Origin of the sequence: Gilvimarinus algae, from assembly GCF_030518215.1 — a bacterium.
GTDB lineage: Bacteria > Pseudomonadota > Gammaproteobacteria > Pseudomonadales > Cellvibrionaceae > Gilvimarinus > Gilvimarinus algae.
In genome coordinates this window covers 692,059-749,729 of the sequence record NZ_JAULRT010000052.1, presented here as the reverse complement: position 1 = coordinate 749,729, position 57,671 = coordinate 692,059, and the positions used below count along the sequence as shown (strand labels likewise).

54 protein-coding genes and 1 tRNA gene (1 of these 55 running past the window's edge) are annotated in these 57,671 nt (G+C 56.3%); 47 read left to right on the top strand and 8 right to left on the bottom strand.

Going from position 1 to position 57,671, the window contains the following annotated elements:
- From adk to QWI16_RS10650, 6 genes are all read left to right on the top strand, one after another.
- Positions 1-281: the end of an adenylate kinase gene (gene adk, locus QWI16_RS10675; RefSeq protein WP_302712995.1), read on the top strand. It extends 376 nt beyond the left edge of the window; only the last 281 of its 657 coding nucleotides appear in the window; its start codon lies beyond the left edge, outside the window; its stop codon occupies positions 279-281.
- A 419-nt stretch (positions 282-700) separates the two neighbouring features.
- Positions 701-1,399: a hypothetical protein gene (locus QWI16_RS10670; protein ID WP_302712993.1), complete on the top strand. Its 699-nt coding sequence runs from the start codon at positions 701-703 to the stop codon at positions 1,397-1,399.
- A gap of 200 nt (positions 1,400-1,599) precedes the next feature.
- Complete coding sequence (gene tsaB, locus QWI16_RS10665; RefSeq protein ID WP_302712992.1) at positions 1,600-2,295, top strand: tRNA (adenosine(37)-N6)-threonylcarbamoyltransferase complex dimerization subunit type 1 TsaB; 696 nt, start codon at positions 1,600-1,602, stop codon at positions 2,293-2,295.
- Positions 2,296-2,418: 123 nt separating this feature from the next.
- Positions 2,419-3,750 (top strand): M18 family aminopeptidase, encoded by a 1,332-nt coding sequence (locus tag QWI16_RS10660; protein WP_370659926.1) that lies wholly within the window; start codon positions 2,419-2,421, stop codon positions 3,748-3,750.
- The gene (locus QWI16_RS10655; protein ID WP_302712989.1) at positions 3,747-4,895 is read left to right on the top strand and encodes a tRNA-queuosine alpha-mannosyltransferase domain-containing protein; all 1,149 of its coding nucleotides are present in this window, start codon (positions 3,747-3,749) and stop codon (positions 4,893-4,895) included. Before QWI16_RS10660 ends, QWI16_RS10655 begins: the two co-directional genes overlap by 4 nt.
- Positions 4,896-4,972: 77 nt before the next feature.
- Positions 4,973-5,980: a tryptophan--tRNA ligase gene (locus QWI16_RS10650; RefSeq protein ID WP_302712988.1), complete on the top strand. Its 1,008-nt coding sequence runs from the start codon at positions 4,973-4,975 to the stop codon at positions 5,978-5,980.
- Positions 5,981-6,026: 46 nt separating this feature from the next.
- Here the strand turns inward: QWI16_RS10650 and bioA are convergent, their stop codons facing one another.
- The 3 genes from bioA to QWI16_RS10635 form a co-directional block, all read right to left on the bottom strand.
- Positions 6,027-7,310, bottom strand: a complete 1,284-nt coding sequence (bioA, locus tag QWI16_RS10645; RefSeq protein ID WP_302712986.1) for an adenosylmethionine--8-amino-7-oxononanoate transaminase — start codon at positions 7,308-7,310, stop codon at positions 6,027-6,029.
- 62 nt (positions 7,311-7,372) lie between these two features.
- Positions 7,373-8,941, bottom strand: a complete 1,569-nt coding sequence (locus QWI16_RS10640; RefSeq protein ID WP_302712984.1) for a methyl-accepting chemotaxis protein — start codon at positions 8,939-8,941, stop codon at positions 7,373-7,375.
- Between the two features lie 135 nt (positions 8,942-9,076).
- Complete coding sequence (locus tag QWI16_RS10635; RefSeq protein ID WP_302712982.1) at positions 9,077-9,895, bottom strand: flagellar brake protein; 819 nt, start codon at positions 9,893-9,895, stop codon at positions 9,077-9,079.
- A 229-nt stretch (positions 9,896-10,124) separates the two neighbouring features.
- On the opposite strand from QWI16_RS10635, the gene ttcA reads away from it, so the two are divergent.
- The 3 genes from ttcA (at position 10,125) to QWI16_RS10620 (ending at position 14,693) form a co-directional block, all read left to right on the top strand.
- On the top strand, positions 10,125-11,003 hold the full coding sequence (gene ttcA, locus QWI16_RS10630; RefSeq protein WP_302712980.1) for a tRNA 2-thiocytidine(32) synthetase TtcA: 879 nt from the start codon (positions 10,125-10,127) through the stop codon (positions 11,001-11,003).
- Positions 11,004-11,075: 72 nt separating this feature from the next.
- Positions 11,076-12,176 (top strand): alanine dehydrogenase, encoded by a 1,101-nt coding sequence (gene ald, locus QWI16_RS10625; RefSeq protein ID WP_302712979.1) that lies wholly within the window; start codon positions 11,076-11,078, stop codon positions 12,174-12,176.
- A 63-nt stretch (positions 12,177-12,239) separates the two neighbouring features.
- Positions 12,240-14,693 carry a putative bifunctional diguanylate cyclase/phosphodiesterase gene (locus QWI16_RS10620; RefSeq protein WP_302712976.1) on the top strand — a complete coding sequence of 818 codons (2,454 nt, stop codon included), beginning with the start codon at positions 12,240-12,242 and terminating at the stop codon, positions 14,691-14,693.
- Here QWI16_RS10620 and QWI16_RS10615 read toward each other — a convergent pair.
- The 5 genes from QWI16_RS10615 to flgA form a co-directional block, all read right to left on the bottom strand.
- Complete coding sequence (locus QWI16_RS10615) at positions 14,668-15,396, bottom strand: 16S rRNA (uracil(1498)-N(3))-methyltransferase (protein WP_302712974.1); 729 nt, start codon at positions 15,394-15,396, stop codon at positions 14,668-14,670. The genes QWI16_RS10620 and QWI16_RS10615 overlap by 26 nt on opposite strands.
- 15 nt (positions 15,397-15,411) lie before the next feature.
- A tRNA-Arg gene (locus tag QWI16_RS10610) sits at positions 15,412-15,488 on the bottom strand.
- 103 nt (positions 15,489-15,591) lie between these two features.
- On the bottom strand, positions 15,592-16,068 hold the full coding sequence (locus QWI16_RS10605) for a flagella synthesis protein FlgN (protein ID WP_302712973.1): 477 nt from the start codon (positions 16,066-16,068) through the stop codon (positions 15,592-15,594).
- 64 nt (positions 16,069-16,132) lie between these two features.
- Entirely contained in the window at positions 16,133-16,447 is a 315-nt protein-coding gene (gene flgM, locus QWI16_RS10600; protein ID WP_302712972.1) for a flagellar biosynthesis anti-sigma factor FlgM, read from the bottom strand.
- A 158-nt stretch (positions 16,448-16,605) separates the two neighbouring features.
- Entirely contained in the window at positions 16,606-17,313 is a 708-nt protein-coding gene (gene flgA / locus QWI16_RS10595; protein WP_302712971.1) for a flagellar basal body P-ring formation chaperone FlgA, read from the bottom strand.
- A 236-nt stretch (positions 17,314-17,549) separates the two neighbouring features.
- Between flgA and QWI16_RS10590 the strand changes: the two genes are divergently transcribed.
- The 38 genes from QWI16_RS10590 to fliP all read left to right on the top strand — a co-directional run bounded on the left by QWI16_RS10590 (position 17,550) and on the right by fliP (position 57,670).
- On the top strand, positions 17,550-18,503 hold the full coding sequence (locus QWI16_RS10590) for a chemotaxis protein CheV (protein ID WP_302712970.1): 954 nt from the start codon (positions 17,550-17,552) through the stop codon (positions 18,501-18,503).
- A 74-nt stretch (positions 18,504-18,577) separates the two neighbouring features.
- On the top strand, positions 18,578-19,438 hold the full coding sequence (locus QWI16_RS10585; RefSeq protein WP_302712969.1) for a CheR family methyltransferase: 861 nt from the start codon (positions 18,578-18,580) through the stop codon (positions 19,436-19,438).
- A gap of 194 nt (positions 19,439-19,632) precedes the next feature.
- The gene (gene flgB, locus QWI16_RS10580) at positions 19,633-20,034 is read left to right on the top strand and encodes a flagellar basal body rod protein FlgB (protein WP_302712968.1); all 402 of its coding nucleotides are present in this window, start codon (positions 19,633-19,635) and stop codon (positions 20,032-20,034) included.
- A gap of 11 nt (positions 20,035-20,045) precedes the next feature.
- Positions 20,046-20,492, top strand: coding sequence for a flagellar basal body rod protein FlgC (gene flgC / locus QWI16_RS10575; RefSeq protein ID WP_302712967.1), 447 nt, complete (start codon positions 20,046-20,048; stop codon positions 20,490-20,492).
- A 10-nt stretch (positions 20,493-20,502) separates the two neighbouring features.
- The gene (locus QWI16_RS10570; RefSeq protein WP_302712966.1) at positions 20,503-21,222 is read left to right on the top strand and encodes a flagellar hook assembly protein FlgD; all 720 of its coding nucleotides are present in this window, start codon (positions 20,503-20,505) and stop codon (positions 21,220-21,222) included.
- Between the two features lie 55 nt (positions 21,223-21,277).
- The gene (locus tag QWI16_RS10565) at positions 21,278-23,632 is read left to right on the top strand and encodes a flagellar hook-basal body complex protein (protein ID WP_302712965.1); all 2,355 of its coding nucleotides are present in this window, start codon (positions 21,278-21,280) and stop codon (positions 23,630-23,632) included.
- Between the two features lie 253 nt (positions 23,633-23,885).
- Positions 23,886-24,629 carry a flagellar basal-body rod protein FlgF gene (gene flgF / locus QWI16_RS10560; RefSeq protein ID WP_302712963.1) on the top strand — a complete coding sequence of 248 codons (744 nt, stop codon included), beginning with the start codon at positions 23,886-23,888 and terminating at the stop codon, positions 24,627-24,629.
- 28 nt (positions 24,630-24,657) lie between these two features.
- A complete protein-coding gene (gene flgG, locus QWI16_RS10555; protein ID WP_302712962.1) occupies positions 24,658-25,443 on the top strand; it encodes a flagellar basal-body rod protein FlgG in 786 nt (261 codons plus the stop codon).
- A gap of 14 nt (positions 25,444-25,457) precedes the next feature.
- Complete coding sequence (gene flgH / locus QWI16_RS10550) at positions 25,458-26,141, top strand: flagellar basal body L-ring protein FlgH (RefSeq protein ID WP_302712961.1); 684 nt, start codon at positions 25,458-25,460, stop codon at positions 26,139-26,141.
- Positions 26,142-26,167: 26 nt separating this feature from the next.
- Positions 26,168-27,250: a flagellar basal body P-ring protein FlgI gene (locus tag QWI16_RS10545; RefSeq protein ID WP_302713177.1), complete on the top strand. Its 1,083-nt coding sequence runs from the start codon at positions 26,168-26,170 to the stop codon at positions 27,248-27,250.
- Positions 27,250-28,200: a flagellar assembly peptidoglycan hydrolase FlgJ gene (flgJ, locus tag QWI16_RS10540; protein WP_302712960.1), complete on the top strand. Its 951-nt coding sequence runs from the start codon at positions 27,250-27,252 to the stop codon at positions 28,198-28,200. Before QWI16_RS10545 ends, flgJ begins: the two co-directional genes overlap by 1 nt.
- The gene (flgK, locus tag QWI16_RS10535) at positions 28,200-30,941 is read left to right on the top strand and encodes a flagellar hook-associated protein FlgK (RefSeq protein ID WP_302712959.1); all 2,742 of its coding nucleotides are present in this window, start codon (positions 28,200-28,202) and stop codon (positions 30,939-30,941) included. The genes flgJ and flgK overlap by 1 nt, the downstream gene beginning before the upstream one ends.
- A gap of 19 nt (positions 30,942-30,960) precedes the next feature.
- Complete coding sequence (flgL, locus tag QWI16_RS10530) at positions 30,961-32,574, top strand: flagellar hook-associated protein FlgL (RefSeq protein WP_302712958.1); 1,614 nt, start codon at positions 30,961-30,963, stop codon at positions 32,572-32,574.
- A 12-nt stretch (positions 32,575-32,586) separates the two neighbouring features.
- A complete protein-coding gene (locus tag QWI16_RS10525) occupies positions 32,587-32,919 on the top strand; it encodes a flagellar protein FliT (protein WP_302712956.1) in 333 nt (110 codons plus the stop codon).
- Positions 32,920-33,214: 295 nt separating this feature from the next.
- Entirely contained in the window at positions 33,215-35,275 is a 2,061-nt protein-coding gene (locus tag QWI16_RS10520) for a flagellin N-terminal helical domain-containing protein (RefSeq protein ID WP_302712954.1), read from the top strand.
- Between the two features lie 54 nt (positions 35,276-35,329).
- Positions 35,330-35,725, top strand: coding sequence for a flagellar protein FlaG (locus QWI16_RS10515; RefSeq protein ID WP_302712953.1), 396 nt, complete (start codon positions 35,330-35,332; stop codon positions 35,723-35,725).
- A gap of 148 nt (positions 35,726-35,873) precedes the next feature.
- Positions 35,874-37,910 (top strand): flagellar filament capping protein FliD, encoded by a 2,037-nt coding sequence (gene fliD / locus QWI16_RS10510; RefSeq protein ID WP_302712952.1) that lies wholly within the window; start codon positions 35,874-35,876, stop codon positions 37,908-37,910.
- A gap of 223 nt (positions 37,911-38,133) precedes the next feature.
- The gene (fliS, locus tag QWI16_RS10505) at positions 38,134-38,529 is read left to right on the top strand and encodes a flagellar export chaperone FliS (protein WP_302712950.1); all 396 of its coding nucleotides are present in this window, start codon (positions 38,134-38,136) and stop codon (positions 38,527-38,529) included.
- The gene (locus tag QWI16_RS10500) at positions 38,526-38,801 is read left to right on the top strand and encodes a hypothetical protein (RefSeq protein WP_302712949.1); all 276 of its coding nucleotides are present in this window, start codon (positions 38,526-38,528) and stop codon (positions 38,799-38,801) included. Before fliS (QWI16_RS10505) ends, QWI16_RS10500 begins: the two co-directional genes overlap by 4 nt.
- 25 nt (positions 38,802-38,826) lie before the next feature.
- Positions 38,827-39,225, top strand: coding sequence for a flagellar export chaperone FliS (gene fliS, locus QWI16_RS10495; RefSeq protein WP_302712947.1), 399 nt, complete (start codon positions 38,827-38,829; stop codon positions 39,223-39,225).
- 166 nt (positions 39,226-39,391) lie between these two features.
- Complete coding sequence (locus QWI16_RS10490; RefSeq protein ID WP_302712945.1) at positions 39,392-40,831, top strand: sigma-54 dependent transcriptional regulator; 1,440 nt, start codon at positions 39,392-39,394, stop codon at positions 40,829-40,831.
- 218 nt (positions 40,832-41,049) lie between these two features.
- Entirely contained in the window at positions 41,050-42,291 is a 1,242-nt protein-coding gene (locus QWI16_RS10485; protein WP_302712943.1) for a sensor histidine kinase, read from the top strand.
- A gap of 12 nt (positions 42,292-42,303) precedes the next feature.
- Positions 42,304-43,755, top strand: a complete 1,452-nt coding sequence (locus QWI16_RS10480) for a sigma-54-dependent transcriptional regulator (RefSeq protein WP_302712941.1) — start codon at positions 42,304-42,306, stop codon at positions 43,753-43,755.
- 174 nt (positions 43,756-43,929) lie between these two features.
- Positions 43,930-44,295, top strand: a complete 366-nt coding sequence (fliE, locus tag QWI16_RS10475; protein ID WP_302712939.1) for a flagellar hook-basal body complex protein FliE — start codon at positions 43,930-43,932, stop codon at positions 44,293-44,295.
- Positions 44,296-44,312: 17 nt separating this feature from the next.
- Positions 44,313-46,013, top strand: a complete 1,701-nt coding sequence (gene fliF, locus QWI16_RS10470; protein WP_302712938.1) for a flagellar basal-body MS-ring/collar protein FliF — start codon at positions 44,313-44,315, stop codon at positions 46,011-46,013.
- Between the two features lie 41 nt (positions 46,014-46,054).
- The gene (gene fliG / locus QWI16_RS10465) at positions 46,055-47,041 is read left to right on the top strand and encodes a flagellar motor switch protein FliG (protein WP_302713176.1); all 987 of its coding nucleotides are present in this window, start codon (positions 46,055-46,057) and stop codon (positions 47,039-47,041) included.
- Positions 47,042-47,060: 19 nt separating this feature from the next.
- Positions 47,061-47,936, top strand: a complete 876-nt coding sequence (locus tag QWI16_RS10460) for a flagellar assembly protein FliH (protein ID WP_302712937.1) — start codon at positions 47,061-47,063, stop codon at positions 47,934-47,936.
- Positions 47,929-49,314 carry a flagellar protein export ATPase FliI gene (gene fliI, locus QWI16_RS10455; protein WP_302712936.1) on the top strand — a complete coding sequence of 462 codons (1,386 nt, stop codon included), beginning with the start codon at positions 47,929-47,931 and terminating at the stop codon, positions 49,312-49,314. The genes QWI16_RS10460 and fliI overlap by 8 nt, the downstream gene beginning before the upstream one ends.
- Positions 49,315-49,330: 16 nt before the next feature.
- Positions 49,331-49,786: a flagellar export protein FliJ gene (fliJ, locus tag QWI16_RS10450; protein ID WP_302712934.1), complete on the top strand. Its 456-nt coding sequence runs from the start codon at positions 49,331-49,333 to the stop codon at positions 49,784-49,786.
- A 149-nt stretch (positions 49,787-49,935) separates the two neighbouring features.
- On the top strand, positions 49,936-50,241 hold the full coding sequence (locus QWI16_RS10445) for an STAS domain-containing protein (RefSeq protein WP_302712933.1): 306 nt from the start codon (positions 49,936-49,938) through the stop codon (positions 50,239-50,241).
- Positions 50,242-50,262: 21 nt separating this feature from the next.
- Positions 50,263-51,960, top strand: coding sequence for an ATP-binding SpoIIE family protein phosphatase (locus QWI16_RS10440; protein WP_302712932.1), 1,698 nt, complete (start codon positions 50,263-50,265; stop codon positions 51,958-51,960).
- A 124-nt stretch (positions 51,961-52,084) separates the two neighbouring features.
- Positions 52,085-52,426 (top strand): Hpt domain-containing protein, encoded by a 342-nt coding sequence (locus tag QWI16_RS10435; RefSeq protein WP_302712931.1) that lies wholly within the window; start codon positions 52,085-52,087, stop codon positions 52,424-52,426.
- A gap of 97 nt (positions 52,427-52,523) precedes the next feature.
- Positions 52,524-54,170: a flagellar hook-length control protein FliK gene (locus QWI16_RS10430; RefSeq protein ID WP_302712929.1), complete on the top strand. Its 1,647-nt coding sequence runs from the start codon at positions 52,524-52,526 to the stop codon at positions 54,168-54,170.
- Positions 54,171-54,359: 189 nt separating this feature from the next.
- Positions 54,360-54,914 (top strand): flagellar basal body-associated FliL family protein, encoded by a 555-nt coding sequence (locus tag QWI16_RS10425; RefSeq protein WP_302712928.1) that lies wholly within the window; start codon positions 54,360-54,362, stop codon positions 54,912-54,914.
- A gap of 12 nt (positions 54,915-54,926) precedes the next feature.
- Positions 54,927-55,937 carry a flagellar motor switch protein FliM gene (gene fliM / locus QWI16_RS10420; RefSeq protein ID WP_302712926.1) on the top strand — a complete coding sequence of 337 codons (1,011 nt, stop codon included), beginning with the start codon at positions 54,927-54,929 and terminating at the stop codon, positions 55,935-55,937.
- A complete protein-coding gene (fliN, locus tag QWI16_RS10415) occupies positions 55,924-56,358 on the top strand; it encodes a flagellar motor switch protein FliN (RefSeq protein WP_302712924.1) in 435 nt (144 codons plus the stop codon). The genes fliM and fliN overlap by 14 nt, the downstream gene beginning before the upstream one ends.
- Before the next feature lie 3 nt (positions 56,359-56,361).
- Positions 56,362-56,850: a flagellar biosynthetic protein FliO gene (fliO, locus tag QWI16_RS10410; protein ID WP_302712922.1), complete on the top strand. Its 489-nt coding sequence runs from the start codon at positions 56,362-56,364 to the stop codon at positions 56,848-56,850.
- Between the two features lie 4 nt (positions 56,851-56,854).
- Positions 56,855-57,670: a flagellar type III secretion system pore protein FliP gene (gene fliP / locus QWI16_RS10405; RefSeq protein ID WP_302712920.1), complete on the top strand. Its 816-nt coding sequence runs from the start codon at positions 56,855-56,857 to the stop codon at positions 57,668-57,670.
- Position 57,671: the final 1 nt, after the last annotated feature.

Here is a 57,671-nt window from a genome sequence, read left to right as displayed (position 1 = left end):
ATGAAGCCTCTGGGCGTATTTACCACATAGAGCACAACCCGCCGAAAACGCCCGGCGTAGACGACGAAACCGGTGAAGAGCTGGTTCAGCGCGAAGACGATAAAGAAGAAACCGTGCGCAAGCGTCTCGCGGTGTATCACGAGCAAACCAAGCCTCTGGTAGAGTTTTATCAGCAGCAAGAACAGAAAAACCCAGAGACAGCGCCAAAGTTTACCCGTATTCGCGGCGTAGGAAGCGTGGACAGCATCCGCGCGCAGTTGTTTTCCGTGTTGAGCGACTGACTCCTCTCTGAAGCGCGGATTGCGCAGCCGGCGTGTTAAATGTGCATTTTCGCTTCTAAAATGACGCTCAAGAAAGGCCCGATATTCGGGCCTTTTTTTGTGCCGGTTTTTATAGGTCTGCAGGTGAGAGGCGTTTTTGTCGGAAAAATGTCATTCAACAGATGACTGTGTAGCGACAATTTCCATGGCAAGGTTAACACGTGCAGGCTTTCTACATTGCTCTGCTTTATTTTCTTTCGATGCGCGGTTACGGGAATAATTAAAAGAATTCCGCCATTTGCAGCCAATAAAGCGATTAATTTGCTTGTCAAACGTGCAATTTGTCTATTTTTTAAATATATTGATAATGCTTATTGCAACGTTACAGCGTTGCAACTTAGAAAAGTGCGACAAGCAAAAACAATTTTAGGAGATATGACATGGCCAGAGTTGCGAAAAAAGCCGCACGTAAATCGGTGGCGAAACGTAAATCAGTAACCCGTAAATCCCCTAAGCGCGCGGCCGCTATTTCTGTGGATCCGGCCGTAGCAAAAATACAGGTAGCAGTTGATAAGGCTCAGGCGCAAGTCAACGAGCAAAGTAAGAAAGTCGACGCGGCGCGTAAAAAAGCACAGGCCGCCCGTGCCAAAGCTTCCAAAAGTGGTAAGGCGGTTGATAAGCGTGCGGCGAAGACCGCCAGTGGTGCAGCAGCCCGTGCTTCTGACAAAGCGAAAACACTCAAGGCCAAATTGGCCGAGCAGAAAACACGCTTGGCAAAGGAGAAAACCCTAGCCGCTATTCGTGCTGTTGAAGCTTCCAGCAGAGCTAAGTTAGCCGAGATGGAAGAGCGCCTTGCCGCGCGTGCGGAGAAAGACCTTGTCAGAGCGAGAGCGGCTTTTGAATCCAAGTGGAAAAAGTCCCGTTCTGCGGCCAATACCCGCAAGGTTAAGGTGGCGGCCAAGAAAATGACAGCCAAGGCCAAGCTCGCAGAGAAAAAGGCCAGGGCAAAAATGAAAGCGCTTGAACGCAAAGAAGCGGCCAAGCAAAAAGCTGCGACGAAAAAAGCCAAGGCCCGTAAGGCGCCTACAAAGCGTAAACGCGCTACTGCCCGTCGAGGTCGTCCAGCGAAAAAGGCCTGATCTCTCGCAGTTTACCCAGAGTATAGAATAAACCCCAAAGCCCCTACCGCTCAGTGGTTGGGGCTTTTTTGTGCCGCCTATACGGCTGAGCGCCATTCAGGCAAGTGCCCTATCAGCGTGATTTCTTACCCCTGCTGGCAGAGGTGTTGGTGAGCGGGACGCGATCTGTCAAAATAGCAGTTTTATTAAAAGGTGCCCCCATGACCACTATTCTTGCGCTGGATACTTCCAGCGACGCCTGTTCGGTGGCCCTGTGGCGCGACGGTCAGATAACGGAAAAATTCGAGCTCGCTGCCCAGAGCCATACCCAGCGAGCCCTGCCGATGATTGATGAGCTACTGACCGAAGAAGCCCTGAGCTTGTCGCAGTTGGACGCTTTGGCCATAGGCGCAGGGCCAGGGTCTTTTACCGGCCTGCGTATTGGCCTCGGCGTAATCCAAGGCCTCGCTTTTGCCGCTGATCTACCGGTGGTGGCCGTATCGACCCTCGAGGCCATGGCCTGGCAGCAGGTTAGCCGGAACACCGGCGATATTGTGCTCATGCCGGCGTTGGACGCACGCATGGGTGAGGTCTATTGGGCACTCTACCGCTATTGCCAGGCGTCCGACTCCCTCGAGGTATTGGTTGAACCCAGCGTCTGTCCTCCAGAGCGGGTCGGCGATGCCTTGCCCGATGGGCTGAGTGGGCTCGTCGGGGTAGGCTCCGGATGGGCGATTGAGACCATGGCAGCATTAGCGCCTGAGCCTCAGGTGGATTGTTATCCGCGCGCCGGCGCGCTGGTCGCGCTGGCTGCCCGGGATTTTGACGCGGGTCGGGGGCAGAGTGTGGACCATGTGCAGCCAAACTATGTCCGCGATACCGTTTCCTGGAAAAAGCGAGAGAGAATTCGTCAGTAAATGATTTCCTTACGCACTTACTGGTGGCGTCAGGATTGAGAGATTGGATGTTAGTATTCCCGGCTTGATAGCGTGGCCCTGGCAAGGGTTTGAGTCGAGCCGGGTAAACGATTGAGGTTAATTATGCAGGTGTCCGATACATTAGAGGAGTTTAACGAGGGATTGATTCGCTTTATCGGTGAGTCGCCTACGCCCTTCCACGCCTCGAAGAGCATGGCTGAGCAGCTTGCCGCGGCCGGATTTACTGAGCTCAAAGAGTCAGAGTCCTGGACGCTGGTGCCCGGTGAGCGCTATTACCTGCTGCGCAATGGCTCCTCGCTGATTGCGTTCGTTTATGGCCGCGAGTCGCTGATTGATTCGGGCATCCGCATGCTCGGTGCGCACACGGATAGCCCATGCCTTAAGGTTAAACCTAATGCCCGCGTTATCAGTGCCGGCTACTACCAGCTCGGCGTCGAGGTCTATGGCGGCGTGCTCTTGAGCACTTGGTTTGATCGCGATCTGTCCATTGCCGGGCGCGTGACCTTTCGCAGCGCGAATGGCTCGCCCGTCAGCCGGTTGATTGACTTTGTCGCTCCCGTGGCTATGGTGCCCAGTCTGGCGATTCACCTGGATCGCGACGTAAATCGCAATCGCAGTATTAATCCACAGGAGGAGTTGCGGCCCTTGCTGATGCTGGCCGATGACGATCCGGACAAGTTTACCTTCCCCGCTTTGCTTCTGGCCCAGCTGCAAAAGCAGTATCCCGGTATCGAGGTACGTGAAATCCTCGACTTTGAGCTCTCGCTCTATGACACCCAGCGCCCCGCCTTAATCGGCCTGCGCAGGGAGTTTATTGCCAGTGCCCGGCTGGACAACTTACTGAGCTGTTATTTGGGTCTTGAGTCCATTCTCGCCGCCAAGGGCGATCAATCCTGCCTGCTGGTTTGCACGGATCATGAAGAGGTGGGCAGTGCGTCGGCATGTGGCGCGCGTGGGCCTATGCTCGATCAGTTTTTACAGCGCTTAATACCTGAGACCAGTGACCGCTTGCGCGCGCTGGATGCCTCCATGATGATCTCAGCGGATAACGCGCACGGCATCCATCCAAATTATCGGCAAAAGCACGATGCCGAGCACGGCCCATTACTCAACGGTGGACCTGTGATCAAGGTCAACGCCAATCAGCGTTACGCCACCACCAGCGAAACCAGTGGTTTGTTTCGCCTGTTGTGCGACGACTTGGGTGTGCCTGTACAGAGTTTTGTCTCGCGCACCGATATGGAGTGCGGTAGCACCATCGGCCCGATTACCGCCGCTGAGGTGGGGGTTAAAACCCTGGATATTGGCGTTCCTACCTTTGCCATGCACTCCACGCGCGAACTGGCCGGCAGTCAGGATGCCTACGCCCTGATGCGCGTCATCCGGGCGTATTTCGCCCGCCCCCGGGCGCCGGGGCGCTTTGACGGCCAGTGAAAGGCCTTTTGCTCTCGGGTTACGATGCCGCCAGTCACAGGCGCTGGCGGCTCGGCCTTGAGCGCAGCCTGCCTGACTTTCAATTTACCCAGGTGGCTTTGCCGCCGCGTTATTTCAGTTGGCGCATTCGCGGCAGCAGCCTGTCCCTGGCAGGGCTGTCGCGCGAAGTGCTGGAGCAGCCCTACGATTTTTTGATCGCCACTTCCATGGTGGACCTGTCGTCACTAAGGGGAATGCTGCCAGCCATAGCGCGTTTGCCCACGCTCTTGTACTTTCACGAAAATCAGTTTGCTTATCCGGCAAGCGGCCAGCAGCACCACTCTCTTGAGCCGCAGATGGTGACCCTTTACAGCGCCATTTGCGCCGATCGCCTGGCGTTTAACTCGAGGTACAACCGCCGCACTTTTCTTGAAGGGGCCGAGGCCTTGCTCGGTAAAATGCCGGATCTCGTTCCCAGGGGAGTAGTGGATGCGCTGGCGGCAAAGTCCAGTGTTTTGCCTGTGCCTCTTGAGGACGAACTCTTTCTCCGCAAGTCTGCCCCCAAGCTTCGGGCGAATCGTCCTACGCTCATCTGGAATCATCGCTGGGAGTACGACAAAAACCCGCGTTTGCTGCTTGAGGCTATGGGGCGGATATGCGAGCACTATCGCGGCCGCTTGCCGTTTGTCGCGCACATTGTTGGCGAGCAATTTCGCCGCGAGCCGGAGGCGTTTGCGCCTTTGAAGCAGCTTCTGCAGCAGGCCGGTGCTCTGGGTAACTGGGGCTATGTCGCCGATGCCGAGCAGTACCGCGAGCTGCTATTGCGCTCGCACATCGCCCTGTCCACAGCGGATCATGATTTTCAGGGGCTCGCTGTGTTGGAGGCGGTTGCCAGCGGCTGCCTGCCGGTTGTGCCGAAGCATCAGGTTTACCCTGAAATGCTGGGGGATAACTGGTGCTATCCAGTCACCGGTGACCTGCACAGCGATGCCGAGGCGCTGGCGATGCGGCTGGTGGAGTTGGTGGACGGCCTGCTGGCCGACAGACTCCCCGCAGCGCCGGATGTGAGCGCCCTGGCCTGGTCAGGGCAGCGCGAAATATACCGGCAGTGTCTGCACGAGCTGGCTGGCGGCGCTACACAGCTTCGTACAGAGTCTGTATCATAGGCGCCCGCCGTGCCCTGCGCGGCCGTGAAAGGCCAATGATAAGTGGTCGCGCAACTCCAAACGACGAAGAGAAGCACATGAGCAAGCAACGCGTACTCACTGGTATTACGACGACAGGCACGCCGCACCTGGGCAACTACGTGGGCGCTATTCGTCCCGCTATCGCCGCCAGTGAAGATCCCTCTTTGGAATCCTTTTATTTTCTCGCCGATTACCACGCCTTGATCAAGTGTCAGGAGGCCGAACGGGTCGAGCAGTCGCGCAAGGAAATTGCCGCAACCTGGCTGGCATTGGGGCTCAACACCGACAATGCGGTCTTTTATCGTCAGTCGGATATCGCGCAGATTCCCGAGCTTTGCTGGCTGCTCAACTGTATGGCAGCCAAGGGCCTGATGAACCGGGCACACGCCTACAAAGCGGCCGTGGCAGCGAATGAAGAGGCAGGAGAGGACCCCGATTACGGCGTTACCATGGGGCTGTACAATTATCCGGTGCTGATGGCCGCGGATATTTTGATGTTCAATGCCAACAAAGTACCGGTGGGTCGCGATCAGATACAACACATTGAAATGGCGCGCGATATCGCCGCTCGTTTTAACCACCACTACGGTGAGCATTTTGCCCTGCCTGAGGCGATGGTGGATGACAAGGTGTCAGTGCTCAACGGCCTGGACGGACGCAAGATGAGCAAGAGCTACAACAACACCATTCCGTTATTCCTGCCGGAAAAGCAGTTGAAAAAGCACATCAATAAAATTAAAACCAACCTCTTGGAGCCGGGCGAGCCGAAAGACCCTGAAGGCTCTACAGTGTTTCAAATCTGGGAGGCGTTTGCCTCGGACGAGCAAGCAGCGCAGATGCGTGATCAGTTCGCTGAGGGTATTGCCTGGGGTGAGGCCAAGCGCCAGCTGTTTGAATTGATTAACAATCAAATAGGTGAGGCGAGAGAGCGCTACTATGAGCTGATGGAGCGGCCGGCGGACATTGAAGAGATTTTGCAACTTGGCGCCGCGCGAGCGCGCGAGCACAGCGAGCCGTTTATGGAGCGCTTGCGCTCAGCTGTGGGCCTGCGGCCAATGGCGTAATCGCTATGACGCAAGCCACTGTGCGGCCTTTCGTAGCGATCTCGCGCTAAAGCGCGCTGACCACGGAGTAGATACCCCCGGTCAGGGCGCTGATTTCACTCTCACTGGCCACGTAGGGCGGCATAATGTACACCAGCCGTCCAAAAGGCCTGACCCAAATTCCCGCCTCAACAAACGCAGGCTGCAATGTTTGCATGTCCGGAGCCTGGTCCAGCTCGACAACGCCAATTCCCCCCAGTACACGCACATCCACCACCCGGTCGAGCTCCCGGCAGGGTTCAAGCTCCCGGCGCAATTGCGCCTCAATGGTGCCAATCCGCTCCTGCCAATTCCCCTCAAGCAGCAGACGAATGCTTTCACCCGCGACAGCACAGGCCAATGGGTTACCCATAAACGTCGGCCCATGCATAAAAACACCCGCTTCGCCGCGGCAGATACCATCGCTCACTTGGTCATTGCAGAGCGTGGCCGCAAGCGTCATATAGCCGCCGGTGAGGGTTTTCCCAAGGCATAGAATATCCGGGCTAATCCCGGCATGCTCGCACGCAAAGAGCTTACCCGTGCGGCCAAAGCCGGTGGCGATTTCATCGGCGATCAGCAAAACCTGATGTTGGTCGCATAGCTCGCGCACCGCTTTTAGATACTCGGGGCTGTACATCCACATGCCACCGGCCCCTTGCACAATCGGTTCTAAAATAACCGCAGCAATGTCGCTATGGGTTGCCAGCAGTTCGCGTATGCTGGCCAGGTCGCTCTCATCAAACGGGGCGTCAAACCGGCTGCTCGGGCGGGTAGCAAAGTATTGCTGCTGCAGGTTGCGCGAAAAAAGATGGTGCATGCCGGTCACCGGGTCGCAGACACTCATGGCGCCAAAAGTGTCGCCGTGATAGCCATTGGTAAGCGCGACAAAGCGGTGCTTTTCAGGCCGACCTTGAGAGTGCCAGAACTGCAGGGCCATTTTCATGGCGACCTCTACGCTCACGGAGCCAGAGTCTGACAAAAACACCTTGTTTAAGCCTGGCGGCGAAAGCCGAACCAGCTGCTGGCAGAGGCTGACAGCCGGTTCGTGCGTCAGGCCGCCAAACATTACGTGGCTCATGGCTTCGCTCTGATTGCGCAGCGCTGCATTCAGGCGCGGGTGGTTGTAGCCGTGCAGCACACTCCACCAAGATGACATGCCGTCAATCAGGGTACGGCCATCGGCGAGCGTCAGCGTGACTCCGCTGGCGCTGGCAACGGCGTAAGTCGGGCTCGGGTTTAAAAACGAAGAGTAGGGGTGCCAGACGTGTTGTCGATCGAGGGCCAGAATCTCGTCGTTGGTCAGTTGCATGAGTCTATGCCATTAAAAAGCGCTCACGCTAAGGCTTTTGCCGCTGGATGTCCAGCCAGCGGCTACTGAAATCGCTTCACCAGCTCAAACTGATTGGCCGATAGCGAGGCCATCTCGCGGCTCAAGCGATTGGCCTCGCGGATCTGCTCCTGGGCACCGTCGGCGATATCGGTAATGGCTTGCGTGTTTTTCTCGATATCGGCGGCTGTGGCCGATTGCTCCTCGGCGGCAGCGGCAATTTGATGAGACATCTGGTCGATGATGCTCACGGCCTCGGAGATGGCTTTGAGGGCGCGGCTGACATTATCCATTTCACTGACACTGCGCTCGACGTGGTTCTGGCAAGCGTCCATTCCTTCTCCTGCCAATTCGGTGGCCTGGGTCAATTCACTGATGATGTTCTGAATATCCTCGGTAGACTCCTGAGTCCGCTGCGCCAGGGTTCTTACCTCGTCGGCGACCACGGCAAAGCCCCGGCCCTGTTCGCCGGCGCGCGCCGCTTCAATGGCGGCATTGAGCGCGAGTAGGTTGGTCTGCTCCGCGACGCCGCGAATCACGCCGACGACAGACGCAATTTTGACGCTGCCTTCGGTCAAGCGGTCGAGCACCGAGCCAAGTTTGGCAACGGTTTTCGATAAATCGTCAATGGCAACGCCCGCGCTTTCAATGACGGTATTGCCCTTGCCGACTTGTTTCAGGGCATCTCGGGTAGCGCTGGAGGTCTGCGTGGCGCCGCTGGCGACTTCCTGTACGGCCAGGGCCATCTGCCCCATGGCATGGGCCACGTTGGCGGTTTGCTCATGCTGCTCATTGATATGACCAAAGGTGGCCTCGGCCTGCTGCTGCGCCGCCTGGGCGCGGTTGCGAAGTTCGCCGGCAGACGCTTCGAAGCGCCCAAGCGCGGTTCTCAGGCGAGCCTTTTGGGCGAGTTGTGCGAGGCGGATTTCACCGATGCGGTCGATTCGCCCGGTATAGATATAGGCCGCTACTGGATCGTGATGAATTTCTCGCGCGTTGCCAAGCAACTCGTCGATCTTCAGATTGAGGTAGGCCTGAATGGCACCGCCGCCCGCCACCGCCATCAGTGCTGCGGCCACCTGGTAGCTCAGGGGCAGCTTCAAAAGCAGACCAGCGATACCCAGCACCAGCCACAGGCAAGGCGCCAGAACGAGAAAAGTCTGCCAGCTCTGGCAAAAGCGGGTGGAGGGTGGGCACACAGGCTTTCCCGCTTGCAGGCGGGCATAGGCCCGTTCGGCCCGCTGGATAAGCTGCCGGTCGGCGTGTACACGCACCGACTCGTAGCCGAGTGTGCGGCCTCTTTCTCCCACGGGGGTGACGTAGGCGTCGACCCAGTAATGGTCACCGTTTTTACAGCGGTTTTTTACGACGCCCATCCACGGCCGGCCGGATTTCATCGCCTCCCAGAGCATGGCGAAGGCCTCGCGCGGCATATCGGGGTGACGAAGAATATTGTGGGGCTGCTTGATCAGTTCATCGGAGGTAAAGCCCGCAATGCGGCAGAAGGTGTCATTGCAGTAAGTAATGGTCCCTGCGAGATCGGTGGCAGAAACAATTTCTTCACCGGGTTTTACCGGTACTTCTTTTTGCGTAACAGGGCCGTTGTTGCGCATGGTGTTTTCCTTAGGCAATTTATTAATTCCAAGCTCTAATGGTAGAGCTTAGACGATTTATCGATGTTCGCGAGCGCTCCAAGCGAGCGGCTGTCTATAGGTTCGAGCTATAGGTCCGAGCTATGGGTTCGATGCTCAGGCGGCTTGCGCAGAATCGGCGTCCGACACTTGGTTGAGTTGCTCGAGCCGGTGCAGTTGCCTGTCCAAGGCAGCTCTGTCGCTCGGCAGTATATCGGTAAATTCCAGGCTGACTTGAGTATGGCGAAAGGGTGTCCTGGCGATTCGGGCGGATTTGACCCTTGCCTGACAGTTGATACGCAGGCCCCCGCTCAGCTGAAATTGGCACAGCGGTAGGAGAGCGTCGCGTCGCATGTAGCCAAGCTGATTGCCTGTGAGTGCCAGGCGCATACCGCCAGCGGAAAGATTGAGGATTTTGCCAAACTGTGGCTCGTTGCCGACGGCGCGCACTTTCGCTTTCATTTGAGCGCCGGGCAAGCCAAACCGACTCCAGGCGCGGCGAGGGCGGTAGTCGGCGTGCTCGGGCAGTACCGTGGCAATCGCGCTGCGTCCCTGCGACGGGCCCGCCACCACGGGTAGGCGCAGGGTCAGAACCTCGCCCTGGCGCTGATGGCTGATGATCAACCAGTGAGCGTCGTTCAGCAGCGGGGCGCCTGGGGTCAATTCATCCAGCCACAGTAAACCCCGCGCGGCGTCCACAGCGACAATCATGCTCTGGTAGCTCAGGGTTTCACCTTCCAGTTTCACTTCCAGAAGCTGGCGGGTTTGACACAGGTGTGTGAGCAGGGCCGCTGCGCCTGTTTGTGTTTGGCTGGCCAGGGCCCCGGCATCTGGGGCGGGGCGATGGTTGTCGCTGGTTGGCCCAGCCACACCCGTGGGTTCGGCCGGAGCGCTGGATTGACTGATTTTGGCCATCAGGCGGCGAATCAGAGACATGTCTTTCTCCTTGCGGCAATACACACCTGTCGGTAGCAGGTACTTTTATCGGCTAGAGCAAGGGCTATGCCAGAGAGAAAAGGCCGCACTCGCGCGGCCCGGCGGGCAGGGCAGTTATCTGAAGCGGAAAAACGCGGCAAAGCGGTGCCGCTCAGCGGCAAAGGCAATTCCATCTGCTGGGCAAAATACGTACAATACCGGCCGATTTTTCAATGACAGGTTGATAGACATGAGCGAGACGGTATCGGAGTCGGCAACACGCAAAGAGCGGCTGGAATTCAACAAGCTGCAAAAGCGCCTGCGCCGACAAGTGGGCTCAGCGATTGCCGATTACAACATGATCGAAGAGGGCGATAAGGTCATGGTGTGCCTGTCCGGCGGCAAGGACTCCTATGCCATGCTCGATGTCCTGCTCGGCCTGCAAAAAACGGCGCCGGTGCATTTTGATCTGGTAGCGGTCAATATGGATCAAAAACAACCGGGTTTTCCCGAGCATGTGTTACCCAATTACCTGGATTCCATTGGCGTTGAGTATCATATCGTTGAAAAAGACACCTACAGCATCGTTAAAGAGATTATCCCCGAAGGTAAGACCACTTGCGGTTTATGTTCGCGATTGCGACGCGGCACTTTGTACAGCTTTGCCGATGAGATCGGGGCGACCAAAATTGCCCTTGGGCATCACCGTGATGACATTGTTGAAACCCTGTTTTTAAATCTCTTCTACGGCGGTAAGCTCAAGGCTATGCCGCCTAAATTGTTGGCTGATAATGGTCGTAACCTAGTGATTCGTCCACTGGCCTATTGTAAGGAAAAAGACCTTGAAGCTTTCGCCGAGGCCCGGGGCTTTCCAATCATCCCGTGCAACCTGTGCGGCTCGCAGGAGAACCTGCAACGCCAGGTCATTAAGCAAATGCTACAAGACTGGGAGCGCAGCCACCCGGGTAGGGTGGAAACCATTTTCTCCGCCCTGTCGAATGTAGCGCCCTCGCAGCTGGCCGACCGCCAGTTGTTTGACTTCGTCTCTTTGAAGCCTCAGGTCATGGCGTACGAGCAGGACCCACAGCAACAGACAGTGGTCGGTTATATCGATGCCGTTCAGCTCTGAGTTCAGAGCTCGGGCGGTAGAGCCTGTGTCTGTTCTATACTTCATTCAACATTGTTGGCAGCGGAGGTGCGTGTGCAGCTGGGAGTGCCCCGGGAAGTTAAACAGGATGAGCATCGGGTTGGTCTGACCCCAGCGGCAGTGGCGCAGCTCAGCGCTGCTGGCCATCAAATCCTGGTTGAGCGAGGCGCGGGGGAGGGCAGTGCCTTTGACGATGGGCAATATCAGCAAGCGGGCGGCAAACTAGTCGATACGGCCGCTGAGGTTTACGCCAAGGCCGAGCTCATCGTTAAAGTGAAAGAGCCTCAGCAACAGGAGTACCCATTGCTCAGGCCGAGCCAGCTGTTGTTTACCTATTTGCACTTAGCGGCAGCGCCTGAGTTGGCCCGCGAACTGATGGCATCGCAGGTAACGGCCATAGGTTATGAAACTGTTTGCGCCCCCGATGGCAGTCTGCCTCTGTTGACGCCCATGTCAGAGATCGCGGGCAGGATGTCGGTGCAGGCCGGGGCTCATCATCTCGAGCGGACACGCGGCGGCAGAGGGGTCTTGCTCGGTCAGGTGGGCGGCGTGCCCGCTGGCCAGGTGTTGATTGTCGGTGGTGGCGTTGTCGGTGCCCAGGCGGCCAGTGTCGCTCTAGGCATGGGGGCACGGGTGACCATTCTCGATAAGTCTCTGGCGCGGCTGCGCGAGCTAGAGGATAAGTTTGCGGGCCGGGCAGCTTTGGAATTCGCTTCGCAAGACCGGCTGCGCGAGCTTGCTGCCTGCACTGACTTGTTGATTGGCGCCGTCTTGGTTCCGGGGGCGGCGGCGCCAAGGCTGCTCACGCGGGACGATATTGCGGCCATGAGGCCGGGCAGCGTGCTGGTCGATGTGGCCATTGACCAGGGCGGTTGTTTTGCTACATCTCGACCGACGACTCATGCGGAGCCAACCTACACCGTGAATGAGGTCATTCACTACTGCGTGGCCAATATACCCAGCGCGGTGGCGCGCACGTCGACAATGGCCCTGTGCCATGCCACACTTCCCTATGTGAAAACCCTCGCCGACAGGGGGTGGGCGGGGCTCTGCAGTGATCCGGCTCTGCGCAGCGGGGTAAATGTACACGGGGGGCGAGTCACCCATCGCGAGGTGGCGGAGTCGCTCGGTGAGTCATACCAGCCAATTGAATAAAACAGCAGGAAATGCCAGGGCGCGCAGGGTAGCGGCACAGCAATGTGGGGTTAAAGCCGTACAATGAGAGAAAAGGCACCTTCGTTCTTCGAGGGCATTTCGTTTCAACTGGCCAAAATCGGTATCATACTGGCGTTTGTACTGAGCTTTGTGATGAGCTCAGTACAGGTCTATATTGACTTTAAAGCTCAGTCTCAAGAGCTGGAGCAATTGATTGACCGGGTGGTTGAAGTGGCAACACCGCCTGCGGCGCGTGCCGTGCATACTCTCGATGACGATCTCGCCTCTGAAGTGGTCAATGGGCTGCTGACCTACAACTTTATCAACGAGGTGGCCATTCTCGATGAGCGCGGCAATGTATTGGCCGATGTCAGCCGCGCGCAACCTGCCAACTCAACCCACTGGCTGAGCCGCATTGTCGCCGGTGGCGATTTTACCTATTCCTCAAAACTGAAAGTGCCGGGCTATGTTCAGGACGCCTCGGGGCAAATTGTGTTTACTGTGGATAAAAGCCAGGCCCTTTCCAGCTTTTACCAACGCTCAGAGATCAATTTAGTGATGGGGGTACTGCGCAACCTCCTGTTGGTGATCTTGTTGTTTGTTGCCTTTTATTTCAAATTGACCAAGCCCTTGGTGCGTCTGTCCTACGAAATCAACGAGATTGATCCCGATCAACCCGGTGTAAGGCGCCTTACCCAGCTTAAGTCGCATCGCCGCGATGAGTTGGGTACGGTCATCAGCAGCAGTAACCAATTGCTCGACGTGGTTGAGTTGTCGCTGGCCAAGCGTCGGGCTGTGGAGCTCGCTCTGCGTAAAAGCGAAGAGCATTTGCGCCAGATCGTCGATAGCTTGCCGGTGTTGATCGGCGCGCGCAACATTGAGGGTTATTATCTGTTTGCCAACAAGGCACTTGCGGACACCCTCGGCTTCACCCCTGAGCAAATGCACAATGTCCACGTTCGCCAATTGCTGAAAAACTCGGTGTTGGATGTGGAGAGTATCCTCACCAACGATTTGCGAGTGATCAAAGAGGGTGAGGAAATTGACGTTATCGAAGAGAGTTTTATTGGCGCCGATGGTACACAGCTGTACTTACAAACACACATGATGCCGCTGGATTACTACGATGAGGTGGTGTCGCTGGTCGTCTCGGTGGACGTCACCGAGCGCAAAAATGCCCAGGCAAAAATGGAGTATATGGCGCATCACGATGCATTGACGAGCCTCCCTAATCGTCTGCATTTGGTCGAGCGTCTGGAGCATGAGGTTAAGCGGGCCGAACGGCACGGCTATTTTGGTGCGGTGCTGTTTATTGATTTGGACAAGTTCAAAAATATCAATGACTCTCTCGGCCACCCTGTAGGTGATCGTGTTTTACAGGAAGTCTCCCGTCGATTGCAGGGAGCCGTACGGGACGAGGATTTGGTGGCGCGCCTCAGTGGCGATGAGTTTGTCGTGGTGCTCACCGTGCTCGACCAGGACGTTGAGGTGGCGGCGCTCAAGGCCGGCGAAATCAGTGAGAAAATTCGCGCCCTGATTTCTCTGCCGTTTATCCATGAAGATATGGAACTTAGGGTCACCTGCAGTGTGGGTGTGGTGGTTTACCCCGATAAAAATAACGTCGTGCATGAACTGCTACGCTACGCCGATACCGCGATGTACCAGGTCAAGGAGAAAGGTCGCGACGCGATTGAATTTTTTAACGAGGAAATGGCCGATAAAGTCAGCCGGCAGCTGGTGATGGAAGGCGATCTTCATCGCGCGCTAGAAGACGAGCAGTTCTCGCTTTTCTACCAACCCAAGGTGGATGTGAACAGCGGCAAGATTGTCGGTGCCGAGGCTCTCCTGCGCTGGCATCACCCCGAGAAGGGTAACGTCTCGCCGCTCGAGTTTATCCCCGTGCTGGAAACCTCAGGTCTGATTTTGCAAGTGGGTCAGTGGGTGGTGGAGGAGGCCTGCCGAGCCCTGGAAAACTGGTCTGAGCGTGGTCTATGGTCCGCTGGCATGCAGTTAAGCATTAATATTAGCCCCCGTCAGTTCCGCCGTGAGCGTTTTGCTGCCGATGTTATTAGGACGCTGGACCGCTACCGCCTGCCCAAAGGGGTTTTGGACATGGAAATTACAGAGGGTGTGGTGATCCAGCAAGTGGATGAGGCGATAGACACGATTACCACCCTGACCGAGCGCGGGGTGAGTTTTTCGCTGGACGACTTTGGTACGGGCTACTCGTCCATCAGTTACCTCAAGCGCTTGCCCGTGGCCACTCTAAAAATTGATAAGAGCTTCGTTCGCGATATCATCGTCGATCGCAATGACCGAGTGCTGGTGGAAACCATTGTCACCATGGGGCGTTTGCTGGATCTTGAGTTGGTGGCCGAAGGTGTAGAGCAAGCTGAGCAGCTTGAGATTCTGCGCAGCTACGGCTGTCACTCTTACCAGGGTTTTTATTTTAGCCCGGCGGTAGAAGGCGACAAGTTTATCGAGTTATTGCTCAGCAATCGGGCAAAAGATCGCTAAGACGGCCGAGCAGGTAAGGCACGGCCGTTTCAACCCGCAAAATTCGCTCGCCAAGGGTTACCCCAGTAAAACCCCGCTCGCTAAACGCTTCGATTTCCTGATCTAAAAAACCGCCCTCAGGGCCAATGGCGAGAACGCAGGGGGCGGTTTGTCCGTGGGGGCAGGGTTTAGACGCATAGGGGTGGGCAATCAGCGCTTGTCGAGTGGCGACATGCTCTGTCAGTTCATCCTCGATAAAGGGGCGAAACCGTTTGGCAAAGCGAACGTTTGGCAGCCGTGTGTCGCAACTCTGCTCAAGTCCGAGAACCAGCTCCTCGCGAATTTTTTCCTCGCGCAGTTGCGGCGATTGCCAGTAGCTTTTTTCAACGCGCGCACTTTGCAGGAGTATCAGCTCCTTGATACCGAGAGCGCTGATGGTTTGCAAGCAGCGTTTGAGCATGGGCGGGCGCGGCAATGCCAGGATCATGCTGATGGGAGAGGCTGGCGGCGGCCTATACTGCAGGTGCACCGACAGGTGTATTGAGTCGGCGGATGTCTCCGTCACCAGAGCCTCACCCATGAGGCCATTCACCAATCCGACCCGCAGACGATCACCAGATTGCGCCTTTTGAATCCTAAGAATATGCTCGACGCGGCGCCGGTCGCGTAAACAGACGGTATCGCCATGTGTGAAATCGTCGGGAAATAAAAGAATCAGGTTCATAGGTCCACAGAGAAATGGCGCCCCGGAGACGATTTGAACGTCCGACCTGCCGCTTAGGAGGCGGCTGCTCTATCCTACTGAGCTACCGGGGCATAAATCGCCCCATTTGAGCGACGGGCACATTGTAGAAATTTTAGCGCTCAAAGCCAAGCCCGCCTGCGACCAGTGTGCAGGCAGGAGAACGGAGCGCGGTGATCAGGCTTTGGCGACGGAGCTGGAAAGAGCGCGATTGGTGGCGCTGCCTTTGGCGTTGTAGAGTTCAGGCGTCGAGGTTTTACCGCGCACAAGATCAAGCAGCCGTTGCAAGGTTTGCTGGGAGCGGCCGATTAATTTACCGTTGATGTTGTTGAGAGCTTTGCACTCGGCAATGCACTCTTGCAGCTCTTGCCACAGAGGCAGAAGCGCTTGCAGAGGTGCATTGCCGGACATAAACGCTTGCCAGCCGTTGCTGTCAGCGGGCAAATTGAGACTTTGCAGCAGTGCGCTTCGCTCGGTGGCGTGGGCGTTTAACAACTCAATATGCTGAGTTTTGGCTTCGATCAGATCGGTCAGGGCGCCGTGGTCGCGATGCTTGAGAAGCTCAGATTCTTTTTGCAACAGCGCCAAGAGCGCTTGCGCGGCCTTGAGGTCGGCGGTGAGCATTTCTCTCACCAGCGCTGGATTTGCTGACATAGTACACCTCGGTGTGTAGGCAAGGTGCGCGTCCGGAGTTGGGGGCCGGACAGCGGCACTGGGATTAATTCAGTAAATCGTCTTGGCTTAGGATGGCCTCAGCCAGCCGATCGGCGTTAATTTCAAAACGGCCCTCAGCGATGGCCCGCTTAATGGCGTCTACTTTCTCGCTGTTGACTTCTGGTGCGTTCTCTACAGCTTCCTGAAGCTTGCTCAAGCTCTGCGCCTCCTGGCTGAGAACCACGCTGTCTCTGGGCGCTTCGGCGGCGGTTTCGGGCTTGCGACTGCTGTTGTCGGTCCGAGTCGGTGCTGCCGTTGAGCCACTGCGGCCGGTGGTGGGTCCACCGGGTTTCATTGTGTTGCTTGTGTCGATAGCCATAATCATTCCCAACATGTTTGCTGGCCTTGCGGCCGGTGCCTGTGTCAGCGCGGCTGCGAATGCAGCTCCCGCGTATCTGCTATCGGCCCGGCCTTGTATAACTTTAATGCTTTTTCCCGGTTTTTTGTGACTTTGGTCATTGTTAGGGATGAGGTCGGCTAAAAATTAGCCGCGACCCGCCCGTCGCCCACGATCCGGCCCCGAATTACCCGCTCTGAGGCAAGGTTGCGCACGCGTATTTGTTCACCGACCCGGCCGTTGGCGAGCGCCTCTGCCCGGGTCGCGACAACAATGGCGCCGCTGCCCGACTCCAGAGTCACAATATCACCTCTCGCTATCGCTAGAGGCTCCTCTACCAGCGCTGGGCGCAGGGGCTCGCGAACGTCCACAGCGCGGCGTAGCTGCTGGCCGATAATTTGTTCGGGCTGCGTATAATAGCCCGAACGGAGCGTGGAACTCGGTGCCTCAATCATGGACAGGTCCGACGCCTCAAGGATATCGCCGCGGCTCAGGGGGCCGGCTGCGACAAGAATCTGACGGTATATCTCTACCTGAGCGCCTAAGTAGATCTTCCAGGGCGTAGCGCCAGTGCAGCGGGCCTCGACGCTGACCGAGCCACCATCACCGGTCAGGTCACGCACATCAAAGGCCAAGTGCTCACTGCACTGGGCAAGGCGCAGGCGCGCGTCCAGCGGATTGACCTGAATCTCCACCCTGTCTGACAGGCCGCTATACTGCTCACGCAGGTAGTTTGCTGCTTTAGTGCGTAACTCATCCAGGCCCTGCCAGGCGGCGCTTTGGGCCAAGACATTGGGGGCGAGCGCACAAACGAATAAAATTACGCAAAGATTACGTAGTTGCTTCATAGTGTCCTATCCTAATAGCAGGAGCAGGCTGTTGAGTTTTGCGCTAAATATCGTCAAATTTCAGCCGTTAACACCTTCTGAAGAGAGTTAAAGCAAGGACTATGCCCTTTGCTTCAGGCCGGTGGAGAGGTTTGTAAGCAATAGGATGAATCTCGGTGCCGTTCGCCGGATCGAGTGAACAAGCCCCAGTAGGGGCCTAGCAAATAAAAGTACCTGTTGATAATGAGAGGCTCGGTATGGCGGGTGTACTGGATAGTGTCAACCAACGAACCCAACTGGTGGGGCAGAACCGCCTGGAGTTGTTGTTGTTTCGCCTGGCGGGCCAGCAGCTCTATGGCATTAACGTGTTCAAGGTCAAAGAAGTGCTGCAGTGTCCCAAGCTTAATGAGATCCCAGGACGCAGTGGCGTGGTGCGCGGAGTGGCCCATATCCGCGGCGGAACCATACCGATTCTCGATATGAACCAGGCCATCGGCCGGCGTCCTTTGGAAGACATTCACGAGTGCTTTGTCATCATCACCGAATACAACCGCACCCTACAGGGCTTTCTTGTGCGTGCTGTCGAGCGAATCGTCAATATGAACTGGGGCGATATTCATCCGCCGCCGAAGGGCGCTGGCAAAGAACACTATTTGACGGCGGTGACCGAGGTGGACAATAAGCTGGTGGAAATCGTCGATGTGGAGAAAATCCTCGCCGAAGTCTCACCGGTTAATGAAACCATCAGCGCGGGCGTGGTTGAGGATGGTCTGAGCGAGCGGGTGGTGAAAAAGCAGGTGTTGATCGTCGACGACTCCACCATCGCGCGCAAGCAAATCCAGCGCGTGGTCGAGTCCATGGGTATTCGCACCACTTTGAAAAAGGATGGGCGCGAAGCCATTGATTATTTACGCTCGATCATTGCCGATGGTCAGGACCCCTACAATGAATTGATTATGATCATTTCCGACATTGAGATGCCGGAAATGGATGGCTATACCTTTACCGCTGAGGTGAGGGCGGACCCTAAGCTGAAGGACATGTTTATCATCCTTCACACATCATTAAGCGGTGTGTTCAACGCGGCTATGGTGAAAAAGGTGGGGGCTGACGATTTTTTGGCCAAGTTCCATCCCGATGAGCTGGCCAAACGGGTCAATGACCGGGTCTTAGCCATTACTGGTGAAGATCTTTTGTCAGAAAATGAATAAATACAATGACATAACCCGCCTAGCTAATGTAAGTTATAGCCGCGGTTTGACTCGTTCGCGATGTAAGGAAGGGTATGAATAGCCAATCTAAGGGCGCAACACAAAGCCTCGAACAGGCGGAGTTTGATCACTTTCGCCAGTTTCTGCAGGACGCCTGCGGTATTGCCCTGGGGGAAAACAAGCAGTATCTGGTGACAAACCGGGTGCGCAGGCTGCTGGACGAGCACGGCTTGCACTCCTTCAGCGAGCTGATTGCCGCACTCAAGAAAAACACCAATCGCCGCTTGCGCGATCAGGTCATCGATGTGATGACGACCAATGAAACCTTTTGGTTTCGCGATGGTTATCCTTTTGAGCATTTAAAAAGCAAGCTGCTGCCCGAATTGATGCTGCCGGCAAACAAAATGTTTGGCCCGGTACGTATCTGGTCTGCCGCCTGCTCTTCGGGTCAGGAGCCTTTCTCGCTGAGTATGGCGATTGAGGAATACAAGCGCAAAGCCATGGGGACTTTGGCCCGTCCGGTTCAGGTAGTGGCCACTGATTTGTCCTCCATAGTGCTTGATCAGGCGCGGGAAGGCATCTATGACCGGCTATCGGTGATGCGGGGTCTTTCCGCGGAGCGGCGCGACCAGTTTTTTGACCCGCTGGATGAGAACCGCTGGCGCGTTAAGCCCTTATTGCGAGAGCGCATTGAATTCAGGGCACTGAACTTGCTCGATTCCTACGCCGCGCTCGGGCGCTTCGATATCGTTTTCTGCCGCAATGTGCTGATTTACTTTAACGCCGAACTCAAGCTCAAAATACTGCAGAAAATCCACGGCTGCCTCAAGCCCGGTGGGGTTCTGTTTCTCGGCTCATCGGAAGGGGTGGGGCAGGCCGCCAGCCTTTTCGAAATGGTGCGCTGCGAGCCCGGTATCCTCTATCGGGCCATTTAAAGCCTTTGCCGCCAGTCGGCGGCAAAGGCGGAAATGACTTGCCGTTTGAGCCTCTTCAAACTCCTCACTGTCACCGTTCCTTCAGCTTCTATCGATTAAAAGTCTTTAAAAATCATTCGGTTACCGGTTCGTCTGCTTCTTGGCACAGCCTATGCTTTAAGCCTGTAAACACACTGTGATTGGCAGGCAAAGACATGGCAATTTCCTTTAATGACGCACTGGGTATTCACGAGCCGGCACTCAAGCTGCGCTCGCGCCGTGCTGAGGTGTTGGCCAATAACCTGGCGAATTCCGACACCCCCGGTTTTAAGGCGCGGGATATGGATTTCAGCTCAGTGATGGCGTCGCAATCAGCCAGCCAGACAGGCGTCGGCCTAAACAAAACCTCCAGCCGTCATCTCAATGCCTATGCGGCCTCGGGGATGGACCAGAGTCTTAAATACCGCACGCCGCAGCAGCCATCTCTCGATGGCAATACCGTGGAAGATCAGATCGAACACGCCGAATTCATGAAAAATGCTCTGGATTTCCAGGCGAGTTTCATGATGTTGAACAGTAAATTCAAGGGCTTGAGCAAAGCCCTTACCGGTCAGTAGGAGAAGCGGATATGGCACTGAATACGATTTTTGATGTGGCCGGTTCCGGCATGAACGCGCAGAGTCTGCGCCTCAATACCACTGCCAGCAACCTGGCCAATGCCCAGTCCGCCAGTTCGAGCGCCGGCGATGTCTACCGCTCACGCCAGCCGGTTTTTGCCGCTGTTGCCCGCGATGCGATGAATGGCTCGGGCTTCTCAGCCATTGACGGCGCCGATCGACGCGCTAGTGCCGGCGTTCAGGTTCTGGGTGTGGTGGAAAGCGATGCACCCTATGAGCAGCGCTATGAGCCGGATCACCCTCTGGCCAATGAAGAGGGTTATGTGTTCTACCCCAACGTGAATGTGGTGGAGGAAATGACCAACATGATTTCCGCCTCCCGTTCTTTTCAAGTCAATGTAGAAGTGATGAACGCCGCCAAGCAAATGGCGCAGCGCGTTCTGACGCTCGGACAGTGAGGCCAAAGGCATGACCACCCAAGTCAGCAATGATGGCAACGCCGCTGCCAATATTCTCAGCAACTTTAGCATCTCGAACAAAGAGCCTGAAAAAAAGAGCAATGAGCTGGGTCAGTCCGCGTTTTTGGAGTTGATGATCACTCAGATGAACAACCAGGATCCGCTCAATCCCCAAGAGAACACCGACTTCATTGCGCAGTTGGCGCAGTTCAGTTCGGTGGAAGGGCTCGAGCGTTTGAACAGTCAGTTTGAGTCCTTCAGTGGCAGCTTTATGTCAAACCAGGCTTTGCAGGCATCAAGCCTGGTGGGCCGTTCTGTGTCGGTGCCGACGGACACCACGATGTTGACGCCCGGCGGTATTGTGGCCGGCTCGGTCCAGCTGGAGCAGACCACCAGCAAAATGAGCGTGAGTATTTACGATGATGCCGGTTCTCTGGTGGGTTCTGTACCACTTGGTCTGCAAGAGGAGGGCGAAGTGGTGTTTCGTTGGGATGGCCAGTTTATGGAGGTTAACGGCGAGCTACTGGACTGGAGCGCAGGTGAGGAACCCCTGCCGCCGGGCGAGTACCGCTTTGAAGTCAACGCTCTGATTGATGGCCAGTCAGAGCAGCTCGATACCTCGCTCAGTGCCAACGTTAACAGCGTGACCCTGGGCAATAACGGCGAGATTATTCTCAATCTTGCCGGTGTGGGTGCCGTGAACATCGGCGACATTACGCAGTTTAATTGAGTTAACAACATACAACAGGCTGCCGGCGGCACGCCCTGATGAGGAGAAGCGCACAATGCCTTTTAACACAGCCCTGAGCGGCATTCGGGCCGCTAACGCCGATCTTAAGGTGACCGGTAACAACATCGCCAACGCCAGTACCACTGGCTTCAAAGCCTCCCGTGCGGAATTTGGTGATGTGTACGCCAGCTCCCTGTTGGGGGGCGGTTCGAATACGCCCGGTAGTGGTGTGAATCTGCAAATGATTCGCCAGCAGTTCAACCAGGGTAACCTCAACTTTACCGACAACCAGCTGGATCTGGCGGTAAACGGTTCGGGCTTTTTTGTGATCAGCAACGAGGGGGATCAGTTGTATACGCGCGCCGGAGCCTTTGGCCTGGACAGCGATGGTTACATTGTCTCTAACACCGGAGGCAACCTGCAGGGCTATGCGGCAGACGCCAATGGCAATGTCAGCGGTATCATCAGTGATCTGCAAGTTGACGTCAGCACCCAGGCCCCGCGCCAAACAACCGGAGTTGACTTGTCGGTCAACCTTGATGCAACCGAGTCTGTGCTAGAGTCCGTGGGTACGAGTTTCGCGACCGATGGTGCGGCTGTAGGCGTTGCTCAGGTAGGTCAGAGCGATTCCACTACCACGACGGTCAATTTGGGCGCGGTGGCGGTGCCGGTGGATTTTGCCACTAACCCGACTACCTTTGATTTGACCCTGACAGGCTCGCTACCGGCGTCGGGTAACGGCACCATTACGGTGACCCTGGATTCTTCAACCGCCAACTCTCTGCAGGATGTGGCGAACCTGATCAACAGCGCCATTTTCGGCAGTGCAACGCCCATCAATGTGCAGGCTATCGCCAATGGCGGGAACCTCGAGCTGCGTGACATTAACGAAGGTGTGTCGAGTGACATCACCATCGCCAACGTCACCGGGGCAAACGCCTTGTCTACCGCACTTGGTGGTGCGCCGGCGGCCGTTGCCGGTATTCCTGCCGTGGACAACGGCTATGTCCCGCAAACCCTCGAAATTGAAGGGCCCAATGGCGGCATTGTGACTTTCACCTCCGATGCCGGCTCCTCCGCCGCGCAAATCGCCTCTGAGCTCAATTCTCTGGCCGGGGTAACGGCCAGCGCCACCACCGAGGCCAGCATTCAGGCCGGTACATTTGACAATACCAACGGCAACCTGACGCTGAACGGCGTGTTGTTGAGCTCCACCACTTTGGCTGGGCTCGAGGCGGAAATCAACGCGCTCTCCACCTCGACCCTACCGGGCATTACCGCCGATGTGAATGTTGCCGGCGATTTGGTGATCAGCTCGGCCGTGGGTACCGATCTCAGCTTTGGGTTTGACGGCGACGTCAACCCCACGGCGGGGGTCATTGATGTGATTGGCCGCAGCGGCACCGGTGTGCAAAACCTGTCGAGCACCACAGACGGCTTGGTGGTTGGCGGCGAAGTCTCCATTGTGATGGAAGAGGGTTTCTCTGTGGCCAGCAGCACGCCGGCGGTGGGGAACTTGTTTGCACCCCTGACCGCCACCAGTTTCACCGATGTGCCGATCAACCAATTTGATCCCAATGATCAGGCCACTTACAACCACGGCAACTCCACCACGATTTACGACAGTCTGGGCAATCCGCATATTATGACCCAGTACTTCGTCAAGCAGCCTTTTGACCCGATGGATCCGTCTACATCACCCAATCACTGGTTGATGTATGTACAGATAGACGGTCAGAACGTGGGCGACCCAGATCCGACCTTGCCCTCGCCACAAAACACCGAGGCGACTATGGCATCCTATAACGTGCACTTTAACGAAGACGGTACTCTGAATGAGTCCCTCACGGACAGCATGTTGATCTCCAACTGGGTGCCGCGCGACGCTAATGGTGACCAAATCGGCGCTCTGGGCCCACAGAATGTGCTGCAAGGCGGGGTGATCCCTGTGCCTGAGCCACCTTCGAGTTCAAACTTTGCCATCTCTCTGGAAGGCACTACCCAGTACGGCGAAGAGTTCGGTGTGGAGGCTCAGGATCAGAACGGCTACACCACGGGCCGACTGGCAGGACTCGATGTCAGTGACAGCGGCATTATCTTCGCTCGCTTTACCAACGGCGAAGCGCAGATTCTCGGTCAGGTTGCCCTTGCCAACTTCAACAACGTCGAAGCACTCAAGCCCGTTGGCGATACCATGTGGGCTCAGACGGCCGATACCGGCGAGGCTGTGATTGGCACACCTGGTTCGGCGTCTCTTGGCAGCATTAACTCCGGCGCTTTGGAAGAGTCGAATGTGGATTTGTCGGCGCAATTGGTGAACCTGATCATTGCCCAGCGCAATTTCCAGGCGAGCGCCAAGACCATTGAAACGGCCAACCAGACCACTCAGACCATTATTAACCTGCGTTAACTTTCTCGCACCTGAATACCTAGGGTGCCTTGCCGGCGGCAAACAGCGGAAGCCTCTTGCCGCCGGCGTTTTGTCTTTTCTCTCCTCGCGTCTTTCCCGCTCTAACAGATTCGGTTTTAGTGGGGTAACTCACTGAAAAATATAGTCAAATTATTTTTCTTTGTTGTTTTTCTCCGTTTGGCATAGCCCTTGCTGAATACGTTACCAGAGGGGTTATTCCAGCCAAAGTGACAAAAAAACAGCGGAGTCAGAGATGGACAAGGCACTGTACATTGCCATGACCGGGGCCAAACACAACATGAAGGCCCAGGCCAATCACGCCAACAACATGGCCAACGTCAACACCACGGGCTTTCGCGCTGACTTTGCTCAGGCGCGCTCCATGGCGGTGTACTACGGCGACGGCCACCCGACCCGCGCTTACGCACTGACAGAGTCTCCTGCAACGGATTTTAAACAAGGTGTGATCAATCAAACAGGGCGCGATCTGGATGTAGCGATTAATGGCAGCGGTTTTATTGCCGTTCAGGGACGGGACGGCACCGAAGCCTACACCCGCGCGGGTGATTTGCAGTTGGATGCCAACGGTATTCTGCGCACCGGTAACGGCTTGCCCGTATACGGTAATAACGGCCCCATCGCTTTGCCACCCATTGAAAAAGTCACCATCGGTAGCGACGGCACCATTTCGATAGTGGCCCAGGGGCAGGGACCAGAAACTCTGGTGGAAGTGGACAGAATCAAACTGGTGAACCCGGATCCGGCCGAGATGGAAAAGTCGGCTGACGGTTTGTTTCGGCACGCCGTGCAGCCAGTCTTGCCGGCCGATGCTGGGGTGCAGGTCACCACAGGGGCTCTTGAAGGCAGCAATGTCAACGTAGTGGAGGCCTTTACCGATATTCTCAGCTTGTCCCGCCAATACGAAATGCAGGTCAAGTTGATGAAAACCGTTCAACAGAATTCAGAGAGCTCAGCGCGCTTGCTGCAGATGTCTTGACGCGGCCAGATAACACGAGGGTAATACCATGCACGCAGCCTTGTATGTCAGTAAAACCGGCCTGACGGCGCAGGATAAACAACTGACCACCATCTCCAACAACCTGGCCAACGTCGGCACCGTGGGTTTCAAGCGTGACAGAGTCACCTTTGAAGACTTGCTGTATCAAACACAGCGCCAGCCAGGTGCTCAAGCCACCCAGGACAACGAACTGCCCTCCGGGTTGCAGTTGGGTACAGGGGTGCGTGTTGTGGGCACGCAAAAACAGTTTACCGAAGGCAATCTGCAAGTGACCGATCAGGCACTGGATGTCGCCATCAATGGGCGCGGATTTTTGCAGGTGTTGAGACCTGACGGCACCATTGCCTACACGCGCAATGGTCAATTGCAGATTAATGGCGAGGGCCAGCTCGTCAACGCTGACGGTTACCTGCTCGAACCGGCTATCAATGTGCCTGAAGGCACGAGCAAAATCACCATCAGTACCGATGGCGTCGTGAGTGCCTTTATTGAAGGGGAAGTTCAGCCGCAACAGCTCGGCGACATTCTGTTGGCTGACTTTGTTAACCCGGCCGGCCTGCAGGCTGTGGGTGGAAACCTGTTTCTCGAAAGCGTCGCTAGCGGCAACCCGCTGATTGGTGCACCGGCGGAAAACGGCATGGGCAGTATTCAGCAGGGCATGTTGGAAAGCTCTAACGTCGAAATCGTGCAGGAGATGGTGGATATGATCACTACCCAGCGCGCTTACGAACTCAATTCAAAAGTGGTGTCGACAGCCGATCAAATGCTGCAGTACATCACGCAAACACTGTAACGTAGGGGGCTGAGATGATGACCAACGCCAAACCTGCACTTGCCTTGATTTTTGCAGTGCTGATCAGCGGTTGTGCTACCGGGCCAAAGCCTCAGCCGGGTGACCCCTATTACGCACCCACCGTCTCTTCCAGCGCGCAGGAGCCAATGACCACTAATGGTTCGCTCTACCAGCCTACCCGCGGTATGAGCCTGTTCACAGACACCAAGGCGCGCAACATCGGTGACATTATTACGATTGTGTTGAGCGAGCGCACGGTGTCGAGCAAAAGCTCAGGCGTCAATGTGACCAAGGACAGCTCCACCAGTCTGCCGGCGGGCACGCTCTTCGGTATGTCCCCAACGCTCAATGGCTCCCCCTTTGATACCAATGTGAGTCAGAGCCGGGATTTTGAAGGCGACGCCGGTGCAGATCAAAGCAACAGCTTGACGGGCAGTATTGCGGTTACCGTGGCCGATGTATTGCCCAACGGTAACTTGATTGTACGCGGTGAAAAGTGGATGACACTAAACCGAGGTGATGAGTTTATTCGGGTCAGCGGTATTTTGCGTCCTGAGGATATCTCCCCGCAAAACACTGTGTCTTCGACTCGTCTGGCCAACGCACAGATTTCCTACAGCGGTACCGGGGAATTGGCCAGTTCGCAGAACATGGGCTGGCTGTCGAAGTTCTTTAACAGCGCATACTGGCCCTTCTAGGAGACACAACTGTGAAAACTTTTTTAATGGCCCTAACGCTTCTGGTGTTCTGCGCCGAGGTCAGTGCGGAGAGAATCAAAGATATCGCTTCGGTAGCGGGTGTGCGAAGCAACCAGTTGATTGGCTACGGCTTGGTTGTGGGGCTCGACGGTACTGGGGATCAGACCACCCAGAGCCCGTTTACCACCCAATCATTTAATAACATGCTGAAACAGTTTGGCATCACCGTGCCTGAGGGCACGCGTATGCAGATGAAAAACGTTGCCGCGGTGATGATCCAGGCGGATCTGCCGGCTTTTTCCAAGCCGGGTCAGAAGCTGGATGTGACTGTGTCATCCATCAGTAACGCCAAGAGCTTGCGCGGAGGCAGCTTGTTGATGTCTGAGCTTAAGGGGCTGGACGGAAAAACCTATGCCGTTGCCCAGGGCAGCCTGGTGGTCGGCGGCTTCGGGGTTGAGGGCGGCGATGGCTCCAATATTACCGTGAATGTACCCAGTGTCGGCCGGATACCCGGTGGTGCATTTGTTGAGCGCGTGGTGCCCAACAGTTTTGCCAATGGTCAGCCGATTGTTTTCAATCTGCATCAGGCCGATTTCACCACAGCCAATCGGTTGGCAACTGCCATCAATGACATGCTCGGTCCCGATGTGGCTCGTCCTATGGATGCGGTTTCCGTGCGCGTCAATGCGCCAGTGGACCCGGCGCAGCGGGTGGACTTTTTGGCGCTTTTGGAAAACATTGAAGTCAAGCCCGGCGAAGAGCCTGCGAGGGTGGTCATCAACTCCCGCACCGGCACCATTGTGGTTGGCCAGCATGTTCGCGTCTCTCCTGTTGCCATTACCCATGGCAGCCTCACGGTCTCGATTTCAGAAGACTTCGATGTGAGCCAGCCTGCACCGTTCTCTCAGGGGCAAACTGTAGTGACACCCGACAGCAATATTGAAGTGGATGAGGAAATCAATCCCATGTTCAAGTTCGCTCCGGGTGCCACCTTGGAAGACATTGTAAAAAGCGTCAACAATGTGGGTGCCTCTCCCGCCGACTTAATGGCTATTTTGGAAGCACTAAAACAATCCGGTGCCTTGAAAGCGGATTTAATGGTGATTTGATGAAAACCATCAGCAGTGCACTGATCAATCAAACCGCGACCGACACCTACCTGAACAGTGCGGGTCTGGACGCGGTGCGGAAAATGGGCCGCGACCAAGACCCCCAGGCCATTCAGCAAATGGCCAAGCAGTTTGAATCTCTGTTTGTACAGCAGATGTTCAAGAGCATGCGCGCCGCCGGTGAGGCTTTTTCCGAGGACAACTTTCTCAACTCCTCAGAGAGCCAGTTTTATCAGCAGATGCTGGATCAGCAGCTGTCGCTTGAGCTGACAAAGGGCAGGGGCCTGGGTCTCGCCGATGTGCTCTATCAACAGATGATGCAGAGCTACGGCGATCAATTGCCGAAACGCGAGGCAAACGAGCCCAAGAGCGTGGTGCCTGAGGGTGACATCAGCGCCGCTGGCACGTCTGGTGAGCTAAGTGGGCCGGGTGATAATCCCCTGTTTGATTCACCGCGCTCGTTTATTGACACTATCAAGCCCTATGCGAACTGGGCGGCCGGCGTGCTGGGTGTAAAGCCAGAGGCATTGATGGCTCAGGCCGCGCTTGAAACCGGCTGGGGTAAGCACGTGTTGCGCGCCGACGACGGCGGAAGCAGTCTCAATCTGTTTAACATTAAAACCGGCGGCGGTTGGTCGGGTGAAAGCGTCTCGGCGCGCACACTTGAGTACACCGAAGGTATGGCCACTGATGAGCCGGCGAGTTTTCGCCGCTATGCCTCTTTGTTTGAAAGTTTCTCTGACTACGTAGAGCTTTTGCGCAAGCCACGCTATCGGGAGGCGCTTGCCGCCGGCACCGATGCCCCAGCGTTTTTGCAAAAGCTGCAGGAGGCTGGTTACGCCACCGACCCGCAGTATGCCGAAAAAATTCAGTCCATTCTTGAGCGCACAGACTTCGGCGAGGCCGCCGCACAAGTGTCGGCTGCATCGCTTTCCGGGAGTAACGGCTGATGTCCATTCTATCCAATGCGATTTCGGGGCTACAGGCCAGCCAAAATGCGCTGCGCACCGCTGGTCACAACATCTCCAATGCCAACACCGCCGGCTTTAGTCGCCAGCAGGTGGAGTACGCTACGCGGCCCGAACAGCGCCTGGGCAACGCCGGCTTCCTGGGCAGTGGCGTCACCACAACATCTATTGAAAGGGTAGTGGATCAGTTTGTCACAGCGCAGCTGCGTCTGGACACGGCCGCATACAACCAGCTGGCAACCTACAATCTCAATATTGGCAAAGTCGATAAGCTGCTGGCCGATGTCAATACGGGCCTTGCCAGCGGGCTGCAGAGTTTTTTTGCATCGGTTCAGAATGCCGCAGACGAGCCCTCGTCGACGCCAGCGCGTCAGCTGGTTGTCGACGAGAGCGAGAGCCTGAGCATTCGCTTTAACAATCTCTACGATCGCCTCAAGTCTATTGAGGGAAGTATCAACAGTGAGTTGAAAACCGTTACCGACCAGATTACATCGCTGGCCAATTCGGTGGCAGATCTCAACCAGCAAATCAGCGAGCAGGGTGGCGGAGCCAATGGTAACCAGCCCAACGACTTGCTCGACAAACGTGATGAAGCACTTAGGCAGTTGTCGGAATTGGTGGCTGTGCGAGTGGTGGATTCAGGCTCCGGCCAGGTCAATGTGTTTATCGGCAGTGGCCAGTCACTGGTGGTGGGTACCACTGTCAGCCGCTTTCAGGTAAGCCGCAATGGCGATATTCAAATTTCCAATGGCGTTCAGCGAGCCAATGTCACCGAGCAAATCAACGGTGGCAAACTGGGCGGGCTTTTGAGTTTTCGCGACGACATTCTCTATCCGTCGATGAATGAGCTTGGGCGTGTGGCCATAGCGGTGGCCGACGAATTTAATCGTTTGCAGCGAGAGGGCCTGGACCTGGACGGTGATTATGGTCAGGACATTTTTGGTGATATCAATAGCCCGACATTGACGGGCAATCGCGTCCAGCACGGCGATAACCCGCCGCCGTCGGATAGGGTGTTGTCTGTTAGTATTGATGACATCAGCGAGCTGACCACCAGCGACTATACGCTGAAAATTCCAGCGGGTAGCAACAACTATGTGGTGACGCGGGTCAATGACGACACTGTGGTCACTCAGGGTATTTTGCCGGGTGCGCTGCCGGCTGATATCAGCTTTGATGGCGTCACTGTGACCCTCGAGTCCGGCTCTTTTCAGGGGGGCGATAGCTTTACCATCAAGCCCACAGCAACCGGTGCGCGCGATATCGAGTCGTTGATCAGCAGGCCGGAAGACTTGGCCCTGGCCTCACCGATTCGCACGGCGACGGACATCGGTAATACCGGCAACGGTGTGATCAGCGCCGGTGAGGTATTGCAGCTGCTGGATGCCGCTGGCAGTCCACTGCCCGCGTTTGCCGAGCCGGGCGAGCTGAGCCCGCCCGTGGTTATTCGCTTTACTACCAGCACTACTTACGAGATATTGGATAACACAGATCCGGCCAACCCCCAGCCTTTTGATCCGCCCTTGTCGAACCTTGAATTTACCCCGGGTATCGAAAACGCCATATTTACGGATGACCCTGGGGAGACCATTGTCGTGGGCGATGGCGCTCGCACCGGTTTGCCAGCCGGGCGTGTGGCGGCTGCGCTCAGTGCCTCCGATCCGGCTCAGGCCAACGGATATCCTGTGGAGCAGTACACCTTTACCCGGGTTGATCCACAAACCGGCTCCAGCACCACTCAGGCCCTTGTCACCAGCCCCAATGCCTCAGCCGCGCAAACCGCCGCGTTGATCAGCTCCGTGCCCGGTGTGTCTGCTAACGCCTATACCACCGCCAGCGTGTCGGATATGAATATCGACAGTTTCACCGCGCCCTTGCAAATCACGCTGAACGGTGAAGACTTGCTCGGTTACAGCGCTGGTAGCCTGAGCAGTAATGTGCCAGACCCGAACGAGAGTGAGTCGGAGTTCTACCAGTACCTCGCGGGCCAGATCAACGCCAATGATGCGCTGACGGATCAGGGGATCACGGCGGTCGCTGGTGCCAACCCGGCAACCGGGCGGCCCGAACTGCGGCTGGTGTCTGACACTGGCGCCAATCTGGACTTGCGTCTGGAGGCCGGCAGCGGCGCCGATTCTCTGTCGGTCAGTGACGGCACCGGCAATCCGAGCGTCGTGCTGACCGGCGCCGGTGCCGGTAACCAAAGCGCCGTCACCGTCGGCGGGCGTATCGATGTCACCATGGCCGATGGCGTCAGTCTGGCTACTGCGCCTACCGATAGTCAGCTGTTGGGCGACAGCGCCGCCGCTGATTTTGCCCGTTCTACCTATACGGGTTATCAGGTCACCATTAAAGGTCAGCCGCAAGCAGGCGATATATTCACTGTTGGCTTCAACAATGACGCCAGCAACGATAACCGCAACGCCCTGCGCTTTGCCGAGCTCGAAACCGCTGGTGTGGTTCAGGGGGATTCCCTGAGCTTCGCCGAAGCCTATGGCCGGCTGGTGGAAGAGGTGGGCACCAAGAGTAGCCTTTCTCGCATCAATACCGATGCGAGTAAGACGCTGTTGGAGCAGAGCCAGTCCCTGCGTGACAGTATTTCAGGCGTCAACCTGGATGAAGAGGCGGCCAACTTGATTAAATTTGAACAGGTCTACAATGCCAACGCCCGGGTCATCAGCGTGGCCCGCGATCTGTTCGACACACTGCTAAACTCAGTGTAGTGACCCCGGGGTAAGACTCATGCGCGTATCGACATCGCAGATTTTTAATATCGCTAATATCGGCATGGCCAACGCCCAGAGTGCGGTGACCAAAACCCAAGAGCAAATTGCTACCGGCAAGCGGGTGCTGTCACCGGCCGATGACCCTATTGCCGCGACGCAGATTTTGCAGCTCACCCAGGAGCTGGCGCGCACTGAGCAATTTACCAAAAACATCGATGTGGCGGAGAACAATCTCAACCTCGAAGAGGTGGCACTAAAAAGCATTACCAACCTAGTGCAGAGGATGCAGGAGCTCGCCGTTAGCGCGGGTAATACCGGTGTGCTCACACCCAGTGACTACAAAGCCCTGGTGGCGGAAACCGAGAGCCGAATCGAAGAGTTACTGAACTTGCAAAACACCCGCAACTCGGCGGGGCAGTACATTTTTGCCGGCTATCAAGGCAACACCCGGCCCTTTGCTGCCGATGGCGGGGGTAACTATAACTATTTGGGCGATGAGGGCCAGTTACGTCTACAGGCCTCTGACAGCGTTTCCGTAGCGGTATCCGACTCGGGCAAGAAGCTGTTTGTCGATATCCCCAGTAGCCACAATACCTTTTACACCGAAGCCAGTGCTGACAATCAGGCCGATCCAGCGGCGAGAATCAGTGTGGGCCAAGTGTTCAACCAAGAGGCGTTTGACGAACTCTTTCCCGACGATCTGGTGATTCGCTTTAACAATCCGGGAGACCGCAATCCCCCGGAATCCAACTTCACTGTCTATGAGCGTTCATCGGGCCGTGTGTTGCTCGCTAACGAGCGGTTCGTAGAGGGAGGCGCCATTGAAGTCGCCGGTGCGCGCTTCAATATTACCGGAACACCCTATCCTGGGCAGCCAAGCACGCCGGCCACTCTGGGTTTTACTTTTGGTGGGCCGGTGGACTTTTCGGCGGCGGTATCTGAGGTAACCGTTAAGGTGGGCGATCGCAGTGAAACCCTGGTGCTGGATCGCAATGTGACCAGCGCCGCCGACCTCGCCGCAGCGCTCAGTGCCAACAATGATACGGTTGTCGGCAGTGGCGCGGTCGATAACGCCCAAAAACTCGCGTCGCTCGGTATTGACGTCGATGCGACCGGTTTTACGGTTGCCGGCGGCTGGAATATTACCATCGGCTCGGGCGATGCCAACACGAATACGGTGATGGGCCTCGACACCACCGGAGCAGGCACTACCTCGACCGATGGTGTGGTGGGCGAGGCGGGGGACAGCTTTACCGTCAACAGCACCAATAAACAGGGCTTGCTGACTACCTTGTCGCGCTTTAGCCAGGCCATGCAGAATGTCGAGGATACCCCGGCCAGCAAGGCCGAGCTGGCCGAGATTGTCGCCAAAACACTGACCAATCTGGACAACACCGTCACCAACTTATCTGCCGTGCAAGGCGAGGTGGGTGCGCGGCTCAATACGCTGGAAAGTGCTAAAGATCTCAACGCGGATAACAAGCTCTATACCGAAGAGGTGCTGTCCGATTTGCGCGATCTGGACTACGCCGAGGCCGCCACGCGCTTGGAAATGGAGACCTTTGTATTGACGGCGGCTCAACAGAGTTTCGTCAAGGTCAGCAACCTCTCGCTGTTCAACTTCCTGTAACTTCGCGCGTCTATGAACACTTGGCAGCAGGTCCTTCGGCAAGCCTGGGAGTATCAGGAGTCGCTATCTCAGCGTGTCGATGCCGGGGATTGGCCGGGCTTCAGTGAGGTCCTTGCCAGCCGCGATCAATGCCTTGGTGGCCTCGCGGAGTTGCCGGTGGAAACCTTGCCAGAGGCCGAGCAGCGCGAGTTGGCCGAACAGCTAAACACGCTGAAAGACGCGAATTTGGCGCTCCTAGAGCGCGTCGAGAGCGAGCAGGCAGGTCTGCAGCGCGAGCACCGCGGTGCTCGCCTCGCTCAAAAAGCGGCCAAAGCCTACAAGGTCGGGGCCCGCAAGAAAGACTGAAACTGGCACATTTCTCTTCGTTATAACCATTTTCAGCGATATTTCAGTGGGTTATTGCGAATTAGTGTAATCTGTTGTTCCTCCATTATCGGCGTCAAATTTTCTCTAACTCTATAGAAAACAGTGTGTTAGCTTTCTTTGTGCGCCCTTCTAAACGAGTAAAAAAAGATTAAAGCTCTTTCCTAAGTGGACGATAACCTACACAGAAGTCCTGCAACACAACTCTGCGGCTTCATCAATCGGCTGGTCACAGCTGGCAAGACTGTGAACAGGAATAACACTTAGGAGATTACTCATGGCTCTAGTAATTAATACCAATGTTGCCTCCCTGAATTCCCAGCGCCAGCTGATGAACTCAGGCTCGGCTCTTGATCGTGCCACCGAGCGTCTTTCTTCTGGCCAACGCATTAACTCAGCCAAAGATGACGCCGCTGGTCTCGCCATTTCTAACCGTATGACTTCTCAGGTTCGCGGTCTGGACCAGGCTATTCGTAACGCCAACGACGGTGTGTCTATGATTCAGACCGCTGAAGGTGCTCTGCAGGAGTCCACCAACATCCTGCAGCGCATGCGCGAACTGGCCATTCAGTCTGCTAACGGCATCTACTCCAAAGCCGACCGCGCCACTCTGGACGCCGAGGTAAAACAGCTGGTGTCAGAGCTTGACCGTATTGCGGAAACCACGTCTTTCAACGGCCAGAAACTGCTCGACGGTACTCTGGGTAAAGTGGACCTGCAAGTGGGGGCGCAAGCCAACGAAACCATCAGCCTTGAAGTTCAGGCCATGGACGCGAAAACCCTGGGTATGGGCTCAACCTCGGTTGACCTGATGGGTGGCGCCAGCGACATCGACTCGCTGACCGGTGCTCTGACCCTCTCCGACGGCGACATCCTGATCAATGGCCAGTCCCTTGTGAAAGGCACTGAAACCTTTGACGGTGCATCTGATTCCGATCAGGATCTACTGGATTTCATAAACACCAACGTCAATGGTGTGACGGCTTCCACCTACGCTGTTGCCTCTGCCACTGCTGCCGGTGACGGTATCCTGCTCGACACTGAAAACGTTGCTGTGGCACTGACCAACCTCGATGGCACTACCACCACCATTACAGTGGGCGGTGGTACCGAGAACATCAACGAGCTGGTCGACAAAATGAATGCGCAGAGCGGTGGCAAGTTCTCTGTGGATGTTGACGACGACGGTAAAGTGTCCATCTCCGCTGAAGGCGTGTCGGCCATCACTGTAACTGACGCCGCCGGCGCCCTGGGTACCGGTATTACCACCGCAGCCAATGCCCGCCTGGTGCTGACCTCAGACAGTGGTGACGAAGTCACCGTGACCCGTGGCTCCACCGGTACACTGGAGCAGTTGGGTTTCCTCGGCTTCCGTGAAAACGATGAGCCCGGCACCATTGAAGGTCATGCCGTGGACGCCAACGCCCTGGCCGCTGGCGATCTGAAAATCAACGGTGTTGATGTCGGTTCTAGCGAATCTGGTGGTTTGTCCGATAAGATCAAAGCCATTAACGAAGTGTCCGACGAAACTGGCGTAACGGCGACTGCCTTTACCTCTGTGTCTCTAGACTTCGGTAGTGTTGCCCTGTCTACTCTGGTAGGTGGCACCATCTCCATGAACGGTGTTGACTTGGTGATTCCGGCCGGTACTGCGACCACCACTTTGGCCGATATCGCTGAAGTCTTTAATGACGAAGTGGATGCCACTGGTGTGACCGCGACCGTGTCGGGTACTCGCATTATTCTGGAAGGCGAAGTGTCTCAGATCGGTTTCGGTCAGGGCAGTGGTGGCGCTGATCAGCCCACTGCAGCACTGGTTGATGGCGGCGGCGCCCTGGTTCAGTTCGCAGAAGCGGGCGATGAGAGCTCTGCTGGTGACATCACCGATACGTCGGTAGCTGCGGGTGGCATCAAGTTGACCAGCGACAACGGCAACCCGATCTCGGTGGACCTGAAAGACACGGCTGCAGAGGACAAAACCGGCTTGATTGATGCGAACGCCGGTGCCGGTGGTAGCTTTGGCGCTGCGATCAGCACCATCAGCATCGATACCGCAGCCAACGCTCAGAAGGCCATTGGTGTGATCGACAACGCCTTGACCACCATTAACGATACGCGCGCCCAGCTCGGTGCGGTGAACAACCGTCTGGACTTCACCGTGTCCAACCTGTCCAACGTATCTGAGAAGACCTCAGCGGCCCGTTCACGGATTACCGATGCGGACTTCGCGGCTGAAACTGCCAACCTGAGCCGCGCTCAGGTGCTGCAACAGGCGGCAACAGCCATGCTGGCCCAGGCAAATGCCCGTCCCCAGCAGGTACTGTCTCTGCTGCAGTAAGCGTGAGTCGACCCGCCGGATAGCCGGCGGGTTTTTCTGATTGAGGACTAAGGTATGAATGAAGTTAGCGCTACAGGGGGTACTCGTTACACTCCCGCCAGTAATGGGGCGGCTTCATCAGCACCGGCCAGCCGAGAAGCTGAGCAAAGCGGCAAAAAATTGCCGCCGGAAACGACTACCAAGTCAGAAATAGTCTCTCGCGAGGGCGTCTCAGAAGGAGATTTTCAGGATAGTGTCAAACAAGCGGTAGCGCATATGAACAAGTTCATACAGTCTACCCAACGAGATCTGCAGTTCAGCTACGACAGTGACTCAGGTGATACTATTGTGAGAGTTTTGGATAGTAGTACCAAGGAAGTGATACGACAAATACCCGATGAGATCTTCTTAAAGTTGGCCCGTGAATTGAATACAGATGAGCCGGTACAGCTCTTGTCAGCACAAGCCTAGCCTGTGTTTGACGTCGTATAGCGATTGGGTGCCCTAGGGCACCCTTTTTTTTGCCCCATACCGGCGATAAGGCTAAAGTTTCTAGAGGGCGCGCCGAAACCCTCGGTAAGTGGTAATCGGCGCTTTGAGTGCATTCAGGTGACAGGCAATGACAACGATCGGCAATGACATTATCAACAGAGTGGGCGGCGGCTCAGGCATTGATACCGGCAATCTGATCAACGACCTGGTGTCTTTACAAAGCACGCCTGATCAGCAGCGCTTGGACCGCCGCCAGGAATTATTGGAATCACAAATATCCGATTACGGTTTGCTCCGAAGCGCGCTGTCCAGTCTGGAGGGCGCGGTCAATGCGGTGTCCAGTAAAGACACCTTTGATGCCAAATCTGTCTCCCTGCCGGATACTTCTCTGATCGCCTTGACCCAGCTCAACGCCAAGGCAGCGGCGGGCGACTACCGGCTCAAAATTGAGCAGGTGGCCCAACCACAATCGCTCAGCTCGGCGAGCTTTGCCTCGCAAACCACCGAGATTGGTAAGGGTGAGCTGACCATTCGTTTCGGTGACTGGAATGGCGCACTCGATAACTTCAACGTGGATGCGGAAAAAACCGGCGCCACCATCACCATCGATGAAACCAACAATACGCTCACCGGTTTGCGCGATGCAATCAACCAGGCCGATATCGGGGTGCAAGCCAGCATTGTTGCCGATGGTGGCGCCTACAAATTGTTGCTTACCAGCCCCTCTGGCGCCACCAATGAGTTGGAAATTTCAGTGACGGAAGAGGCGGGCTCTCCCGGCTTGGCTGCCTTCTCTTTCGATGAATCCAGCCAATCCATGACCCAGGAGCAAGAGGGTATGGATGCGTTGGTACGCGTTAATGGCCTGCTGGTGGCTCGTGACTCCAACCATATTACCGACGTGATCGAGGGCCTGGAGTTTGATATTTTTAACAGCTCCAGCACCGAAGTGATCAACCTCAACATCTCCGCTGACAAATCCACCGCGGAGCAGGCCATTCGCGATTTTGTCGAGGCCTACAACACCTTTTTTGATGAGGCGCAAAAGCTCACCGGTTTTAACGAAGAGTCCGGAGAGTTTGGCAGCCTGCGCAATGACTCTTTGGCCGACAATCTGGTCGATCAGGTGCGCAAATTTATCGGCGGCGCTGTGCCCGGCCTGGAGGACGGTTTTACCTCGCTGGCAAACCTCGGCATTCGCACGCGCCTCGATGGACGTCTGGAAATTAATGAAGATCCGGATGAACCCAACACCAACTTTCGTGCTGCAATCGACAAAAACTTTGGCCTGGTGCGCGACCTCTTTGTACCCACCACCAACTCCAGCGATGCCAAGGTTAAAATCAACAGCTACAGCGCCAGGACCCAGCCCGGCACTTATGAGGTGGTGATCAGCCAGGACCCGACCCGCGGTCAGTTTATCGCCGATCCGCTGCCGGCCAGCTTTCCTTTGGATACCAGCGGAAAAGACTACAGTTTCGATATCAGAGTTGATGGTGTCGACGCCGCGACGATTGCTCTGCCGGATGGCAAAACCTACAACTCCGCGCAGGAGCTCGCTGCTGACTTTCAAACCCTGATTAACCTAGACGCTTCTTTGCAAGCGGCGCAGGTAAAGGTCTCTGTAAGCTACAACACTGATACTGGTGCTTTGGAGTTTGTGTCCGATGCCTACGGTTCAGACAGCCGTGTGTCGTTCGCCGCGGTAGGCGATGATATGGGCGAGTTGGGCATTACGGCCAAAGCTGGTTCCTCAGGCCTGGATGTGGTCGGCACGGTCAATGGCGAGGCAGCCTTTGGCTACGGCAATATTTTGCTACCGGCCATCAATACCAAGGCCGATGGATTGAGCATGACCATCACTCCCGGCGCGACCAATTCGACAGTGACCTTTTCCAGAGGGTTTGCCGGTGGCCTGTCGTCTCTGGTGAACGATTTTTTAAGCAACAACGGCCTGATCAACGAGCGCGAAGCCAATATTCGTGAAGACCTGGAAGATGTCGATGACGACAGGGCCGAACTTGAGCGGCGCACCGAGGCGTATCGTTCACGTTTGCAGAGTCAGTTTCTCGCTATGGAGTTGATCGTTAACAACCTGAACAATACAGGCTCATTCCTCGACGGAATTCTCGATCGCCTGCCGTTCACCGCCAAGAATAATTAGGGTTAACAGACGCTGATTAGATGATTACCTACAAGCCAATCCAAAGCCGCTCTGCTGGCTTTGGATTGGTCGGTTTTTGTCGATCAATTTTTTCTTTTTACCTGCAATAAAAAAACGTCTTTTGCGTCTTGTTCAATAAAGTTTTTTTGTCGCCTGTCGATAACTTGTTAAGAGCCTGGGCTCGAACTGAAACGCAAAAACGCAGCATATAAGAGATTGCCTTATGAACTACTCCAGCGCCGCACGTCAATATCAGCAGGTAAACGTTCAGTCCAGTGTGGTCGATGCCACCCCCCATCGATTGATTCAAATGTTGTTTGAAGGCGCTCTCGGGCGTATCGCTCAGGCAAAAGGGGCCATGCTGCGCAGCGATGTGGCGTCTAAGGGAGAGTTGATTGGTAAGGCGGTAAATATCGTTCAGGGGCTACAGGGCAGTTTAAGCGATACCGAGGGCGGGGATTTGGCGGCGAATCTCGATCAGCTCTACGATTATATCGTTCGCACTTTGATTGCCGCGAATCGCAATAACGACCCAAGCCAGCTTGACGAGTGCGGCCGCCTACTCGGCGAAATCAAATCTGCCTGGGATCAGTTGCCAGAGCAGAGGGAGGCCCCGTGAGTCTCTCACTGGTTGAGGCCGACTCGCTGGCCGGGCCTGGCGGCTTTGAGCAGTTGCGCCAGTTGCAGACGGACATGAGCCGCGCGTTGGCGGTCGGTGATTACACCCGGGTGCGCCAGTTGGATGAGACTTGCGCTGTGTTACTGGACAAGCTTATCGCGGCGAATCGTGAAAACCGGTCTATACTGCTGGAGTCAATGATGGATCTCAAAGCGCTCTATGCGCAGATGATTCAGGAAAGTGAGCGCCTGGCTCGAGCAGCCTGCTCCTGAACCTGGCTTACCCCATGGTGGAATAATGCCCAGCTACAGTGGCCAAAAAGCGGCCTCCCAGTACCGCAAACTGGGCCTGCAAGGCGAAATTCAGAGCGCCTCGGCCCACCGCCTGATTCAGATGTTGTTCGAGGGCGCGTTGGAGCAGCTTAACAAAGCACATTTTGCGCTCGAGCAAGGTGACCTTGCCGGTAAGGGCCATCACATCGGGCGTGCCATCGACATTGTTTCTGGCCTACGCCAAAGTCTCGATATCGACTCTGGCGACCTGGCCGCCCAGCTGGACAGCCTCTACCAGTACTGCGAGTTCATCTTGCTCGAGGCATCCAGGCACAACAACCTTTCGCAGTTGCAAGAAGTCGCTCGTTTACTAACCACACTCAAAAGTGGCTGGGACGGGATTGCCCCTGAAGCAAAAGCTTGAGATAATCCTCGTAACTTATTGTTTTTCCTCTATTTGCTGCTTTTTCGTGTCAAAAGTTTGACTGATGTGCGCCCGCAAGCTATTAATTGTTAAGCAAGGACGATAATCTGGCGCGGTCCAGTGCCAGATCTTGGGGAAGTTTGTTATACAAGACCGGGAATATCATATGTGTCGCAATAATAAAGTACTGGTTATTGAGGACGATAAACAGCGGCGGGCCCAGCTAGATACCATTCTCAGCTTTCTTGGCGAGGAAGCCCATTTTATTGCCTGTGGCGGATTGGACGAGCACATCGCTCAACACCCTGAGGGTGGGGACTATGTGCTTATTTTAATCGGTGATCGCTGCAGCGCCTGGAGCGAGGCACTTGTCGAGAAAATCAATCGCTGGAACGACGAGGTGGCCCTGGCCATTCTCGGTGACGACGAAGCCGACTATCAAGACTTTGCTCCCGATTTAAAAATCAAAGTCATAGGCTCGGTAGCACTTCCCATTACTTACAACCCTCTGGTTGATATCCTCCACCGGGCCAGGCTGTATTGCGAGGCCCAGAGCGCCAATAAAAAGCGCGCACAGCGCCGCCCCGTGCATCTGTTCCGCTCGCTGGTGGGCACCAGCCGGGAAGTGCAGGATGTGCGTGAAATGATGACTCAAGTGGCCGACAAGGATGTGTCGGTTTTGATCACCGGAGAGTCGGGCACAGGGAAAGAGGTTGTCGCTCGTAACCTGCACTATCATTCCGCTCGCCGCGAAAAGCCGTTTGTCCCGGTCAATTGCGGCGCCATCCCCGCTGAATTGCTGGAAAGTGAACTCTTTGGTCATGAGAAGGGTGCCTTTACCGGTGCCATTTCTTCGCGGGCTGGTCGCTTTGAGCTTGCCGAGGGCGGCACGCTGTTTCTCGACGAGATAGGCGATATGCCGCTGAACATGCAAGTAAAAATCCTCAGGGTGCTGCAGGAGCGCTGCTACGAAAGGGTCGGCAGCAATAAAACCGTTGCCACCGATGTGCGGATCATTGCCGCGACCCACCGCGACCTTGAATCCATGATCGGCGAGGGCAGCTTTAGGGAAGATTTGTACTATCGGCTGAATGTGTTCCCCATAGAGCTTCCTCCTCTGAAAGATCGCGCGGAAGACATTCCGCTGTTGATCAACGAGCTGGTATCGCGCATGGAGAGCGAGAAGCGTGGCTCTATTCGTTTTAACTCGGCGGCGATACTCTCACTGTGCCGCCACAGTTGGTCGGGGAATATTCGCGAGTTGGCCAATCTTGTCGAGCGTATGGCGATCATGCATCCCTACGGTGTGATTGGTGTGCAGGATTTGCCGGCCAAGTACCGCCATGTGGATTATGAAGAGGAGTCCTTTGTGGTCGGCGGCTCGACATCGGAGGCGAGCGGCACGGCTGTGGTCAGCATGAACGATACGCCTTTGCTTCCGGAGCAGGGCATTGACCTTAGGGAGTATTTGACGCGCCTTGAGCGAGACCTTATCCAGCAGGCGCTGAACGATTGCGGTGGCGTAGTGGCCAGAGCGGCCGACAAGCTCGCCATCCGGCGCACGACTCTGGTTGAAAAAATGCGCAAATACGAACTCCAGCGCTAATCTCTACGCCGGCCATGATCAAAAGGCCGGCGCCGTGGGGGCATTTGGCATCGCACTTCTTATAACAGCCAATATTTTGACCTCATCTTCTCTGCATTATAGTAACCTATTGAAATAAAAAGTAAAATTTCATTGGCATTGCACTTGCAATAACCCGTGTATCCATAGGGCTTTGACAAAATGCTGTCACCTGCCCACGTACACAAAAGGTTATTTTCATGGCGACGCAGGCCAGTCTACATTCGCTCTCACCCTCATCGCAGCCACCGGGGCGGGGCTCTCCCCGGGACGACAAAGCCGAGGCGCTGGCAGACGCCTTTGCGCTCTTTTCTGAGATGTCAGAGCAGTTGACGGATTCCTATCGTCAGCTCGAGCAGCGGGTTGCCGAGCTCAACGATGAGCTCACTGAGGTGACTCACCAGCGATTGCAGGAGTTAGCGGAAAAAGAACGCCTGGCCCATCGTCTGGAAGGCTTGCTCAATGTTCTCCCCGGCGGTGTGGTTGTGCTCGATCGCAGCGGTCGGGTGCGTGAGTGCAACCCCGCAGCCATTGAATTACTGGGCGAGCCTCTGGAGGGCGAAGCCTGGCGCGAAGTCATTGCGCGCAGCTTTGCTCCACGCCGGGACGACGGCCACGAAGTGTCGCTGCACGACGGACGGCGCATCAGTATCGCAACGCGCAATCTCGGTGACGACGGACAGATTATTCTGCTCACCGATCAGACCGAAACCCGCCGCCTGCAAAGCGAGCTGGCGCGTCACGAACGCTTATCCGCGCTAGGGCAAATGGTCTCTGCGTTGGCACACCAAATCCGCACGCCGCTATCGGCGGCGCTGCTTTACGCCGGACACTTGAAGCGCGAGCAACTCGGGGATGATAAGCGCCAGGTGTTTGCCGATAAGGTGGCCAATCGCCTGCGGCATATGGAGCGGCAGGTGCAGGACATGCTGTTGTTTGTCAAAGGCGAAATCCCGCGGGAGGACATCGCCAGTGTGGCCCAGATTCACGCCGAGCTGGCCGAGGCCATGGAAGCGCCTATAGCCATCTCCAGAAGCACCGTAAATTGGCACGTCAGCGATCGGGAGTACTACTTGACCTGCAATCGTGATGCGCTGATCAGCGCCTTGCTCAACCTGGTCAACAACGCCATACAAGCAGTGGGCAGTGAGGCGGAGCTCACCATATCTCTGGGCGTGCATAAGATCAGCGGCCGCGCCTGGCTCGGCATAGAAGTACTTGATAAGGGGCCGGGCATAGACGCGGAGCTTCTGCCGCGTCTGGGTGAGCTTTTCGTGACGACAAAATCTCAGGGTACAGGCCTGGGCCTTGCGGTCGTCAACGCCGTTGCCAAGGCCCATGGCGGGCGCTTTAGCTTGCAATCCGACAAGGGGCAGGGCGCGCGCGCCATTATGCTGCTGCCCTGCGATGCCAATGAACCAACCAGCAACCATTGCGTTTGATAGGGTAGACCTATGGATAATACCGCTGTGCAGTTATCACAAGACACCACCGCCGCGAAAGTGCTGGTGGTAGAAGACGACCCCTCTTTGCGAGAGGCTTTGGTCGACACCCTGGCGTTGTCTGACTATGCCGTCTGCGAAGCCGAGAGCGCCGAGCAGGCAATGCTGTGTTTGCGCCGGGAAAGCGATATCCGTCTGATCGTATCGGACGTCAATATGGGCACCATGTCCGGTTACGATTTGTTACGTCAGGTCAAAACGGAGTTTGCGCATATCCCTCTGCTGCTAATGACCGCCTATGCGAGCATCGCCGATTCGGTCGCTGCCATCAAAGAAGGGGCCGTTGACTATCTGGTCAAGCCCTTTGATCCCGAAACCTTATTGGAGACCGTGGGTCGACATCTCGGCGCGGTCGGTCTTGCCAAAGACGAACCTGTGGCCGAGGCCGAGTCGAGCAAAAAACTGTTGCAGCTGGCTCAGCGCGTTGCCCAATCAGAATCGACTGTATTGGTCATCGGTGAGTCGGGTACAGGTAAGGAAGTGCTCGCGCGCTACATCCACGACCATTCGCCCAGGGCGGACAAGCCTTTTATTGCCATCAATTGCGCCGCCATCCCCGAAAACATGTTGGAAGCGACGCTCTTTGGTCATGAAAAAGGCGCCTACACCGGCGCGCACACCAGCGCGCCGGGCAAGTTTGAGCAGGCCAATGGCGGGACCTTGCTGCTGGATGAAATATCGGAAATGGACATTGGCCTACAAGCCAAGTTGTTGCGTGTGTTACAGGAGCGCGAGGTAGAGCGCCTGGGCGGGCGGAAAACCATTTCGCTGGACGTTCGCGTTATCGCTACTTCCAACCGGGATATGCGCGAAGCGGTTATGGAGGGTCAATTCCGTGAAGACCTTTACTATCGACTGAGTATTTTACCCCTTCAGTGGGCGCCACTGCGCGATCGGGTCGAAGACATCGTGCCCCTGGCTGAAAAGCTGCTGGCCAAGCACGCCAAAAAACAAAAGCGCTCGGGGGTTCGCCTCGATCAGTGTGCGCGTATCGCACTGGCCGAGTACCGCTGGCCCGGCAATGTGCGCGAGTTGGATAATGTGATGCAGCGCGCGTTGATTTTACAGCCGGGCAAGGTGATAAGCGCTGCGGATCTGGGGCTGGTGGAAGAGGCACGTTACAGTGCCAAGCCTAGTCTTATGGAGCCGCGTTCGATACCGCAAGCCAGAGTCAGTGCGCAGCCCTCAATCAATGAGGAGGCGCTCGTAGCTGAGCGGGAAGAACCCGCTATGCCCGTGCTTGGCAGTGATTTACGCCAGCGTGAATTTGAGATTATACGCAGCACATTGCTGAGCGAGCGCGGTAGCCGCAAGAACACCGCTGACCGCCTCGGTATCAGCGCCCGTACCCTTCGCTACAAGATTGCCCGCCTGAAAGACGAGGGTTACGCCCTCGATATTTAAGTTCCCCTGAGGCGGCTTGGCCGCCTCTGACACTTCTCTTGTTGTTCATACCGGCAAACAATTGCCATCGGCAAACTCTGGCCCACTTTGTGCACTTGAACTGCTAAATGCCGATAAATTGGCCTGACTGCCAAATTTTCGTCGCAGTCGGGGTGAATAAAGAGTGATGGTGTCATGACCAATCGAGTGGATATCAACAACCTTCTCAATGAAATGCGGGCCATGAAAGCGCAGACCCAAGCATTTCAGAAGCCTCAGGCGCTGAACGAGCTGAACCGCACCGAGCGTCTGGATCGCGTTCAGGAGAATCGTCAGGTTCCCGGCTTCTCCGAGGTGATGACCCAGGCGGTTAACAAGGTGAATGAGGTGCAACAAAGCGCCGGTGATTTGGCGGAGGCCTATCAGCGCGGCGATAAAAATGTCGACATTACCGACGTCATGATCGCCTCGCAAAAAGCCAGCGTGTCTTTTGAGGCGGCCGTGCAGGTGCGCAACAAACTGGTAGAAGCCTACCGCGACATTATGAATATGCCAATTTAATCTGGGGTGGATAAATCATGGCTCAAGCACAAAGCGCTGATGTACCCGCTGAAGTTTCGGAAAGATCCCCCCGCTCTGGCAGCGACTTGGTTGAGGGTTTCAGCAACCTGACGCTGTTGCGGCAAGTCGGTTTGATGATCGGCTTGGCAGCCTCGGTAGCCATTGGCTTTTACGCCGTGCTCTGGAGTCAGGGTGAAGACTATAAACCCCTGTACGGCAGCCTGGACCGGCTGGATTCCTCACAGGTGGTGGATATTCTCGAGCAGAATCAAATTCCGTATAAAATCGAGCCGTCAACAGGGGCGCTGCTGGTCACCACAGAAAACATTCATACCGCGCGCATGAAGTTGGCCGAGATGGGCATTGGCAGTAATCAGTCGGTCGGCTTTGAGCTGCTGGAAAAAGAGCAAGCGCTGGGCACCAGCCAGTTTATCGAGAACGCTCGCTATCACCGCAGTCTCGAGGGCGAACTTGCCCGGACCATCATGAGCATTCACACGGTGCGGACCGCCAGAGTGCACCTGGCGCTGCCCAAGCGCAGTGTTTTTGTCCGTGATGCACGCAAGCCTACCGCCTCGGTATTTCTTGAGGTTTACCCCGGCCGCGAGGTTGAGCCGCGCCAGGTAAAAGCCATTGCCAACCTGGTGGCCTCTAGCATCAGCGAACTTAAGAACGAAGACGTGACCGTCATTGATCAGCACGGCAACTTGCTCTCCACTGGAGAGGACTCGCCGGAGCTGATTCTCGCCGATAAGCAGCGTCAGTATACGGAAAATCTTGAAGACAGCTTGCTGACACGTGTCAACAGTATTCTGGAACCGGTGGTGGGCAGTGGTAACTTTCGCGCCGAGGTCAGTGCTGCGGTGGACTTTACTGCCGTGGAGCAGGCCCAGGAAATCTATGACGATGAGCAGCCGGCGGTACGCAGCGAGCACACCCAGAATGAGCGGCGCATTGGCGAAAATGCCCTGGGCGGCATTCCCGGTGCTCTGACCAATCAGCCACCCGCAGACGGTGCTGCGCCCCAGCAAATCGACCCCGCCACAGGCCTGCCGGTGCAGGAGACCCCGGTGCAGCACAGTCGCGAGGACGTCACCCGCAACTATGAGGTGGATCGGACCATCAGCTACACTCGACGTCAGCAGGGCAATATCGAAAGATTGAGCGTGGCGGTGGTGCTGGATGATAAGATGGGCACCAATGCCGAGGGTGAGGCCGTTCGCGAACCCTGGACGGAGCAGGAGCTGGAGCGCTTGACGATGCTCGTGCGTGACGCGGTAGGGTTTTCCGCCGCCCGCGGTGACAGCGTCAATGTGGTTAACTCTCCCTTCTTTGCCCGCACTGAGGCCGAGGCTGAAGTGGTAGAGCTACCCTGGTGGCAACAGGAGTGGTTAATTCCCTATATCAAGCCGCTGGTGGGTTTTCTGCTGATTCTCGCGCTGATTTTCGGGCTCCTGCGGCCGGTGCTGAAAACCATCGCCCGGTCCGGCTCCGAAGCGGCGGATGAAGAAGAGGCGCGTCAGTTGGCCGCACTTGAGGCGGCTGGTCTCGGCGGCGACCTGTCCGGAGATTCGGTCACCTTGACCGGCGGAGCGGTAGCCCTGCCGGGGCCGGAGGAAGGCTATGAGCAGCAACTCAATGCCATTAAGGGATTGATTGCCGAAGACCCGGGCCGGGTCGCACAGGTGGTAAAATCCTGGATTAACAAAGACGAGTAAAGACCGTGGCCGAAAAAAACGAGCAGACGCCAGCGACCAAAATGAGCTATGTGGATCAAGCTGCGATCCTGCTCATGTCACTTGGTGAACAGGACGCCGCCGAAGTGCTCAAGCACATGGGCCCCAAGGAAGTACAGCGCATAGGCGCGGCCATGTCGACCCTCACCAACGTCCAACAGCGCGACGTGCAATCGGTCATGCAGAATTTTCTGGAAGAGGCGCGCAACCTCACGGGGCTCGGCATGGGGGCGGACAACTATATTCGCAACATGCTGGTGACCGCGCTCGGTGAAGACAAGGCCAACTCGCTGGTGGACCGGATTCTGCTCGGCGGCAACACCACTGGGCTGGACACGCTCAAGTGGATGGAAGCGCGCTCAGTGGCGGATATTATTCGCAATGAGCATCCGCAGATTCAGGCCATTGTTATCGCCTACTTGGACGCTGACCAGTCGGCGGAAATCCTCGCTTATTTTCCCGAGAAAGTGCGGATCGATATTATGATGCGTGTCGCCTCGCTGGATACGGTTCAGCCGAGTGCGCTGCAAGAGTTGAACGATATTCTGGAAAAACAATTCTCCGGCAAGGCCGGCTCTCAGACCAAAGCCATGGGCGGCTACAAGGTAGCGGCTGAAATTATGAATCACCTCGACGGCGGTATCGAAGCCGAGCTGATGGATGCCATCAAAGAGGTGGACGAAGACATGGGCAATCAGATTCAGGATTTAATGTTCGTCTTCGACAACCTCAAAGATGTGGACGATCGTGGTATTCAAATGTTGCTGCGGGAGGTCTCTTCGGAGGTATTGATTGTCGCCCTCAAAGGGGCCGACAACGATCTGCAGGAAAAAATCTTCAAAAACATGTCCAAGCGGGCGGCCGAACTGTTGCGCGACGATCTGGAGGTCAAAGGGCCGGTCCGGGTGTCCGAAGTGGAAGCTGCGCAGAAAGAAATTCTTACCATTGCGCGGCGTATGGCCGATGCCGGCGAAATCGTGCTTGGCGGCAGTGGCGAGCAGATGCTGTAGCAGGCCCTAGGTATACGTTATGGGCGAAAAGGCCAATCCCAACCGAATTCCGGCTGAGAGCGCCGACCACTGGCGAAGCTGGGCCATGCCGGTTATCGGCGATGACGGCTCGGTGGTCAGTGCCGACAAAAATAAAGGGCGCCAAGCCGACGAATCCATTGAAGACGTGGAGCTTGATAATCTCCCGTCCGGTGGCATGACAGCCGAGCAGCTGGCCGAGATTGTTGGCCAGGCCGAGCAGGAAGGTTTTGCCAAGGGCCGCGAAGACGGTTTTAAAACCGGCTATGACGAGGGCTATCTCAGCGGCCAGCAGCAGGGCGCCTTGGATATGCGCCAGCAACTAGTGGCCGAACAGAAAACCTTTCAGTCGCTGGTCGAGGCCTTTAGCCGACCGCTCAACGACCAGGACGAAAAACTCGAAAAACTGCTTCTCAATATGGTGGGCCGTATGACGCGGGCCGTGGTGATGCGCGAGCTAACGACCGACTCCGGTGACATTCTGGCGCTGGTCAGACAGAGTATCGCCGCGCTGCCCGCCGGCAGTGAAGTTATGACAGTGCATCTCAACCCGGAAGATCTGGCGGTGGTCGAGGCCTACAGTAAGGATCATTCACTGGACTGGCATTTTCACCCCGATCCCGACCTGACGCCGGGAGGCGTCAAAGTGTCGACCCGCGACAGCCACGTTGATTACTCCGTCGAGCGGCGCCTGGAAGAAGTCATCGAGCGCTTTTTATCGCAACAGGAAGTCGATGAAAAAACCTCCGATGAGGCATTGCTCGCAAGCCCGGAAGACGCCGCCCAACAAGTTCCCGACGATCCTATCCCAACACCCGATGAGCCTTCATCGAGTATTGGCGATCTTGACGGAGACGGGGAGCCCCCCCATGGGTGAAAGGCGCGACCTCTGGTATCGCTTGCGGCCCTATTTCCCGGACCCGGCGCCCATTGTGCCTGAGGCCGAGGGCAAACTGGTGCGTTCTGTTGGCCTGACCCTCGAAGCTGTGGGGCTCAATGTCTCGGTGGGACGCCAGTGCGTGGTCTGTTCCCGCGACGGGCGACGGGTTGAGGCCGAGGTGGTAGGCTTTGCCGGCCAGAGTATTTATTTAATGCCGGTCAAGCGGGTCGAGGGGCTTGAACCCGGTGCCCGCGTGATTCCTCTGGCGCACGGCCAGGCCATGCGCATAGGGCTGCAAACCCTCGGGCGTGTGGTCAATGGTCTGGGCCAGCCGCTCGACGGCAAAGGGCCACTGCAAGGTGGTGAGTTTCTCGATGCCGTGCCGCGAGATATCAACCCGCTAAGTCGGCACCCAATCAGTGAGCCCCTCGATGTAGGCATTCGGGCGATCAACGCCCTGGTGACGGTGGGGCGTGGCCAGCGCATGGGACTGTTTGCCGGCAGCGGCGTCGGCAAGAGTGTGCTCATGGGCATGATGACCAAATACACCACGGCTGATGTGGTGGTGGTTGGGCTGGTGGGCGAGCGTGGCCGCGAGGTCAAGGAGTTTATCGACCACATCCTCGGTGCCGAGGGTATGGCGCGAGCCGTGGTGGTCGCCTCGCCGGCCGATGACGCGCCGCTTATGCGTTTGCGAGCCTCGCAGCTGGCGAGCCGGGTAGCTGAGTACTACCGAGACCAGGGGCTCAATGTTCTTCTGCTGATGGACTCGCTCACTCGCTTTGCTCAGGCTCAGCGTGAAATTTCTCTTGCGATCGGCGAGCCACCGGCAACCAAGGGCTATCCGCCCTCGGTCTTTGCCCGTATTCCCGAGCTGGTCGAGCGTGCCGGTAATGCCGCTGAAGGGGAGGGTTCGATCACGGCGTTTTACACGGTATTGACCGAAGGCGACGATTTGCAAGACCCGATCGCAGACGCCGCCAGGGCCATTCTTGACGGGCACATCGTTCTCTCCCGTCAGCTGGCACAAGAGGGAATCTACCCAGCAATTGACATAGAGGCCTCCATCAGCCGGGCTATGCCCAATATTGTGCAAGATGATCACCTCAAGCAGATGCAGAAATTTAAACACTTGCTGTCCCGCTACCAGCAAAATCGCGATTTGATCGCCATTGGCGCTTACAGCCCAGGCTCGGACCCTCAAACCGACGAAGCCATAGAGCGCTTTCCCAAATTGCGGGCGTTTATCCAGCAGGGGCTAAAAGAGGCGGTTCATCTACCGGAGTCCATGAGTGCGCTGCGCTCGGTGCTCAGGCCGGCTGCGGAAAAGTCAGAGAGCCCCCTGGCCGCGGCCCACGCCCGCCGCCAAACCTAAATAGAGGGAAGCGGCGGTGGCAGCCAGACGATCGGAGCGTATGGGTGTGGTGCTGATGGTGGCCGAGCGGCACGAGCAAGAGGCCGCCGGCTATCTGAGCCGGCACAGCGAATTGGTGAGAAATGAAACCGAACAGCTCGCTCAGCTGGCCGAATACCGCGATACCTATCTCGGGCATTACGCCAGTGATCAGGCCCGTATGGGGCCGGCCGAGCTGTCGCGCTACAGTCAGTTTTTATTGCACTTGGGTGGTGCGATCGACGATCAGCAGCGCAAGCTGGCCACTTTGCAGCAACAGCTCGAAACCGTCCGGCGGCACTGGCATGAACAGCACCAGCGGCGCAAGGCCGTGGAAGATCTGATCGCTCGCCTACGCCGGGGAGAGGATCGCGAGGTGGAGAAGCAGCTGCAAAAACAGCTCGATGAAATGGCCAGTGCGTCGCGTCGGCACAAGCCCAGTGGGGTAGGTTAGAGCTATTGCGGCGGCGCAAAATGGTCTATTCTTGGAGGACGAAAGCAGCGCAATCTATGATATAAAATGGCGCTTTGCTCCATGGAGAGGCCCGCAGCGCGTGGGTTACCAGGGGTCATGCTCCTTCAGCCCAGATAAAGAGGTACGTTATGGCAATCTCGTCAACGGTTTCCAGTGATGGCTCTGAGCTCACCATCGCCATCAAGGGACGGTTTGATTTCAGCTCTCATCAGGACTTTCGCGGCACCTACGAAAACCTCCCCACCAAACCCAGTCGTTATGTGATCGATATGAGCGATACCGCCTACTTAGACAGCTCCGCGCTTGGGATGCTTCTGCTGTTGCGGGACCATGCCGGAGGCGACAATGCCAGTATTCAGATTAAAAACACCAGTACCGACGTCAAGCGCATTCTGACGATTTCCAACTTTGAACAGCTGTTCAGTATCGAGTAACCGGGCCCGGAGTGCCAGCTGATGAAAGACGACCGGGCCATCACCGTACTGGTCGCCGATGATACCGATACCGACCGGCTGATCCTCGAAACCATCGTACGCAAGGAGGGCCACACCGTGGTCAGCGCACGCGACGGTCTTGAGGCGATTGAGCAGTTTGATCGGGCGCGGCCGGACATTGTGCTATTGGACGCACTTATGCCGAATATGGACGGCTTTGAGGCGGCCAGAAGAATTAAAGCCTTGGCCGGCGAAGAGCTGGTACCTATTATTTTTCTCACCTCGCTGACGGACACTGAATCTTTGGTGAAGTGCCTTGAGGCCGGCGGCGATGACTTTCTCTCCAAACCCTACAACCGGGTGATTCTCAAGGCCAAGATCAAGGCGTTCTACCGCATGCGGACGATGAACCGCACCATGCTTGAACAGCGCGATCAAATCGCCCTACACAACGAGCATTTTCTGCAAGAGCAGACTGTTGCCAAGCAGGTGTTTGACAATATCACCAGTGGCGGCCACCTCAACACCAATAATTTGCGCTATTTTTTGTCGCCACTGGCGGTGTTTAACGGCGATGTAATGGTGGCCTCTACCACCCCGGCAGGCAACCTTATGGTTTTGCTTGGGGACTTTACCGGGCATGGTCTGCCCGCTGCCATCGGGGCCATGCCTCTGGCGACGACGTTTTACGGCATGGTGAGCAAAGGCTTTTCCATGACGGACATCCTCGCGGAAATTAACGGCAAACTGAAAAGCATACTGCCGGTGGGACTGTTTTGTTGCGCGACCATGGTCGATATGAATTTCCGCAAAAACACGGTGCGTATTTGGACGGGCGGCTTGCCTGCCGCCTATATTTACCGAGCCGGCGGCGAGATAGAGCAGGTCAAGTCGACGCATCTGCCCCTCGGGGTATTAAGCAACAAGGATTTCAAAGCCGATCCGGCTCTGCTGCATTTGGATGAGGGCGACAGGCTTTACTTGTGGTCCGACGGTATCCATGAAGCTCGCAACACCGCGGGCGAGATGTTTGGCGAGGAGCGGCTGCTCGGCGTTTTCGCCCGCAATACCGAGCGTGAGCAGTTGTTCGACGAAGTGCTCTCTCAAGTCAAGGCCTTTGTTGGTCGCGGCGAGAAAAGCGACGATTTGTCTCTGATTGAGCTGGTAATGGCGCCATCGCCGCTCGATTATGTCGATAAATCAGTTCAGGCGAGGGCACAGTCCCAGCTGGCCGAGTGGAGCCTGGCGTTTGAGGTCAAGCCCTCCAGCTTTGCCATTTTCGATCCGCTGCCCTTGCTGCTTAGTGTGTTGTTAGAGGTGCCGGGCCTGCGCAATCACAGTGGTACCTTGTACACCGTGATATCCGAGCTCTACACCAACGCCCTTGAGCACGGGGTGCTGGGGCTGGACTCCAACCTCAAAAACAACCCGGATGGTTTCGATCGGTACTACGAGCTTCGCAAAGAGCGCACCGGGCAAATTACCGAGGGTTACATACGCATCACTCTCGCGCATCAGACTTTTGCCGAGGGCGGCTGCTTGAACATTATCGTGGAAGACAGCGGGGCCGGTTTTGATATAAGCTCGTTAAAATCCGATGGTGGCAATGACTACAGCGGCCGTGGACTCAAGTTGGTGGAAACCCTGTGTGATACCCTGGAGTATCGCGAGCCGGGCAACTGCGTACTGGCGACTTACCGTTGGCATTGTGACGATTGACCCGGCCCGGGGCGGGCTATTGACGAGGCGAAGGAGGTGCAGATGAGACGTGAGCAAAGCCTGTGCAACGAACGGGCGCACCCTTGGCTGCTCGACGAGCCGTTCCGGCGCAAGGAGGCAGAGGATGAGTGACTCCCACCCCATAGACCACGATACCCTGGCCGCCTTGCGCGAGGTGATGGAAGACGACTTTTATCATCTGATTGAGACCTACATTGGCGATTCCGAGCAGCGCCTGGCGTCAATGCAAAAGGCACTGGCAGCAGGAAATGGCGAAGAAGTTCGCCGCGCCGCCCACAGCTTTAAAGGCAGCTGCAGCAATCTCGGCGCCAATGGTCTGGTGTCGAGGTGCCAAACCATCGAAGACAGCGCTGCCAAGGGTGAACTCAAAGGCCTGGAGCATCTTTTGGTGGAGCTGCAAAATGAATTTAACCAGGTGAAAAACCAGCTCGAAATCTACCAGTAAGCCTGTCTGGCATTGGCTTTGCTATTACCCTCCTGTAGACCTTAAATCACCACTCAAGCGGCAAGCGCTTGCCGCTTTTATACAGGAGTTGTCGGCAATGACCGATACCACACTGCTCAGCGCTTTATTCAAACCTCAGACTGCGGCGCCCCGCGAGGCAGGCAAACGGCAGGCCGCGCAGGCCGGTGAGCCTTTCAGCTCCGCGTTCAATACCGCTTACAGCGACAAACACCAGCGTCCGGGGCCTGAGTCCGTTCGCCGCGAGCCGCCGCGAGAATCGTCGCCGCCGGCTTCATCGCCGGCGAAAGAGCCAGTGGGCAGACCGGATGCCCGAGGCAAAAGCTCAGCGCCTGAGCCTGCTACAGCACGCGGCTCTGTGAGGGAGCGGCCCAGCACCACCGATAGTGCGGCCAATGAGGGCACAGTGGCTCATGACAAAGACGCGAAGATCGAGGGTGGCACCGACAAGAGCGCCGACGCTGAACTGACCGATGAGCAGCGTGATGCCCTTGAGGCCTTGCCGGCAGAGCAAAAGGCCGCTCTTCAAGCCATGGAGCCCGAGCGGCGCAGTGAATTGTTGGCGCTCATGCTCGAGCAAAGTGCTGATCTCGAGGGGCTTACGCCGGAGATTGCGGCAAAACTGGCCGATTTGAGCGACGTTGAGCGAGAAAAACTGCAGGGGTTGCTCAACCAGTTGGCGGTGCTTTTTTCGGCAGAACACAATGTCAATGAAACCCTCGCTCAGGCTGAGAGGCTGATCAACGATCAAGTGGCAGATACCGATTTGGCTCACTGGCTGAAAACGCAGTTAAATTCGGTCGTTGAACAGGTGAACACTCAGCCGGATTCCGATGCAAAGTCAGCCTTGGCACAGTGGCTTGCCGGTGTGCAGATGGGTGTGGTGAGGTCGGCTCGGCAAAACGTCGTTGCGGACAGCGCTAAGCTCGACGGTATAGCCACAGCAGCGGGGGAGGCGGCAGCGACCAAACCGCTGAGCCCGACAGAAGCGGATAAGTTTGCACTCAAAGGTGCGGACGATAAGGCGCCGACTGGCGAGTTGGCGGTAAAAGAGGGGGATAGGCTCCTCGGCAAGCACAGCATTATTCGGCTGCGCGACGAAGGGGGACAGGCCAATACCCTGGACAAACAGCTCGATGCTGGCAAGTTGTTGGATGTGGCTAAACTGCACAATTTGTTCTCCTCTCGTGGTGAAGCGACGGATCGGGTCAGCCAGGCGAGTATTAGCGCACTGAGTGATTTGACCGGACAGCGCAGCCCGGCGGCCATCGAGGTAAAAGCCCCGACGCTGCAATCGCAGCTCGGAGCTCGGTTCGCCTCTCCAGGGTGGGGGGATGCGGTCGGCCAAAAAGTCCTGTGGATGGCAAGTCAGAAAATCAGTTCTGCCGAGCTGCGCATGGACCCTCCCGATCTTGGCCCTTTGCAGGTGCGGGTTTCTGTGCAAAATGATCAGGCCCACATCACCTTTACCAGCCAGCAGGCCGTAGTGCGCGAAGCGCTGGATCAAAACGCGTTTCGGTTGCGTGAAATGCTTGCCGAGCAGGGCATGCAGCAGGTAAACGTCGATGTGTCTGACCGCCAGGCGGATCATTCCGGTGAAGAGCAAGAGCCCGGTGAGGGTCGTCGTGGCTTCGGTACTCGTGGCGGTGAAGCGGATGACGATACTCAGGCCAGCACGGCCGCAGCCGCCAGTGCTGTGGTGCGCCTGATCGATCAATACGCCTGATTTGCCAAAAGAGGGCCTGATTCTATAGGCCCTACCTCTCTGAGCATCGTCTCAAGCGGTTGCAATTGTCGTTGTTCACTTCAGCGCGGTTAGCTACACTCAGTGGCTGACCGGCGCAGGCCTATGGCACGCCGTTTGCTGATAAGCCTGTATAAGACGCAAAAAACGCCCGAGTGACGGATATTTGACATGGCAGACAACGATCGCAAAGACCTGGATGATGACGAGGAAAATTCGGCAGAAGATCAGGAAAAAACCGGTGGCGGTAAGAAAAAGTGGATCATTATCGGTGTCGTCGCGCTGCTATTGATCGTCGTTTCTGTGGTCGGCACCTTGTTTTTACTGGGCACTTTCGATGAGAGCGAGCCCGCCGCCGAGGGGGAAGAGGTGGCAGCCGCCGAGGAAGCCGAAGTGCCGGCCATACAGCCGGCAATCTACTACCCGCTCAAACCCGAATTTGTGACGAATTACGAGGTGCGCGGCCGGCAGCGCTATATGCAAGTGGAGATGAGTTTTATGCTGCGCGACAACGATGTGGTTGCCGCGATTGAGCTGCACATGCCTGCTATCCGCAATGCCCTGGTTATGTTAATGCGTGGCCAGAGCTACGAGGAGCTGCAAACCGCCGAAGGCAAAGAGCTACTGCGTCAGCAAGCGCTGTTAAAAGTGCAGGAAGTGCTGCAGCAGGAAATCGGTAAACCCGGCATTGAGCAGGTGCTGTTCACCAACCTGGTATTGCAATAGAGGCGCACAAGGGTGCAGGACTTATTAACGCAAGATGAAATCGATGCGCTGTTGCACGGCGTTGACGAAGGGGACATCGATACTGAGTCGGATCTCGATCCCGGTGCGGTCCGCTCCTATGACCTGACCAGTCAGGATCGCATCGTCCGTGGGCGCATGCCCACCTTGGAAATGATCAACGAGCGTTTTGCCCGCTACACTCGTATCAGCATGTTCAACATGCTCCGCCGAACCGCTGATGTTTCTGTGGGCGGAATTCAAATTCAGAAATTTGGTGAATATGTCCACACACTCTACGTGCCCACCAGCCTGAACATGGTTAAGTTTCGCCCCTTGCGCGGAACGGCCCTGGTCATTCTCGATGCGCGGCTGGTGTTTAAGCTTGTGGACAATTTTTTTGGTGGCGACGGGCGTCACGCCAAAATTGAAGGCCGTGAATTTACTCCTACTGAACTGCGAGTCGTGCAGATGGTGCTCAATCAGGTCTTTGTCGATTTGGGTGAGGCCTGGAAGGCGGTGATGCCCATTGAGTTTGAGTACATCAACTCGGAGGTCAACCCTTCACTGGCCAATATCGTTAGCCCCAGTGAAGTGGTGGTGGTGAGCACCTTTCACATTGAACTGGACGGCGGCGGTGGTGAATTGCACCTGACCATTCCCTACTCAATGATCGAGCCGATTCGCGAGGTGCTGGATGCCGGCTTGCAAAGTGACAGTGACGAGCAGGACGAGCGCTGGGTCAAGGCCCTGCGCGAGGATGTACTGACCGCTTCGGTAGAGCTTGAGTGTGAGATTGTCCGTCGCGAAATCACCCTCAGAGACATCGTTGATTTGGACGTGGGGGATATCATCCCGGTGGAGTTCCCCGATCAGCACGTGTTAACCGCCAATGGCGTTCCAGTGTTTCGCACACAACTCGGACAGCACAAGGGCAATCTGGCCCTGAAAGTAAACGACTTTATCGATCACAGCAGTGCCTATAACATTACGGCCGCTGAAGGAGGCAAGCATGGCAAACGATGATATTGATAATAATGATGAGTCCGAGTTGGACCAGGATGCCATGGCCGATGAGTGGGCTGCCGCCATGCAGGAGCAAGAGGTGGTGGACAGTGCCGCCGAGGACGATGCCAGTGCTATGGCCCTGGATGAGTTAAAGCAGGAAGGCCGGCCCCGCGAAGTGGGTCCCGAGCTCGATCTGATTCTCGATATTCCCGTCACTATTTCAATGGAAGTGGGCAGCACCTCTATTACTATTCGCAACTTGCTGCAGCTCAACCAGGGTTCGGTCATTGAGCTGGATCGATTGGCCGGGGAGCCACTGGACGTGAAAGTGAACGGCACTTTGATTGCTCACGGCGAAGTGGTCGTGGTTAACGAAAAATTTGGTATCCGCATGACCGACGTTATCAGTCCGTCAGAGCGGATTAAGAAGTTGCGTTAGACGATGAAACTCTGGCTCAAGAGCGCATTGACCGGCGCCAGCGTTTGCGTGGCGAGCCTGGCACTGGCGCAATCCGCCGAAAAAGAGGGCGCAGAGGTTGTGCGCTCGGGTTCGGCCGGTCAACTATTGTCTGTGCTGGTGGCGCTCGCTGCGGTTATCGCCCTGATTTTGCTGCTGTCTTGGTGCGTGAAAAAACTCGGCGGCGGCAGCGGCTGGCTCAAGTCACCGCACATGCGGGTGGTGGCCAGTATGCCGCTTGGCACTCGAGAGCGACTGCTGTTAGTGGACGTTGCCGGGACACAGATCTTGCTCGGGGTGACGCCCCAAACCGTTCGTCAGTTACATGTGTTTGATGAGCCCGTTGTGACGCTCGAGGCCAGTGAAGAGCGTCAGGATTTCGCCGAAAAATTACTGTCTGTCATGAAGTCAGGCGGTGCCAGTGGGCCTAAAAGCAACCCCGCCGAGGTAGACGATGCTGCGCGCCGATCCTAACCCTATGACGCTAGTTCGTGGGCTGATTTTACTCTTGGCGCTTTGGGTGATTACGGCAGTCCCGGCCCAGGCGCAGCAGGCGCCAGAGGTTGCGCCGACAGAGTTGGCGCAGAGCTCCCAGAGCAGCGCACTGCCGGCCATACCAGGGCTGCCGGCTTTCACCGTCACTACCAACGATGACGGCACCGAAGAGTATTCGGTCACCCTGCAAATTCTCGCCATTATGACCATGCTGACATTCCTGCCAGCATTGCTCATGATGGTAACGTCTTTTACCCGCATTATTATTGTCTTCGCCATTTTGCGTCAGGCACTTGGGTTGCAGCAGTCACCGTCAAATCAGATACTGATTGGCCTGTCATTGTTTTTAACCCTTTTTATTATGAAACCGGTGTTCGACGAAGCCAATGTCCAGGCTTTACAGCCCTACATCAATAATGAAATCAGCGCGCAGCAGGCGCTTGCTGAGGCAGCCCGGCCGTTTCATAGCTTTATGCTCGCTCAGACTCGGGAAAGCGATATTGCCCTGTTTGTGGGTATCGCCGGCGATGTGGAAATTGCAACACCCGAGGATACGCCTTTTTCGATTTTGGTACCGGCATTCGTCACCAGCGAGCTGAAAACGGCGTTTCAAATCGGGTTTATCATTTTTATTCCTTTCCTGGTGATTGATATCGTCGTGGCCAGTGTCTTGATGGCCATGGGCATGATGATGCTCTCGCCGCTGATTGTTTCACTGCCGTTTAAAATCATGTTGTTCGTTTTGGTCGATGGTTGGGCCATGATTATCGGCACGCTGGCAGCGAGCTTTGGAGTCTGAG

Bases quoted from the DNA above. Each gene is read 5' to 3' on its own strand.
- QWI16_RS10565 (WP_302712965.1), top strand. From the start codon at position 21,278: ATGCCTTTTAACACAGCCCTGAGCGGCATTCGGGCCGCTAACGCCGAT.
- QWI16_RS10525 (WP_302712956.1), top strand. From the start codon at position 32,587: ATGAACACTTGGCAGCAGGTCCTTCGGCAAGCCTGGGAGTATCAGGAG.
- flgA (WP_302712971.1), bottom strand. From the start codon at position 17,313: ATGAAGCAACTACGTAATCTTTGCGTAATTTTATTCGTTTGTGCGCTC.
- QWI16_RS10445 (WP_302712933.1), top strand. From the start codon at position 49,936: ATGGCAATCTCGTCAACGGTTTCCAGTGATGGCTCTGAGCTCACCATC.
- fliN (WP_302712924.1), top strand. From the start codon at position 55,924: ATGGCAAACGATGATATTGATAATAATGATGAGTCCGAGTTGGACCAG.
- fliI (WP_302712936.1), top strand. From the start codon at position 47,929: ATGGGTGAAAGGCGCGACCTCTGGTATCGCTTGCGGCCCTATTTCCCG.
- flgM (WP_302712972.1), bottom strand. From the start codon at position 16,447: ATGGCTATCGACACAAGCAACACAATGAAACCCGGTGGACCCACCACC.
- fliF (WP_302712938.1), top strand. From the start codon at position 44,313: ATGGCTCAAGCACAAAGCGCTGATGTACCCGCTGAAGTTTCGGAAAGA.
- flgB (WP_302712968.1), top strand. From the start codon at position 19,633: ATGGCAATTTCCTTTAATGACGCACTGGGTATTCACGAGCCGGCACTC.
- QWI16_RS10620 (WP_302712976.1), top strand. From the start codon at position 12,240: ATGAGAGAAAAGGCACCTTCGTTCTTCGAGGGCATTTCGTTTCAACTG.
- QWI16_RS10520 (WP_302712954.1), top strand. From the start codon at position 33,215: ATGGCTCTAGTAATTAATACCAATGTTGCCTCCCTGAATTCCCAGCGC.
- QWI16_RS10490 (WP_302712945.1), top strand. From the start codon at position 39,392: ATGTGTCGCAATAATAAAGTACTGGTTATTGAGGACGATAAACAGCGG.
- fliS (WP_302712947.1), top strand. From the start codon at position 38,827: ATGCCCAGCTACAGTGGCCAAAAAGCGGCCTCCCAGTACCGCAAACTG.
- fliO (WP_302712922.1), top strand. From the start codon at position 56,362: ATGAAACTCTGGCTCAAGAGCGCATTGACCGGCGCCAGCGTTTGCGTG.
- QWI16_RS10435 (WP_302712931.1), top strand. From the start codon at position 52,085: ATGAGTGACTCCCACCCCATAGACCACGATACCCTGGCCGCCTTGCGC.
- bioA (WP_302712986.1), bottom strand. From the start codon at position 7,310: ATGCAACTGACCAACGACGAGATTCTGGCCCTCGATCGACAACACGTC.
- QWI16_RS10460 (WP_302712937.1), top strand. From the start codon at position 47,061: ATGGGCGAAAAGGCCAATCCCAACCGAATTCCGGCTGAGAGCGCCGAC.
- QWI16_RS10485 (WP_302712943.1), top strand. From the start codon at position 41,050: ATGGCGACGCAGGCCAGTCTACATTCGCTCTCACCCTCATCGCAGCCA.
- QWI16_RS10515 (WP_302712953.1), top strand. From the start codon at position 35,330: ATGAATGAAGTTAGCGCTACAGGGGGTACTCGTTACACTCCCGCCAGT.
- fliE (WP_302712939.1), top strand. From the start codon at position 43,930: ATGACCAATCGAGTGGATATCAACAACCTTCTCAATGAAATGCGGGCC.
- fliP (WP_302712920.1), top strand. From the start codon at position 56,855: ATGACGCTAGTTCGTGGGCTGATTTTACTCTTGGCGCTTTGGGTGATT.
- QWI16_RS10635 (WP_302712982.1), bottom strand. From the start codon at position 9,895: ATGTCTCTGATTCGCCGCCTGATGGCCAAAATCAGTCAATCCAGCGCT.
- QWI16_RS10605 (WP_302712973.1), bottom strand. From the start codon at position 16,068: ATGTCAGCAAATCCAGCGCTGGTGAGAGAAATGCTCACCGCCGACCTC.
- QWI16_RS10615 (WP_302712974.1), bottom strand. From the start codon at position 15,396: ATGAACCTGATTCTTTTATTTCCCGACGATTTCACACATGGCGATACC.
- fliD (WP_302712952.1), top strand. From the start codon at position 35,874: ATGACAACGATCGGCAATGACATTATCAACAGAGTGGGCGGCGGCTCA.
- QWI16_RS10670 (WP_302712993.1), top strand. From the start codon at position 701: ATGGCCAGAGTTGCGAAAAAAGCCGCACGTAAATCGGTGGCGAAACGT.
- QWI16_RS10545 (WP_302713177.1), top strand. From the start codon at position 26,168: ATGGCCCTAACGCTTCTGGTGTTCTGCGCCGAGGTCAGTGCGGAGAGA.
- QWI16_RS10570 (WP_302712966.1), top strand. From the start codon at position 20,503: ATGACCACCCAAGTCAGCAATGATGGCAACGCCGCTGCCAATATTCTC.
- fliG (WP_302713176.1), top strand. From the start codon at position 46,055: ATGAGCTATGTGGATCAAGCTGCGATCCTGCTCATGTCACTTGGTGAA.
- flgF (WP_302712963.1), top strand. From the start codon at position 23,886: ATGGACAAGGCACTGTACATTGCCATGACCGGGGCCAAACACAACATG.
- flgL (WP_302712958.1), top strand. From the start codon at position 30,961: ATGCGCGTATCGACATCGCAGATTTTTAATATCGCTAATATCGGCATG.
- QWI16_RS10590 (WP_302712970.1), top strand. From the start codon at position 17,550: ATGGCGGGTGTACTGGATAGTGTCAACCAACGAACCCAACTGGTGGGG.
- QWI16_RS10440 (WP_302712932.1), top strand. From the start codon at position 50,263: ATGAAAGACGACCGGGCCATCACCGTACTGGTCGCCGATGATACCGAT.
- QWI16_RS10430 (WP_302712929.1), top strand. From the start codon at position 52,524: ATGACCGATACCACACTGCTCAGCGCTTTATTCAAACCTCAGACTGCG.
- fliS (WP_302712950.1), top strand. From the start codon at position 38,134: ATGAACTACTCCAGCGCCGCACGTCAATATCAGCAGGTAAACGTTCAG.
- flgJ (WP_302712960.1), top strand. From the start codon at position 27,250: ATGAAAACCATCAGCAGTGCACTGATCAATCAAACCGCGACCGACACC.
- tsaB (WP_302712992.1), top strand. From the start codon at position 1,600: ATGACCACTATTCTTGCGCTGGATACTTCCAGCGACGCCTGTTCGGTG.
- ttcA (WP_302712980.1), top strand. From the start codon at position 10,125: ATGAGCGAGACGGTATCGGAGTCGGCAACACGCAAAGAGCGGCTGGAA.
- flgG (WP_302712962.1), top strand. From the start codon at position 24,658: ATGCACGCAGCCTTGTATGTCAGTAAAACCGGCCTGACGGCGCAGGAT.
- flgH (WP_302712961.1), top strand. From the start codon at position 25,458: ATGATGACCAACGCCAAACCTGCACTTGCCTTGATTTTTGCAGTGCTG.
- QWI16_RS10650 (WP_302712988.1), top strand. From the start codon at position 4,973: ATGAGCAAGCAACGCGTACTCACTGGTATTACGACGACAGGCACGCCG.
- flgC (WP_302712967.1), top strand. From the start codon at position 20,046: ATGGCACTGAATACGATTTTTGATGTGGCCGGTTCCGGCATGAACGCG.
- flgK (WP_302712959.1), top strand. From the start codon at position 28,200: ATGTCCATTCTATCCAATGCGATTTCGGGGCTACAGGCCAGCCAAAAT.
- QWI16_RS10660 (WP_370659926.1), top strand. From the start codon at position 2,419: ATGCAGGTGTCCGATACATTAGAGGAGTTTAACGAGGGATTGATTCGC.
- QWI16_RS10480 (WP_302712941.1), top strand. From the start codon at position 42,304: ATGGATAATACCGCTGTGCAGTTATCACAAGACACCACCGCCGCGAAA.
- QWI16_RS10640 (WP_302712984.1), bottom strand. From the start codon at position 8,941: ATGCGCAACAACGGCCCTGTTACGCAAAAAGAAGTACCGGTAAAACCC.
- QWI16_RS10425 (WP_302712928.1), top strand. From the start codon at position 54,360: ATGGCAGACAACGATCGCAAAGACCTGGATGATGACGAGGAAAATTCG.
- QWI16_RS10585 (WP_302712969.1), top strand. From the start codon at position 18,578: ATGAATAGCCAATCTAAGGGCGCAACACAAAGCCTCGAACAGGCGGAG.